Raw genomic sequence first — 57,671 nt, forward strand, 5'->3', positions numbered from 1 at the left:
ACAGCAGTATTATATACGGCAATGGCAATCCCTTATAATTCGCTTATGACCGTTCGTACGAACAGCCAGGAAGAACGAGGCATCATGGGAACATGGAGAGCAGCGACCGGTTATGTGGCAGGTATGATATTTGCAATCTGTATGATTCCGATTACGAATGCACTGGGCGGAAATCAGAACGCATGGATTAAATTTGGCTTTATCATGGGAATTATTGTAATACTGGCAGCCTTGATTTGTTATGCAACAAGCCGTGAGACAGCAACAGAGGCAGGAGCGGCAGTAGAAGCGAAAGAAGAGGATGAAGAAGTGATTCCGTTTAAGGAAGCGCTTGGAAAGCTGTTCCACAACAAATACTGGGTGATTGTTCTTGTGGTGAATCTGCTCTCATGCATTATATATGGTCTTGCATCGGGTGCGGGAGTATATTACTGTAAATGGATTTTCGGCAATGACAACCTGGTCGGCGTTCTCGGAGGAATCGGAATGATTCCGACCCTGTTAGGATTTATACTTGTAGGACCGATGATTAAGAAACTTGGTGTTGTGAAAACGCTGCTGGTGAGCTTTGCAATGGGTGCAGGAGCAAATATACTGCTTCTCTTCACAAAAGACATCTTTTTCTGCTACGCATTGTTCGGAAGTATTACAACATTTGCAACCATTCCGATGATGTGTCTGGTTGGAGTTATGACGGCAATGTCAATTGATTATAATGAATATAAATATGGTGTAAGAATGGTAGCAACCTCCAACAGTGCATCCAGCTTTGGCGGTAAAGTGGGAAGCGGACTCGGAACATCTATCATCGGCTGGTTCCTTGCAGCAGTCGGCTATGATGCTACACAGACTGTAGCGCCGGCAGCTACAAAAATGGCAATTTACGGATTCGCTATTGTAACACCGTTAGTGATATTTGTTATTATGTTTATTCTTGTAAGCAAGTTTGATCTGGAAAAAACACTTCCTGCAATGAAAGAAGAAATTGCAAAAAGAAAAGCACAGAATGCCTAAAAAAACGCCAAAAAGGAGGAAGGAAGATGTTTGAAAAACTATTTACCCCAATCAAAATTCGAGGCATGGAATTGAAGCACCGTATCGTTATGCCTGCAATGGGAACAAAGTTCTCAGGACAGGCAAGTTATGTGACACCGACGCATATCAACTACCATGTGGAGAGAGTCAAGGGCGGAAGTGCGCTGAATATTGTAGAAGTCTGCAGCGTACATACGCCAAGTGCTCCGAGAGGGTTTCTGTCAATCAGTGAAGACGAATACATTCCGGGGCTGAAGGAACTGACGGATGCGATTCATGCGGAAGGCGGAAAAGCAGGTCTTCAGTTATGGCAGGGCTCTCTTGCAGTCGGTTCAGACCAGACAGCACAGATACTGATGGCATGCGATACACCGTTTAGCGAGGAGATTACACTTCCGGGAGCTACCATTGAAGAAATCAAGGAAGTAGTGACATGTTTCGGAAAAGCGGCGGCAAGAGCGGTAGAAGCAGGATTTGACTGTGTGGAATTTCACTGTGCACATAATTATCTGCCGCATTCATTCCTGTCGGGTGGTATCAACTTCCGAACGGATGAGTACGGAGGAAGCTTCGAGAACCGTGCAAAGTTCCCATTGGAGTGTATCCGGGCAATCCGGGAAAATATTCCGGAAGATATGCCGTTATTCATGCGAATTGATGCCCATGATGATTATCTGGAAGGCGGCCTGACGATTGAGGAAGTCATTGAATTTTGTAAGCTTGCCGGTGAAGCAGGCGTTGATGTTTTGGATGTATCCAGAGGTAATATTATTTCAGCGGCAACAAAATACGAAGTTCCGCCAATTGATATACCGAGAGGATTCAATATTGACAATGCGGCACGTATCCGCAAAGAAACCGGAATGCTGACGATTGGTGTAGGACGTATCAATACAGCAGAACTTGCCGAGCAGATACTGGAAGAAGATAAGGTGGATATGGTTGTCATGGGCCGTGCGCAGCTTGCAGATTCCCAGTTCTGTAATAAGGCAAAAGCAGGAAATGTGGAAGACATTGATTACTGCGTGGGCTGTGATCAGGGATGCCTGGACGGATTCGCAGATGAGAACTGTCCGCAGATTACCTGTCTCAGAAATCCGGCAGTCGGAAGAGAAGCAGAATGTAAAATCACCAGAACAGAAAAGCCGGAAACCGTATTGATTGCCGGTGGCGGAATCGCAGGACTGGAGGCCGCAATTATCCTCCGGCAGCGAGGACATAAAGCCATCATATGTGAAGCGTCAGATAAAGTTGGCGGACAGTTTTTGACAGCAGGAGAAGCTCCGAGAAAGGCAGAGATGAAAGAAGCCGTAATTGCTATGGGTAAAAAGGCAGAACGTCTGGGAGCAGATATCCGTCTGAATACACCGGTAACAAAAGAACTGATTGCAGAAATCAAACCGCATACCGTATTCAATGCAATCGGCGCAGAACCTTTGATTCCGGGAATCCCGGGAGCAGACCTTGCGTGTGTGGTAAATTCGCACGATGTCCTGAACGGAAAGGTGAACGTCAGCGGAAATGTGGTTGTCATCGGCGGCGGTATGGTCGGTATGGAAGTAGCCGAATATCTGGCAGAGCGAGGATGTAAGGTTACGGATCTGGAAATGATGAAGGAATACTGTGCGGATATGGGTATGGCAAGGAAAGCCTGTGTGATGGAAAGTATTGCTCTGGCAGGAATTGAAGCCGTTACAGAAGTAACCGTAACTGCTATTAAAGAAGGAAAGGTTGTCGGACAGAAGGATGGAGCAGAAGTAGAGTACCCTTGTGATTACGCAGTGATGGCAATCGGTTCCAGAGCCAGATGTGGAAAAGAGATTGAAGAGGGCGCACGGGCAATCGGTGCAGGTTATATGGTGATCGGAGATGCCGCCATGGCAAGAAGAGCATTGAATGCAGTCAGGGAAGCGTTTGATGCAGCATTGACATTTGACGATCCGCAGGTACATGCAGATGTGACAAAACCACAGAAAATCGTGGCGGTTACAGGAGTGACAGGTACGATGGGACAGGAGACTCTGAAACAGCTCTTACCTAGGGGGAATCGCTTCAAAATCCGTGCATTTGCAAGACCTTCTGAAGTAAATAGAGAAAAAATGAAAAAATTTGCAGCTCCGAATCTGGAAGTGGTATGGGGAGACCTCGGAAACTATGAGGACATCAAGAAGCTGGTAGACGGAGCGGATTATGTTCTCCATATCGGTGCAATGGTGTCACCGGCAGCGGACAAGTATCCTGAAAAGACATTGTATACCAATATTGGTTCCACCCTCAGTATCATCAAGGCAATCAAGGAACAGCCGGACCCGGATAAGGTACATTTTGTATATGTCGGAACAGTAGCTGAAACCGGCACACGTACATATCCGATTCACTGGGGAAGAGTCGGTGACCCGATCAATCCTTCTATTTTTGATTATTATGCACTGTCCAAAGTGTTCTCTGAACTGGCAGTTTATGAATCCGGACTGAAACACTGGGTATCCATCCGTCAGACAGGGCAGTATCCAAGCAATGAGAGCGCAGGCGAGGAACCAATCATCTTTCATCAGCCGCCAAACTGTGTACTGGAGTGGAGTACATCCATTGAGTCCGGTATTTGTATGGCAAATGTCTGCGAAGACTGGGTTCCGGAATCATTCTGGAGAAAGGCATACAACTTAAGCAGTGGAGAAGGATATCGTCTGACTGCCTGGGAACAAACTGACATGCTGATGGAACCATTTGGAATTACTCTCAAGGATTTGTTTGATGCAAACATGATCGCACAGTACAATTTCCATGGACATTATTTCTCAGACGGAAAAGATCTGGATGACATTTTGCATTTCCGCTGTATCCCGGCAGATGAGTACTGGGGCGGTGTGGTAGACGAGATGCGCAGAATGGCAGCAAATCCGATGATCAGAGCAATGTTCCCAACTGCCGAACAGATGAAGGAACATAATATTGAAATCGGTCACAAAGAGGGCGGAACATACTGGGCTTTGGAAAACAATAAGGAAGACTGGATTAAGGCATTCTTCGGTTCCAGGGAAAAACGAGACGCAATCAAGAGCTGGGATGAAGGTTATGAACTCTTCCATCCAAGTGAAGAGGTAACCTATCTGGATCACGGCTACGATGAAGAAAAAGGGCTTGAAAATCTGGATATTGAGGATTTGAAGAAAGCGGCTGCTTTCCGTGGCGGTGAATGTCTGGAAGAGAAAGCACCGGCAGATATCTACACCCCGATTAAGTGGAAATGCGCAGACGGACATGAGTTTATGATGTCTGTGAATGCAGTTCTTCAGGGTGGACACTGGTGCCCGGAATGTCTGGCACATGAGTGGCAGTATGGAAATATCGCAAAAGTAAATCCGTTCTATGCACAGGTATGGACTCCGCTTCACGGCGATGATGAAGACTATGTGATTCCGATGGAATTCAGTGGATATGATATTGCAAATGAATTAAAGAAAAAATTGAATTTACAGTAAAATAAGTGGAAGGAAAATAGAAGAAAGCAGCGAAGATAGGAGAAATATTATGCTGAAAGGAAAAATAGCAGTAGTAACTGGAGGTACACGCGGAATCGGGTATGCCATTGTGAAAAAATATCTGGAGAATGGTGCAAAGGTCATATTATTCGGTTCCCGGCAGGAGACAGTAGATAAGGCACTGGCATCCTTAAAGGAAGAAAATCCGGAATGGGAAGTATCCGGTGCCTGCCCGAGTCTGACAGACGCAAAAGAAGTGGCAGACGAAATCCAGGCAATTCACAGGAAATACGGAAAGATTGATATTCTTGTAAATAATGCGGGTGTATCTGACAGTATGATGACGATAGATTGCAATCCAGAGCATTTTCAGGAAATAATCAATCTGAATGTAAACGCAGTATTTAACGCAATTCAGCCATCGGTAGAACTGATGAAGGAGCAGGGCGGAGGCTGCATTATCAACACAAGTTCTATGGTAAGTAAGTACGGGCAGCCAGGCGGAGTGGCTTATCCTACTAGCAAATTCGGGGTAAACGGTCTGACAATCTCTCTTGCAAGAGAACTGGGACAATATGGAATCCGTGTCAATGCAGTTGCACCTGGAATTACCAGAACAGATATGGTGGCAGCACTCCCGGAGGAAGAAATTCAGCCGCTTATTGCAACGATTCCTCTCGGAAGAATCGGAGAACCGGAAGATGTGGCAAATGCATGCCTCTTTCTCGCAAGTGAACTTGCAAGTTATGTGTCAGGAGAAATTTTAGCTGTGGATGGTGCAACAATCTGCTAAGTTTTCAAAGTAGAATAGATAGAAAAAGTAAAATGCGGGTGGCGGCGACTTATTTTCTTACACAGATAATCCTTGTGAATCTGTTGGATTCTTCAACAGATGGAACAGGCTGAGTCATCACCAGTGCAAAAAGGGACACTTTTTTTACAAAGGAGTGTCTTTTTTTGCTGTGTAAAAATTCGTATCATATAGCTATAACAAGGAGAAGAGAAGGAACGAATGAAAGGAGACAGCAATGAAATACTTTCTCGCAGTAGATATTGGGGCTTCCAGCGGCAGGCATATGCTTACGCACATGGAAGAGGACAGAATGGTATTGGAAGAGGTTCACCGTTTCTACAATGGGATGACGGAGAAGAACGGACACAAAATTTGGGATGTGGATACACTTTTTGAAGAAATCAAAATCGGAATGAAAAAGTGTGCCAGCCTTGGTAAAATTCCGGAGAGCATGGGAATTGATACCTGGGCGGTGGATTTTGTGCTGCTTGACAAGAATGGTGGAAGAATCGGGGATGCAGTGGCGTACCGAGATGCAAGAACCACAGGAATGGATGAAGGAATGCCTGATTGTAGGAGGGAAGCTTATTGCAAAGAATCACTTCCGAAAGGTCGGGAGAATAGAGCGCACCTGTGCTATGGTCATTTAAAACGGATTGATAATTGTAAGGTTTTATGGTAGAATAAAGACGATATTTGGAATCCTTCCTATTCTACACTTAGGAAGGAGGCACAAATGGGTAAATCCCTTAATGGTAAAGAATTAGGTAAAGGCGTGAAAGCCTTATAAACAGGAGGTTTTAAGATAAAATGGAAGCATATAAGAAGGAATTCATAGAATTTATGGTAGACTGTGATGTATTGAAGTTTGGAGATTTCACACTGAAAAGCGGAAGAAAATCCCCATTTTTCATGAATGCAGGAGCATATGTAACAGGATCCCAGTTAAAGAAACTTGGAGAGTATTACGCAAGAGCAATTCACGAGACATATGGAGATGACTTTGATGTACTGTTTGGACCGGCTTACAAAGGAATCCCGCTCGGAGTTGTAACAGCAATCGCATACAGTGAATTATATGGAAAAGAAGTACGTTACTGCTCAGACCGTAAGGAAGAGAAAGATCATGGCGCAGATAAAGGAAGCTTCCTTGGAAGTAAGCTGAAAGATGGAGACCGCGTGATCATGATCGAGGATGTTACAACATCCGGTAAATCTATGGAAGAGACAGTTCCGAAAGTAAAAGATGCTGCTGATGTTACAATCGTTGGACTTATGGTATCCTTAAACCGTATGGAAGTAGGAAAAGGCGGAGAGAAGTGCGCACTTGACGAAGTGAAAGATCTCTATGGATTTGAGACAGCAGCGATCGTTACAATGGAAGATGTTGTAGAGTGCCTTTACAACAAGGAATGTGACGGAAAAGTAGTGATCGATGATGAATTAAAAGCAGCGATCGATGCATATTATGAGAAATATGGAGCAAAATAAGGAGGCCTGGTGTTTTGGAAAAAGCGTATCGTGTAATGAGAAACAGTGGAGCAGGTAACATTGCAATCGGAATAATCCTGCTTGTTACAGGAGTTACGGTAGGAATTATTTCTATTATCAATGGAGCCAGTCTGTTAAAACATAAAAATAATATAACATTTTAAAAAGAAAGTCCCCTCGTAGCTTGTTCAGTGTGAGTAGTTACGTCCGAAGTGAACCGGCAGAGGGGGCTTTCTTTTTCTATGAAGGTGTAAAGAATTGACAAAAAAAGAAGCGAAGAGAGTCAGGATGCTTGGAAAGATCCTGTTTATATTATATATTATCTTCCTTGTATACTTTCTGTTCTTATCAGACTGGTACGGCAGGGAAGGCGTAATGGATGAATACCATTACAATTTGGTGCTATTCAAAGAGATTAAGAGATTTATTCAATACAGACATCAGCTGGGAACATTTGCGGTGTTCTCAAATTTATTTGGAAATATTCTGATTTTCATGCCAGTTGGTTACTTTTCTGCAATGGCAGGAAAAAGAAGAAGCTTTTTCAAAACGTTATTTTGGAGTTTTTGTCTGACTTTTTGTGTAGAGTTAATGCAGCTGATCACGAAAGTGGGATGCTTTGATGTGGATGATATTCTGCTGAATACAATCGGCGGTGTACTTGGATATATAGTTTTTGTAGTTTGTAATCTACTAAGGAGAAGAAATGATCGGAAAAAAAGAAAAGAAAAACGATGAAAGAGAAAAAAATCAGAAGAAAGAAAAGGAACGAAAGAGTAATAAATCAAAGAAATATGGGAAAGCAGCGTATCTGCAGTCAAGAAGAGGTGTGATCTCCTGCTGGTTGACCGGATGGTCACTTGCTCTCTTGCTGGGATGTGTCGGATATGCATTCCTGACGAGAGGAAAGGCAGCTGGAATTGTCGGAGGGATCGCAATCCTTTCTTTAATGATTGATATCTATGGAATCTGGAATGCAATAGAAGGATTTGAGGAGCAGGATAGAAAATATCTTTCCTGCAAATGTGGAATCGGGATCGGTATTGTGCAGATCTTGTGCTTCCTTGGAATTTTTGTTGGAGGTCTGAACTTATGATCGGAAAGTTAAGTGAGTTACAGAAGGAGAAAAATGAACAGTGCACACAGCGTCACGAACTGGCAGTTGAGCGTCTGCGCACGATCGTGACAGAAGAAACAGTGAATGCAGCATATATTTCTTACTTTCAGGATTGTACCTTGTTTCTGCTTGAGTTAGAGAATACACGAAAAAAGCTAGAAGATGGAAGCTGGGACAGCTTAAGTCTTGAAGAAAAGCGTAGCCTGAACAGGATTCTTTATAGTGATATTATAGGAGAGAAATATCAGACAAGCTATGCCAATCAAGACTATGCCTGTGAAAAATTGGGGCAGGAGATGGGACAGCTTTTAAGTTTGTTGTATACGGAAATCAGAGCAGGAATTTCGTATGTGTTTGAACAGCGCAAGGATTATCTGACAATCCTCTATGAGTTGTTTCTCGAAGTCTATACCTGTTTCGAGGGAATGAGTGAGGAAGAGAATCCAGTTCCAAAGCCGGAGCAGATCAAGGAGATTCTGTATTGGTATGCAAGCGATTACTGCGATGTGTTTTATGCAGACCGAATTCTGGAGCAGATGGACCCGTCAGCGGATTTTGCAGTACAGATCATTGAGAAGGCAGATCTTGATGAAGATGATTATCTGTATGAATTCGGTGAGTACATTTCCAAGAATGAACTTGGAACAGCTCATCATCTGAGAAATCTGCCACAGGAGACACTGCAGAAGATGGCAGATGTATATACGGAAGGATATCGGGTTGGTTTTATTAATACTGGAAAAGATCTGTCAAAGAAATCGATTGTAAATATCCGTTACAGCCTTGGATTTGAAAAGGTGATCTGCCTTGCAATCGAGAACTTCCGTAAGATGGGATTAAAGCCGGTTATTTATCGCGCTGCCTCCAGCGTGATCACGAAGAGAGAGCACCACAAGATTGGATATTACGGTGCGATTGCGAATCAGCAGTATGAGTATGATCACAGACAGGACCAGGCACTCTTTATGGATAAGCGTTATGTAGAACGTAAGCTTGAGGTGATGAAGACCGTTTTTGAGCAAAATAAAGAGATGGCAGCAGGCGTTGCAGGACCGGCAGTTATGGAGATCTTTGGCGAGACTCCATTTTCACCGGAAGCGAAAGAAACAGCACCGGCATATGATGAGGCGCAGAGAGAACTGGATCTTCTCTTTAGCAGCAGATCAGGACAGATCACGAATGAGTATATCAAGGGTGAGGAAAGAAGTTTCACGATTGTTGCTTATCCGGTGCCGGAGATTGGGGCAGATTATGCAAAGATCTTTGATGAAGTGATCAAGATCAATACATTAGACGCGAAACTTTATGAAAAAGTGCAGCAGACAATGATCGATGCATTAGATCAGGGAACTTGTGTACATGTAAGAGGAAAAGGAGAAAACCAGACAGATATTACAGTACAGTTATATCATCTGAAAGACGCACAGAAGGAGACGATCTTCGAAAATTGTGTGGCAGACGTGAATATTCCTGTCGGAGAAGTATTCACTTCACCGGTTCTGGAAGGGACGAACGGCATACTTCATGTAAGCAAGGTATATTTAGATGGACTTCAGTATCAGAATCTGAAACTTACATTTCAGGATGGAAAGATCACCGACTATACATGTACGAACTTTGAGGATGAAGCACAGAATAAGAAATACATTTACGATAATGTGTTGAAGAATCATGAGACTCTTCCGCTTGGTGAGTTCGCAATTGGAACAAATACGACTGCATATGTGGCAGCAAAGAAATTTAATATAGAAGATAAGATGCCGATTCTGATCGCGGAGAAGACAGGACCGCATTTTGCAGTAGGAGATACATGTTATTCCTGGAGTGAGGAAATCAGAGTCTACAATCCGAATGGAAAGGAAATTGTGGCGAAAGATAATTCCTGTTCTCTTCTTCGTAAGGAAGATGTATCAAAAGCATACTTTAACTGTCATACAGATATAACCGTGCCTTATAAAGAGTTAGAAGAAATAAGTGTAGTGACAAACGAGGGAAAAGACATTATACTATTAGAGGACGGAAGATTCGTATTGCCGGGAACAGAGGTACTTAATGAGCCTTTGGATGAAGCGGGATTTTAAGGAAATCCTATAGGTAATTGGATAGTTAATAGATGATTAAATGGAATCTTTCATAAGTATGGATAATAAATAAACAAAGTTTTCCAAGGGAAGGAAAACAGTATACCACTGAGGAGGAAATGATATGCCAAAAGTAGGAATTGTCATGGGCAGCGACTCAGATCTGAAGGTGATGAGTAAGGCAGCAGCCACACTGGAGAAGTTTGGAATCGATTATGAGATGACGATTATTTCAGCACACCGTATGCCGGATGTCTTTTTTGACTGGGCAAAGGCAGCTGAAGGAAAGGGAATCAAAGTAATTATTGCAGGAGCAGGTATGGCAGCACATCTGCCGGGAATGTGCGCAGCACTTTTCCCAATGCCGGTAATTGGTATCCCAATGTCAGGAAAGAATCTGGAGGGTATGGATGCACTTTATTCAATCGTTCAGATGCCACCTGGAATCCCGGTTGCTACAGTTGCAATCGACGGCGGTATGAATGCGGCAATTCTTGCAGCAAAGATGCTTGCAATGTCAGATCTGGAGCTTTTAGAGAAACTGAAAGCTTATTCTGCAGAGATGAAAGATACGGTACAGGCAAAAGCAGACAGACTTGCAGAAGTTGGTTATGAGGAATATCTCAACAATAAATAAATATTACGATTCGAAAGAAAAGGAGATTTACGATGGATTACAAGACATCAGGTGTAGATATTGAAGCCGGTTACAAATCAGTGGAATTAATGAAAGAATATGTAAAAGAGACAATGCGCGCAGAAGTTCTCGGAGGACTTGGCGGATTCTCAGGAGCTTTCTCTCTTGCGAAGATCAAAGAGATGGAAGAGCCTGTTCTTCTTTCCGGTACAGACGGATGCGGAACAAAGGTAAAACTTGCTATGGTAATGGATAAGCATGACACAATCGGAATCGATGCTGTTGCTATGTGCGTGAACGATATCGCATGTGCAGGTGGAGAGCCACTCTTCTTCCTGGATTACATTGCATGTGGAAAGAACTATCCGGAGAAGATCGCTGAGATCGTAAAAGGTGTTGCAGAAGGATGTAAGCAGTCGGATGCAGCTCTGATCGGTGGAGAGACAGCAGAGCATCCGGGGCTTATGCCGGAAGATGATTATGATCTTGCAGGATTCGCAGTTGGTGTTTGCGACAAGAAAGATATGATCACAGGAGAGAATCTTGCAGCCGGAGATGTTCTGATCGGAATGGCTTCTACAGGTGTTCATAGCAACGGATTTTCACTTGTAAGAAAAGTATTTGATATTACAAAAGAATCTTTAGATACTTATTATGATGATCTTGGAACTACTCTTGGAGAGGCACTTCTTGCTCCGACAAGAATCTATGTAAAAGCACTTAAAAGCATCAAAAATGCAGGTGTTACAGTAAAAGCATGCAGCCATATCACAGGTGGCGGATTCTATGAGAACATTCCGCGTATGCTCAAAGAAGGAACTCATGCAGTTGTAGAAAAAGACAGCTACCCGATTCCACCAATCTTTGCAAAACTTGCAAAAGAGGGCGAAATCGAAGAGCAGATGATGTACAACACATTCAACATGGGACTTGGAATGGTTCTCGCTGTTGATCCGGCAGACGTTGATAAGACAATGGATGCAATTCGTGAAGCAGGAGATCAGCCATATGTAGTCGGCAAGATCGAGGCTGGCGAAAAGGGAGTGACTTTATGTTAAGAGTCTTAAGTATGGTGTCAGGAGGCGGAACAAACCTTCAGGCAATCATCGACAGCGTAAAGAATGGAATGATCACGAACACAGAACTTGTGGGCGTGATCAGCAATAATAAGAATGCCTATGCACTGACACGTGCCAAAGAAAATGGAATCGATGCGAAATGCATTTCTCCGAAGGACTACGAGTCAAGAGAAGTGTTCAATCAGGAACTTTTAAAGGCTGTAGATGCATATGAGCCGGATCTGATTGTACTGGCAGGTTATCTTGTGGTAATCCCACCGGAGATGATCAAGAAGTATAAGAACCGGATCATCAACATTCATCCATCTCTGATTCCATCTTTCTGTGGAACAGGTTATTATGGATTGAAAGTACACGAGGCAGCTTTGGAGCGTGGTGTGAAAGTAGTTGGTGCAACAGTACATTTCGTAGATGAAGGAACTGATACAGGCCCGATCATCTTGCAGAAGGCTGTAGAAGTACACAATGGAGATACCCCGGAAGTGCTTCAGCGCAGAGTGATGGAACAGGCTGAATGGAAGATCCTTCCACATGCAATCGATCTGATCGCGAACGGAAAGGTTGAAGTAGAAGGACATCGTACAATCGTTACCGAGTAAGGAGGCAGAGATTATGAACGTATTGATCGTAGGAAGCGGCGGAAGAGAGCATGCAATCGCAGCAAGCGTGGCAAAGAGCCCAAGAGCAGACAAAATCTTTTGTGCTCCGGGAAACGCCGGAATCGCTGAGTATGCGCAGTGTGTACCGATCGGCGCTATGGAATTTGATAAATTAAGAGATTTCGCAAAAGAGAATGCAATTGATCTTTGTATCGTAGGAATGGATGATCCGCTGGTAGGCGGTCTTGTAGATGTTCTTGAAGAAGCAGGAATCCGCACATTTGGACCGAAGAAGAATGCAGCGATTCTTGAGGGATCTAAAGCATTTTCCAAAGACCTGATGAAGAAATATAACATTCCGACAGCAGCTTATGAGAATTTTACAGATCCAAAAGCAGCAGTTGCTTATCTTGAGACAGCGAAGTTCCCGATTGTTTTGAAAGCAGACGGACTTGCACTCGGAAAAGGTGTTCTGATCTGTAAGGATTTGGAAGAAGCAAAAGCAGGCGTGAAGGAGATCATGCTGGACAAGAAGTTTGGTACAGCCGGAAATGAGATGGTCATTGAGGAATTTATGACAGGTCGCGAGGTTTCCGTACTTTCTTTTGTTGATGGAAAGACAATCAAGACAATGACAAGTGCGCAGGATCATAAGCGTGCCGGAGACGGAGATACAGGACTTAATACAGGCGGTATGGGAACATTTTCTCCAAGCCCGTTCTATACAAAAGAAGTAGAAGAATTCTGTGAGAAACATGTTTACCAGGCAACGGTAGACGCAATGGCAGCAGAAGGACGTCCGTTCAAGGGAGTTATTTTCTTTGGATTGATGCTGACAGAAGACGGACCGAAGGTTCTTGAATACAACGCTCGTTTCGGAGATCCGGAAGCTCAGGTTGTACTTCCTCGTATGAAGAATGATATCCTTGAAGTTATGGAAGCATGTATCGACGGAACACTGGATCAGGTTGATCTTCAGTTTGAAGACAATGCAGCAGTCTGTGTCGTACTCGCATCCGAAGGATATCCGGTAAGCTACGAGAAAGGCTTCCCAATCACAGGACTGGAAGAGTTCAAGAAGCACGAAGGATATTACTGCTTCCATGCAGGAACAAAATTCGACGGAGATCAGATCGTGACAAACGGCGGACGTGTTCTTGGCGTGACAGCGAAGGGAAAAGATCTGAAAGAAGCCCGTGCGAATGCATATGCAGCAACAGAGTGGGTAAACTTCAAGAATAAATATATGAGACGTGATATCGGTAAGGCAATCGATGAAGCGTAAATAAAGGGTCACAGACCTGGGTGGAATAAGATAAAACGATATAAGAAGTAATGAATGAAACCGGCAGGGAGGAGAAATCAAAACTGTCGGTTTCTTTGTGATTTTATCACAGAAAAATAAAAAATATGTGCTATACTAAGATTGTAACAAAGAAAAATAAAAAATACAAAAGATATAACATTTATAAGGAGGATATAAAGATGGCAGTAGTAAAACTTACAACAGAAAACTTTGACCAGGAAGTGATTCAGGCGCAGCAGCCGGTACTCGTTGATTTCTATGCAGACTGGTGCGGGCCGTGTAAAATGATGGCGCCGATCGTAGAAGCTCTTTCAGAAGAACTCAGTGATGTAAAGGTATGCCACATCAACATCGATGAGAATATCGACATTGCACAGAAATACAGGGTGATGAGCATTCCGACTTTCATCGCATTTAAAGGTGGTGAAGAGAGCGGAAGACAGATCGGTGCGATTCCTAAGACAGCACTGGTTGACCTTGTGAAATAAATTTGCGATAATAGAAGAAAGGAAAAACCCAGACGGGCTGCCGGGCACAGAGAAGGCTGAGAGATATGGCTCATTCCTGTGAACGACAGCCTGTCTTTTGCTTAGATATTAAGAAGAAAGGCGGGAGTCAGAGCATGTCATTGCAGTTTATTTTCGGGAATTCCGGAAGCGGAAAGTCCCATTATTTATATCAGCAGATTGTTGAGGAGTCAATCCGTCATCCGGAGAAGAATTATCTTGTTCTGGTTCCGGAGCAGTTTACAATGCAGACGCAGAAGGACCTGTGTATGGCACATCCGCGTGGCGGTATTATGAATATTGATGTCTTAAGTTTTGGACGTCTGGCTCACCGTGTTTTTGAAGAGACAGGAAAGGAAAGACAGCCGATCCTTGATGATGAGGGTAAGAATCTGGTGCTCCGTAAGATTGCAGGAAATTACGAAGATGAACTGACCGTTCTTAAGGGAAATCTTAAGAAGCAGGGATATATCAGCGAAGTGAAGTCCGTGATATCAGAATTCACACAGTATGGAATTGATTTTGAACAGCTTGATTCTTTCATGGAAGGACTGAATCCGGAAAGTTATCTGTATTATAAGTTAAAGGATATCCGTAAAGTATATGAAGGATTTGAGGATTATCTGCGTGATAAATATATCACAAAAGAAGAATTACTTGATGTGTTGAGTCAGACTGTATCGGAAGCGAAAATGCTTAAAGACAGTGTGATCGCAATGGATGGATTTACCGGATTTACACCGGTGCAGAACCGGCTGATCGGGGAACTTCTGAAAGTGTGCGATAAGATTATGTTGACAGTTGAGATCGATCGGAGGGAAGATCCGTTTGTCTATAAGCATCCGTATCAGCTCTTTGCGTTGAGTAAGCAGATGGTTGCTTCACTGACGGAAGTGGCGCAGGAAGTGAGAGTGGAGATTGATGAGCCGGTCTGGTTATGCAAGAATCCGTCGCATCGGTTCAAAGAGAATCCGGAGATGGCGTTTTTGGAAGAGGAACTATTTCGTTATTCCAGAAGAAAATACAGTGGAGAGAAGATGCGGTCAATTTCTCTTCATGAAGTTCATACACCACAGGAAGAGGCACAGTATGTGGCAGAGGAGATCCGGCGTCTGGTGAGAGAAGAAGGGTACAGATATCGGGAAATCGCAGTGATTGCTTCGGATCTGAGTACTTATGCAGATGCTTTGGAAAAAGCATGTGATCGATATGAAATCCCGGTCTTTATGGATCATAAGAAAAGTATTTTATTAAATTCTTTTGTAGAGTATTTAAGAAGCTTGCTGGTGATGGTAGAACAGAACTATACTTACGAAAGCGTTTTTCGTTATCTGCGGACCAGACTGTGTGGGTTCACAAGAGATGAAGTAGACCGTCTGGAAAATTACTGTCTTGCGCTGGATCTGAAAGGATTCAAGAAATGGGATCAGGTCTGGGCGAGAAAGACACCGATGACGACAAAGGAAGAACTGGAAGAACTGAACCATCTGCGCATGCGCTTTTTGGAAAAACTGACACCGTTGCATACAGTTCTGAAGAAGAGAAAAAAGACGGTAAAAGAGATCACACTTGCAGTTTATGAATATCTGGTTCAGGAGAAGATCCAGGAGCAGCTTGCAGAATTGGAGCAGAAATTCCAGGAAGATGGAGAACTGGCACTGGCGAAGGAATATGCACAGATTTATCGTATTGTTCTGGAATTATTCGATAAATTCGTTGAACTTCTGGGGGAGGAAGAGATTCCTTTGACGGAATACTGTGAACTTTTAGATGCAGGACTTGAAGAGGCGAAAGTAGGTGTGATCCCTCCAAGTCTGGATCAGGTTGTGATCGGAGATATGGAGAGAACACGTATCAAAAATATCCGCGCATTATTTTTTGTCGGAGCAAATGATACGCTTCTTCCAGGAAATGCAGGGGCAAGAGGTCTGCTTTCCGAGCGAGACAGAAAACAGTTCCAGGAGAAGAAAATGAATCTTTCTCCCGGACCAAAAGAGAAATTATATATTCAGAAATTTTATCTCTATATGAATCTGACGAAACCGTCAGAACTTCTGTATCTGTCCTGGGCAAAAGTATCCGGGGAAGGAAAAGCACTTCGTCCAGCGTATCTGATCCAGGATCTGATGCGTCTGTTCCCGGTACTTGTTCCGGTAGAGGAAGACAGAAAGGGACTGCTTGATCATGAGATGATGAGAAAGAGCGGACTCTTGCAGATTGCAGAAGGTTTAAGAGAGAGGGAGCATGGACTGGATGATTCCTGGAAAGAACTGTACAGATGGTTTGTAAAGGATGAACAGAGTCAGGAAACTCTGAAGCAGATGATAGAAGCCGGTTTCTACCGGAAGGATGAGCCGAGCCTTGGAAGTAGAGTAGCAAAAGAACTCTTCCTGGATCCAAAGCGTGTCAGCGTAACAAGACTGGAACGTTTTGCTTCCTGTGCATATGCACATTTCCTGAATTACGGACTCCGTCTGTCAGAACGGGAGAAATATGGGTTCGAAGCAATGGATCTGGGAAACATTGCACATCAGGCACTGGAGCGATTTGCACACAAGGTAGAAGAGGAAGGTCTGGACTGGGTTACAATGCCGGAAGAGAAGCGGGAGCAGCTGATTGATGAAAGTGTGGAAGAAAGTATTCTGGATTATGGAAATACAGTTCTATTTTCATCTGCACGTAATGAGTATATGATCCACAGAATCAAGCAATTGATCAACCGGTCCGTCTGGGCACTGACACAGCAGATGGCGGCAGGCGATTTTGTGCCGAGCGGGTGTGAATTTAAGTTCGGAAGCGGAAAGATTGACAGAATTGATACATGTGAAGATGAAAATGCGGTCTATGTGAAGGTAACAGATTATAAAACTGGAAGGAAAGCATTTGATATCACAGCATTCTATCACGGTTTGCAGATGCAGCTTCCGGTTTATCTGAATGCGGCACTGGAGATCGAACGGCAGAAACATCCGGAGAAAGAAGTACTTCCGGCCGGTATTTTTTATTACAGGATCCAGGATCCGATTGTGAAGAAAGAAGAGACAAAAGCGGAAGTTGAGCAAAGTATTCTAAAAGAGCTGAAGCTGGATGGACTGATCAATGCAGATGAAAATGTAGTTGAGCATCTGGAGCGGAATCTGAGTGGAACTTCAACATTCTATCCGCTGCGGATGAATAAGAACAGAACGCTCGGTTCGGCATCAAAAGCTTTATCAAAGGAGAACTTTGATACGGTTCTTGCGTACACGAAAGAGAAAGAAAAAGAGCTGAAGGACGTGATGTATCAGGGAGAGGTTGCGGCACTTCCGTATGTACTTGATGAGATGACAGGCTGCGATTACTGTGGGTGCAGGGATATCTGCGGATTTGACCAGAGAATTGAAGGCTGTGAGTACAGAAGATTAAGAAAATATACCTTGGAAGAAGCGTTGATTTCTATGAAAGAGCGTCTTGGTATTTTGGAAGAGAAAGGGGAGGCAGGAGAATGAGCGTAAAATGGACAGAAGAACAACAGAAAGTAATCGACTTGCGTGACCGCAACATTCTCGTATCTGCAGCAGCAGGTTCCGGAAAGACAGCGGTACTTGTTGAACGGATTATTTCCAGGATAACAGATGAAAATGATCCCGCGGATGTAGACCGTCTCCTGGTTGTGACTTATACGGAAGCAGCGGCGGCAGAGATGAAAGAACGAATCGGTGCAGCAATTGAAAAGAAGCTGGAAGAACAGCCGGGAAATGTGAATCTGGAGCAGCAGTCCACATTGATCCACAATGCGTCAATCATGACAATCCACAGTTTCTGCCTGTCGGTGATCCGGGATCATTTTCATGTGATTGGAATTGATCCGGCCTTTCGCATTGCAGAAGAAGGAGAATTGCGTCTTCTGATGCAGGATGTCTTAGAAGAGCTGATCGAGAATTTCTATGCAGAGGGATCCGAGGCATTTTTAAACTTTGTTGACCAGTATGGAACAGGAAGAAATGATCAGAAGATCGAGGAACTTATCCTCCAGCTTTATGAATATTCCAGAAGTTATCCACAGCCGGAAAAGTGGTTGAAGGAATGTGTGGATAATTATGAGATCAATCCGGAGAAGATGGAAGAAGCAGATGTTGTGCAGGAGGCAAAGGCAAGAGTAAGGCAGAATCTCACAGATGTGAAAGGGTTTGTTCAACAGGCAATAGAAGTATGCGAACTTCCGGTCGGTCCGTATATGTATGGTGAAATGTTAGATTCTGATCTGGTACAGATTGAGCAATTGGAAAAAGCAGAGACATTTTGTCAGCAAGAGCAGATCGTCAGTGATTTTACATGGAAACGTTTGTCAGGAAAGAAAGATCCGACAGTCGATCCGGAGCTGAAAGAGAAAGCGCAGGGGCTTAGAAAACAAGCCAAGAAACTGATAGAAGATCTGAAAGCAAACTATTTCTACGCGCCTGTTGATGAGTGGATCAGGGATATGCAAGAGGCACAGACAGCAATGAAGATGTTAGTTCTGCTGGTACAGGCTTTTGCAGAGGCATTTTCGGAGAAAAAGAGACAGAGAAATCTGTTGGACTTCAGTGATATGGAACAGTTTGCACTTCGGATTCTGACAGAAGAAAAGGAAGGAAAACTGGTTCCGTCAGCAGTGGCACAGGAGTATCAGGAACGCTTTGAAGAAGTTATGATCGATGAGTATCAGGATAGTAATCTTGTGCAGGAGACGATTCTTACAAGTGTATCAAGAGAGTCTGTCGGACAGAATAATCTCTTCATGGTCGGGGATGTAAAGCAGAGTATTTACCGATTTCGTCTGTCGCGCCCGGAGCTTTTTATGGGAAAGTATAACAGCTACAGTACGCAGGAGAGTAGCAGGCAGAGAATTGATCTTGACAGGAACTTCCGAAGCAGAGGAGAAGTACTTGACAGTACAAATTATATTTTCAGGAAACTGATGCGGAAGGAATTCGGGGAAATCATTTATGATGATAAGGCGGCACTGCATTTGGGAGCCTCTTTTCCTGAATTACCGGATGAAAATGTGTTTACGGATCAGACGGAACTGCTTCTTTACGATCAGACGGGGCTTCGGAGTAGTGAAGCGAGAGAAGAAGAGGCACGGATGATCGCACAGAGAATGAAAGAACTTCTAAACACGGGTGTTGTGCTTGATAAGAAGACTGGAGAATACCGCCCGGTTCATTATCGGGATATGGTGATTCTGACGAGAAGTTTACAGGGGTGGGCAGAAGTTTTTGCGTCCATACTGGCCGAGGAGGGAATTCCGGCATACTCTGTGAGCAGAGAAGGATATTTCGAGACGTATGAGGTCAGTGTTCTTCTGGATTATCTGAAAGTTCTTGATAATGCAAGACAGGATCTGCCATTGACAGCAGTTTTGACTTCACCGTTTGCCGGTCTGACGGCAGCAGAGTTGTCAGTGATCCGTCTTGCATATCCGAATCAATTGTTTTACGAGGCAGTGGAAGGATTTTGCAGTCTGAGTCCGGAAGAAATTCCGGAAACTGTGGACAAAAAGCAGGCAATACAGGTACAGGGGAAATTGAGGAAGTTTTTCGAGGTATTGGATCATTTCAGGGAAATTCTTCCGTATACGGCAATCCATGACCTTCTTGCGGAAATAATTGATAAAACCGGCTATGGGTTATTTATCAGTGCGATGCCGGGGGGCGCACAGAGACAGGCTAATGTAGAAATGCTTGTTGAGAAAGCAAGAGCATTTGAAGGGACGAGTTATAAAGGTCTGTTTAATTTCGTACGCTATATCGAGCAACTGAAAAAATATGATGTTGATTATGGCGAAGCAAGTATCATAGACGAACAGGATGACACAGTCCGTATTATGAGTATTCATAAAAGTAAAGGTCTGGAGTTTCCAATCGTTTTTGTAGCCGGAACAGGAAAGCAATTCAATACACAGGATCTGAAAGGAAGTATTGTGATCCATCCGAGAAACGGAGTTGGAATTGACGTTGTAGATCTTGAGATGAGGACAAAGGTACCGACCTTTTTGAAGAAAATGATCCAGGAGAAGACAAAGCTTGAGAATCTTGCAGAAGAACTCCGTGTGCTTTATGTAGCGATGACAAGAGCGAAAGAAAAGCTGATTCTGACAGGCAGTCTGAAAATAGGAGAAGACGGCCTGGAACCATATGTGAATCATATGACAGACAGGGAATCCCCATTGAGCCTTTATCAGTTAGAAGGCGCAAACCGTTATCTGGACTGGATTCTTCCGGCACTTCTTCAGGAAGAAGATCTCAAAAGAGAAGCTGATTTATGTGGAATTCTCAAAACAGAAAGTGAAGAGGTGCAGCAATTGCCGATTAAAGTCCGGATTTTTGATGCAGGAGAGATGGATTTTACAGAAGATGCACAGCGACAGGCAGAAGTGATCGCAAGAGAAGTGCTTGAACACTGGGATACAACGAAGGTTTATCTTCCGGGAGCGGAAGAAAAGTTGGAACAGCAGATGAATTTCCTGTATCCATATAAAGAAGAAGGAAAAATGAAGCTGAAATTTACAGTTTCAGAGTTGAAGAAGCGTGAGTCTTTGCAGGAAGAAGCAGGAGAAGAATTGATTCAGGAGCCGGAGATTGTGCCACTGCTTCCGCATTTCATGGAAGAACAGAAAGAAGGACTGACAGGAGCTTCAAGGGGAAGTGCTTATCATAAATTTCTTGAGCTTCATGATTTTTCAAAAGAGTATACAGAGGAACTTCTGAAAGAAGAAATCGAACGGTTCTATCAGGCAGGGAGATTGTCAAAAGAGATGGCAGACTGTATCCGCACGAAAGATATTCTTGCGTTTTTAAATAGTGAGAGTGGAAGACGAATGATACAAACAGCAGGAAATGGAAAGCTTCGGAAGGAACAGCCATTTGTTCTCGGAGTAGCTGCATCAGAAATCTATCCGGAGATCTATCAGGACATTCAGAAGAGAAGTCAGGAAGCGGATGAAAATCGAAAGGAAGAGACCGTTCTCATCCAGGGAATTATTGATGTCTGGTTCGAGGAGGAAGACGGGATTGTACTACTGGACTATAAGACGGATAGAGTCAGAAATGCATCTCAATTGAAAGAAATGTACCATGCACAGCTTGATTACTATGCCCAGGCGTTGGAGCAACTGTTAGAGAAGCCGGTGAAGGAGAAGATCATCTATTCCTTTGCCTTGAAGGAGGAGATCATCTTATGAAATATTTCTGGTATTATCTGATATTTATCAATTTATTTGCATTTTGTACCTATGGGATTGATAAATGGAAAGCGAAGAAAGGCGCATGGAGGGTTCCGGAGAAAACGCTGTTAATCCTTGCACTGATCGGTGGAAGTGCAGGAGCAATCGCAGGTATGATGTGCTTCCGGCATAAGACACGGAAAGCAAAATTTATGATTACAGTGCCTGTGATCTTTGTTGTGGAGGTAATCTTGCTGATCATCTGGCTTTTGTAAGAAAGAAAAAAGAAAAATGTTCTTTATCGCATCATCAATTTGCACAGTTAAAGTGCTGAAATTATCATCAAAGAAACAAGATTTTACAAAATCTTGTTTCTTTTTTTCAACTTCTTTTCGAATGAAAAAAAATCTGTTAATATAACACATAGGAATACTAGAGTTATTGGTTGCAGAATACTGTGAATAGCATGAAAGCAGCTGGGAAAGGAGTTTGACAAAGATGCCAAAGTTAAATGAAAATTATCAGAATGTAAAAGACAGTTATCTTTTTGCAGAGATCGCAAGAAGAGTAAAAGTATATGAGGAAACACATCCGGAGAAAGCGGCGGATATTATCCGTCTCGGAATCGGTGATGTAACATTGCCATTGACAAAGAGTGTGATCGAGGCACTTCATGAAGCAGTAGATTCTCAGGCAGTATCTGAGACATTCAAAGGATACGGACCGGAGCAGGGATATGCATTTGCACAGGAAGCAATCGCAGATTATTACGCACGCAATGGCGTAGAGGTAAAAGCTACAGATATCTTTATTTCAGATGGCGCAAAGAGTGATACAGGAAATATTACAGAGCTTTTTGCAAAGGATAACGTGGTTCTCGTTCCGGATCCGGTTTACCCTGTTTATGTAGATACAAATACAATGGATGGAAAGAATATTATCTATATGAACGGAACAAAAGAAAACGATTTCCTTCCAATGCCGGATGAAAATGTAAAGGCAGATATCATTTACCTGTGTTCTCCGAACAACCCGACAGGAGCATGCTATAATAAAGAGCAGTTAGAGGCATGGGTTGCCTATGCATTGAAAAATGATGCGGTGATCCTGTATGATTCCGCATACGAAGCATTTATCACAGATCCTACACTTCCGAGAAGTATCTATGCGATCGAGGGGGCAAAGAAATGTGCGATCGAGTTCTGTTCCCTTTCTAAGACAGCAGGATTCACAGGTACACGTTTCTCTTACACAGTTGTTCCGGAAGAGCTTGTGTTCGAGACATCAAATGGCGGAACATTGAGCCTGCACAACATGTGGAACAGAAGACAGTGTACAAAGTTCAACGGAACACCGTATATCATCCAGTATGCGGGAGCTAAGGTATTCACAGAAGAGGGCATGAAAGAGTGTCAGGAGAATATTGGATATTACCGTGAAAATGCACATATGATCGCTGAAACACTTGAGAAGAAAGGAATCTCATTTACAGGCGGCGTGAACTCACCATACATTTGGTTCGAGTGCCCGAAGGGAATGGAGTCTTGGGAGTTCTTTGATTATCTTCTTGAAAATGCACAGATTGTCGGAACACCGGGAGCAGGATTCGGAGAAAATGGAAAGAATTATTTCCGTCTGACATCCTTTGGAAAACATGAGAAGACAAAAGAAGCAATGGAGCGTTTCAATTCATTATTCTAAGATATAAAGTGAACGGATTACGTGCATAACAGAAGAAAGTTATCATAGTGGCGGTTTACAGAAGGAAAAAGGGAAGCTGTTCGAGCTTCTCTTTTTATCGTCAGGCAAAGCGGGAATTATGAACGGCAACATTTTGTATTACATTAGAAACAAATCCGGTGTGAGTTTACAAGACCGTACAAGTTTGGTATGATAAAGACGGTATATCAGATGTGAGATAAACTCCCATCTGACATAGCCTCTGGCAGGATTGCGGAGGTGCGCAGGAGAAATATGTCCTGCATTCGCATGATGCACACCTCGCAGCAAGAATGCTGAGGCATTCTTGATATTTGAAATTTAGAAAGGATGGAACGTTAAAATGAAAATTGGTATTGGTAACGATCACTCTGCACTGGAGCTGAAAGCAGAAATCGTAGAATTTCTGAAAGAGAAAGGTCATGAGGTTGTAGATTATGGAACCTATACATCCGAAAGTTGTGACTATCCGGTATATGGAGAGAGAGTGGCCCGTGCAGTTGTAGCAGGAGAAGTAGAGAAGGGAATCCTGATCTGCGGAACAGGACTTGGAATCTCTCTCGCAGCGAATAAAGTAAAAGGAATTCGCGCATGTGTCTGCAGCGAGCCATTTACAGCGAAGATGTCAAGAGCACATAATGACTGTAATATACTTGCATTTGGAGCTCGTGTAGTAGGTGGAGAACTTGCAAAGATGATCGTTGATACATGGATCAATACAAAATTCGAAGGCGGCCGTCATCAGCGCAGGGTAGATCTGCTGATGGAGATCGAGGAGAGAAACTAAAAGATTTCAAGAAAGAGACTTCTGCGTTACATTTTATCAGAGCGCGGAAGTCTTTTAAAAAAGGGGAAGAAAAATGCAGGAATACGATTTATCACAATGGGTTTTATTCTTTTTTCTCTACAGTTTTCTGGGATGGATCTGGGAAAGTTGTTATGTTTCTGTCAGAAAGCACCGTTGGGTGAACCGTGGATTTATGCATGGTCCGATGCTTCCGCTCTATGGTTCCGGAGCAATGGTTGTTCTGATCGTGACGATTCCGGTCAGAGATAACATCCTGCTTGTCTTTCTTATGGGAATGATCGGTGCGACAATCCTGGAGTATTTTACAGGAATTACGATGGAGCGTCTGTTCCACGTAAGGTACTGGGATTATAGAAACCTGAAATTTAATGTCAGAGGATACATTTGTCCACTGGCAAGCTTGTGCTGGGGAGTATTCTCCATTCTTATGGTAAAGGTCGTACATATTCCATTTGAACATATGGTATTGTTGATTCCGGTTACAATAGCCGATATCCTTGCATTTGTTCTGACAATCGCAGCAGCAGTTGACTTCACACAGTCCTTCAACGAGGCTATGGATATGAAACGTATCCTTGTACAGCTTGAAGCCAGCAAAGAACAGATCCAGAAGATGCAGGAGCGCCTGAAAGATGCTTCTGAGGAAATGCAGGACAGACTGAAAGATGCATCAGAAGGTGTTCAGGAACGGCTGAAACGTGCATCTGAAGGGGTACAGGAGAGGCTTGAGGACAGCTATCTGTTGTATGAAGAGCGTAAAGAGATGAAAGCAGCGGAGAAGCAGACAAGAAAAGAATTGTATCTTGCGAAGATAGAAGAACAGCGTAGAGAACGAAAAGAACAGCTTACACAGCTTTCAGAGAAGGTTGAGGCACTGCTTCGTACTGTCCGACTGGAGAATGAAGCACAAGAGTCTGAATCGAAAGGAAACTGGAGAAAAGAACTTGCCCAGATGCGTTCCAATATATTAAGGGAGAGACAGAAATTAGGCTCACGTACAGACAGAAATTATGTAAATGCTATGAGACAGCTGAGAAGAAACCCTACAGCAGTATCAGACAAGTTCAAGAATGCGATGGAAGAATTAAAGAAAAATGCCGAGGTGAAATAAATGACAAAGAAACAGCGTGCGCTTGAAGTGATTGAAAGACTGAAGAAAGAGTATCCGGATGCAGGATGCACGCTTGATTATGATCAGGCATGGAAGCTGCTGGTCAGTGTAAGGCTGGCAGCACAGTGTACAGATGCAAGAGTAAATGTAGTCGTGGAAGGTCTTTATGAGAAATATCCAACAGTGGAAGCACTGGCAGAAGCTCCGGTGGAAGATATTGAAGCGATTGTACGTCCTTGTGGTCTTGGAAAGAGTAAGGCGAGAGATATCAGTGCCTGTATGAAGATGCTTCGGGATGAATATGGTGGAAAGGTTCCTGATGATTTTGATGCTTTGTTAAAACTTCCGGGAGTCGGAAGAAAGAGCGCGAATCTGATCATGGGAGATGTGTTTGGAAAGCCGGCAATTGTGACAGATACACATTGTATCCGCCTGACAAACCGAATCGGTCTGGTAGATGGAATCAAAGAGCCGAAGAAGGTGGAGATGGCATTGTGGAAGATTATCCCGCCAGAAGAAGGAAGTGACCTTTGCCACCGTCTTGTTTATCATGGAAGAGAGATATGTACTGCGAGAACGAAACCGTATTGCGACAGATGCTGTTTGGCAGATGTTTGTAAAAAGGTCGGAGTATAGTAAAAAGATCAGGGGATAACAGTCAAAATAAAAAGTCTGTGAAAAGAATCTTAAGAGTAGATAGATTCTTTCACAGACTTTCTTTCTATCAGTCTAAGCTAACTCAATAGCACCTGTTCCACCGGCACAAGCATAGTAAGCTTTTTTATCCTCAGGTTTTACATAGATCTTAAGGTCGGAGCTGTCCATACCTTCAGCTTTGCATTTATCAAGAATCTTCTCTGCAAGTACAGCAGCGTCATATTCGCCGTTCTGATACTGGATGAAAAGATCATATGCCGGAGCAGCATTTACTGGTGCAGTTGTTTCTGTTACAGTCACTTCCGGAACAGGTTCAGCTGCTGGTGCAGCTGTCTCTACTACAGGCTGAGCAGCTGGTGCTGTGGTAGTCGGATGTACCTCATTAAATCTTTTCTGTTTTTTCTTATCTGTTCTCTTGCTCATGGATGTTACCTCTTTTCTCTAATCTGAAAACCGAAGTCCGGGATGTCTGTCCTTGCTGGTTGAAATAATTTAGTAAAAAGGGGGACATCGGTCACTTTTCCTATTATATAACGAAGTGGAAAATAAGTCAAAAAAGTTGTATTTTTTATCAGATTCGTATATTATGATGTAAGTGTCAAAAGTATAAATTGCGTTTGTGCTTGCACAAATAAGCAATTTATACTTATTGACACGCCGAACACCGAAAACGGAATAAAATGGTGTGAATACGCCATTTTATGGGAGTTTGAGGTGTTCGAGGATTGCGGGAATTGCATAGCAATGGAGCAATCCGTAGGTATCATAATAAAAATAAGGTAAAAGTCGTCAGGGCAGAAAGGAAAGTTAATATGAATTTTTCACAGCTTGGAAAGATACAGGAATTAAAAGGACATATGGATACATTTCGCAGAAATCATCCGAAGTTTCCAATGTTCTTAGGAGCAGTAGCTCAGAATGCAGTTGAGGAAGGCACAATCATCGAGATCAATGTGACAGCACCGAACGGAGCTCATTACGAGACAAATCTGAAGCTTCGTGCAGAAGATCTGGAATTTATCCGTGCACTGCAGGAGATGGGAAAATAAAAAATATAAGAAAATTTAAAAAAGTACTTGCATATTTAAAAAGAGTATGATAAGATACTACTCGTGTCAGAGATAAGACACGAAATGCGGGTGTAGTTCAATGGTAGAACACCAGCCTTCCAAGCTGGATACGTGGGTTCGATTCCCATCACCCGCTTTTTTGTTGCCCTGATTTTGGAGGGCAGAATCAAAGTTGTACAGAAATAGCGCGAAGCATTTTCCATAGATTCGGTTTTGATAAACCGGATAAGGAAAGTGCTTTTTTTCAATTATTTTTGTACTATTTTTTCGTCCTGTTAACGTTGTTTCTTATATGGAGTTGTGCTATACTTTAAGAAATATTTTTGGGGTTACACTGAGCAGTAACACATTTTGGGGAAATTACAGAGGAAGAGGTAGAAAGATGAATTTTTTGGAAGAAAGAATTGTAAAAGACGGTATTGTAAAAGAGGGCAATGTTCTCAAGGTTGACAGTTTCCTGAATCATCAGATGGACATTAAACTTTTGAATCAGATGGGTGCAGAATTCAAGAAGAGATTTGCTGACAAGAACATCAATAAGATTCTTACTATAGAAGCTTCCGGTATAGGAATTGCCTGTATCGTAGCAGAACACTTTGATGTACCGGTCGTATTTGCAAAGAAGTCTCAGAGTATCAATTTAGACGGCGAGATGTATGTAGCAGAAGTTGAATCTTTCACACATAAGTGTAAGAATAATGTGATCGTTTCACAGAAGTTCCTTTCAGAGGATGATCATGTACTTATTATTGATGATTTTCTTGCGAACGGATGTGCACTGCAGGGACTGATTCAGATCGTTCAGTCTTCAGGAGCTACAGTAGAAGGTATCGGAATTGCAATTGAGAAAGGATTCCAGTCAGGCGGAAGAATCATCCGTAATCTTGGATTCCAGCTGGAGTCACTGGCGATTGTGGACGGAATGGACGCTTCTACGGGTCAGATTTTCTTCAGAGAGCAGAATGCAGAGAACTAAAAGACCAATATTTTAAAAAAAGCTATAGTAAGCTTAAGAAAATCTTTTGAAACATATAAAAGCCTCCTTTAGATTTACAGAGTATTCTGTAGATATATAAAGGAGGTCATTTTTTTAGGAGGAAACAAAATGGAGATCAATCACGTATTAATTGTAGAGGATGATAAAGAGATCAGAGAAGGTGTACAGATTTATCTGCAGAGTCAGGGATATAAGGTGTTTCAGGCAGCAGACGGCATCGAAGGATTAGAAGTCCTTGAGAAGGAAGAAATCCATCTGGCAATCATTGACATCATGATGCCACGTATGGATGGGATTCGTATGACGATGAAGTTGCGCGAGAAATACGATTTTCCTGTAATCATGTTGTCTGCAAAATCAGAGGAAGTTGATAAGATCACAGGGCTCAACATCGGAGCGGATGATTATGTGACAAAGCCGTTTACACCGATGGAACTGATGGCCCGTGTAAATTCTCAGCTGAGACGTTACCGCAGATTTCTGGAGAAGCTCGTACCACAGGAGAATGTACATGTGATCGGAGGACTTGAGATCAATGAGGATACGGTAGAAGTCACAATGGATGGCAATCCGGTGAAATTAACTCCGATCGAGTACAAGATTCTGCTTCTTTTGGCAAAGAATCCGGGAAGAGTCTTTTCATCCGAAGAGATTTACGAAAGAGTATGGCAGGAAAAGGCAATTAATACAGATACGATCATGGTACACGTAAGAAATATTCGGGAGAAGATTGAAATCGATCCGAAGAAACCAAAATATTTAAAGGTGGTGTGGGGTGTTGGATACAAACTTGAAAAGCAACCGTAAGATAAGAACAATTATAACGATAGTAATTCTTAGCTTATTCGCAGCAGGTGTTGTGGAAAGTTATTATGTGGTAAGAAAAAATATCGCATCAACATTTACAGTAGAAGATGATGTTGAAGAGTGTATTGAGCGAATGGACTATTCCCTTGCGACAGGAAATCGCCTTCTCTATAGCGAGGTCACAGATGCGATGGATGCATCGGAACAGATGGAATTAATGTCAGACAGTGCATTCTCTCTTTTTAAAAAATATATGGATTATCAGATCTTTGATAAAGAAGGGAATCCCTTGCTTGAAGGAAATGACGACCAGACAAACGAGGCTTTGAAGTCAGATAATTCTTATGTTCTCAAAATCGAATATAAGTATGGCACATCCGGAACAATGTCAAATGTAACAGTTAGCGGTACGAAACTGTCACCGGAAGAAGCGTACGATGTGGAGAAAGATTTGTCTTATTATTGTATGGATGCAGATCTTGAGGATCAGATTGACGATGAAGAGCAGACAGATGGAATCAGTATCGTTTATGGGATGACAGATGCAAATTATGATGAATTCATTTCTGCAAATCAGGAGGAAGACGAGTATGTGGATTATAATTATTCCATGTTCTGGAGTTCCGCTGCACTCTTCTTTTTAGGAGCTCTGCTTGCAGCATTACTTCTTCCATGTATTCCAAAAGTTGGAAGATACGAAGGAAAAATATTCCGCATGCCATTTGAACTTGCAGTGATTCTGGGGATTTCTGCATTGGGTATAGGCTATGATGCATTTGCAGGTTTAGTATACTGGTCTTTTGAGAACTATCACCCGTCAGGAAATATTATGTGGAATACAATCAGTATGCTGGGAATCAACTGGGGTATCTGGTTCTGCCTACTGGGAGTTTTCTTCTGTGTGGCAGAGAGTCTTCGACTTATATTTACAGAGGGAAGAAATTACTGGGAAGAACACACAATAGTAGGAATGCTGATCCGTTGGGGAAAGGAAAATCGTGGAGAAGTACATGAAAAGAGACATTTATTGAAGAAAGCATGGAAAGATATGAAAGCATTTTTGCATCATCAATATGAAGCAATTCTTCAGATGGATCTGCGGGATAAAGGAAATAAAGGAATCCTCAGAATCGTGATCTTGAACTTTCTTCTGCTCTTAGTAGTGAAATTATTTTCTTACAGCATAGGACTGATACCATTAATTGTTTATTCTATCATTTTATTCTTTGTAATGAAGAAAGTGCTAAATGGAATCAAGAAGAAATATCAGCTTCTGCTTAAATCAACAAATCAGCTTGCAGAAGGACAGCTAGATCTTCCAATCGAAGGTGATGTCGGAATCTTCCGTCCGATTCAGGATGAATTAAAGAAGATTCAGAGCGGATTCAAGAAAGCGGTGGATGAAGAGGTAAAAAATGAGCGTATGAAGACAGAGCTTGTTACAAATGTTTCTCACGATCTCCGTACTCCGCTGACCGCGATCATCACTTACATTGACCTTTTAAAGAATGAGAAAGACGAAGAAAAGAGAAAAGAATATACAGAAGTACTTGAGAGAAAATCTCTTCGTCTGAAAGCCCTGATTGAGGATCTCTTTGAGATGAGTAAGGCAGCAAGTAAGACTATCCAGATGAATTACATGAAAGTGGATCTCGTAGGACTGATCCGTCAGGCGGAGCTTGAGAACGAGGAAAAGATTAGAGAAGCACATCTGGAATTCCGTTGGAAACTTCCGGAGGACAAAGTAGTTCTCTGGCTGGATAGTGAAAAAACATATCGAATTTTTGAGAACTTGATTGTTAATATTACAAAATACGCAATGCCGCATACGAGAGTTTATATAGAAATGAATGAGCGGCCGGATGACGTGCAGATTTTTATGAAAAATGTTTCCGCAGGGGAATTGAATTTCAATACAGAGGAGATCACGGACCGTTTTGTAAGAGGAGATTCTTCAAGAAATACCGAAGGATCTGGACTTGGCCTGGCAATTGCCAAGAGCTTTGCACAGCTACAGCATGGTAATTTAAATATTACAACAGAAGCAGACCTGTTCAAGGCGGAGATCATACTTCCTAAATTGGAGATGAGCGAGAAAAAAGAAGATTAGGGACTGGAAAATGTTGTAAAAGAATAGTATTCTTAGAATAGATGGAACTTTACAGAATATGTTAGGAAGAATGATTCAGGAGGAATAAACCATGAGATATGAAATCAAAGGTGATACCCTTCCGGTAGTGATCTGCTATCTGGAGAATGGAGAAAGAATGATTACAGAACGCGGTTCTATGAGTTGGATGTCTCCGAATATGAAAATGGAGACAACTTCCAACGGAGGAATCGGAAAAGCATTTGGAAGAATGTTTTCAGGCGAGGCACTGTTCCAGAACCGTTATACAGCAACGGGAGGTAATGGGATGATCGCATTCGCATCCAGTTTTCCGGGACAGATTGTAGCACGCCAGATTGCACCGGGACAGGAGTTGATCGTACAGAAGTCAGGATTTCTCGCTTCAGAAGAAGGTGTTGATCTTTCTATTTTCTTCCAAAAGAAATTCGGAGCAGGATTCTTCGGCGGAGAAGGGTTTATCATGCAGAGACTTTCGGGAAATGGAATAGCATTTCTTGAATTTGATGGACATGTGGTAGAGTATGAACTGAGACCGGGACAACAGATTGTAGTGGATACCGGATATCTTGCAGCAATGGATGCAACTTGCAGCATGGAGATTCAGACAGTACCGGGATTTAAGAATATGGTATTCGGCGGTGAAGGTGTGTTCAATACAGTTGTCACCGGACCTGGACATGTATGGCTTCAGACAATGCCAATCTCCAGCGTGGCAGGAGAACTTCTGAGATATATGCCGGCTGGAAAATAAAGGATGAAAAAAGGACAGGATACTTTCAAATGAAATGTTAGATAAAATGAAAGTGTCTTGTCCTTTTCACTGCGTAAACAGTAATGTTTTGCATATCAGATAGTGCTAATTATTTACTTTCTCAAGATTGCGCAGATGCAGATATACGGTATTCTTACTGATTCCCAGCGCTTCGGCAATCGTGATGACGGCATCCTTTAGATTAAAGATTCCCTGCTGGTAAAGTCGGAAAATGATTTCTTTATTCTTATTTGTGCTCGATATTGCTGAATCCATCAACACTTCTTGACGAACGGTTTGAATGGTCTGCTCAAGAAGATCAGAACTGCTCTGGGAAAATGTCTCATGAATCTGACCGGAGACTGTGAGACCGTCAGAATCAGATGGAATCGGAACAGCAAAGTTGCAGAAGAAATCTGCCATTGTTGTATTCATATAAAAGTTGATACAGAGCAGTCCGATAATTCTGTCCTTCTCTCCTTTGACAGGAATTGTAGTTGACTTCAGCGGTTCTCCTTTTACATTTGTGGAAAAATAAATAACACCATGGTCATTTTCTTCATTTCGACGGATCTGCTCGAGCATCTTCAACGCAAGGTCGGTAATCGGTGCACCTTCGGTACGTCCTGTGTGATATCCGTTGATGACCTTGATTGCAGAGTGTTCATAATCTTCCAGACTGTGAAGGACAATCTCGTATCCATTTCCAAGATAATTGGAAAGTCCATCGAGTGTCTGACAGTATGAGTGCAGAATCTTTTTGTCAAGTGAAGTTAATTTTAAATTTCCGGTTGGCATAATCATGCGTCCTTTCTGTCTGTGTGAAAGATATCCAGTTTTGTTCGGTCAAAACAGACAAATAGTATATTGATGGTTTTATTTTATCATGGATATGCTGGTTTGTGTGAAAAAAGAAGTCAATGAAAAATAGTTAAGTGAATGAAATTTTATTGACTAAACGATTTTAACGTTATATAATTTCATTAAGAACTTATAATTTCAATAAATCAGGAGGTAGAATTCAATGAAAACAATTTCAACACCAAAGGCACCAGCTGCAATCGGACCATATTCTCAGGCAAAGGTAGTTAACGGAATGTTATACGCTTCAGGCCAGATCCCGATCAACCCGGCTACAGGTGATGTAGATGCCACAACAATCGAAGGACAGACAGAGCAGGTTATCGCTAACATCGCTGCTGTTCTTGAAGAAGCTGGATCAAGCTTTGACAATGTCGTAAAGACAACATGCTTCCTTGCAGATATCGCTGATTTCGGAGCATTCAACGGAGTATACGAGAAATACTTTACAAGCAAACCAGCTCGTTCATGCGTAGCAGTTAAGGATCTTCCGAAGGCTGTTCTCGTTGAGATCGAGATCTTAGCTGTTGTAGAGTAATTCTTACAGTTAGTAGAGAAAATGAAAAAATGACACTGCGCTGTGAGGCGAGGTGTGAATAGAAAAGGAGTCCATGGAAATGCGATATGTCGCATACCATGGACTCCTTTTGTTACTGTTCACACAATGTGCGACCAGCAACCTCCTTTTTACTTATTCAAGGAATCTCCCCGGTCTACAACAACGCGATATCCGACAGACTCCATTCTTTGAGCCAGGCAGTTCTTGCACTGTGCCGATTCATCACCGGTGCAGATCTTGTTATCATAAAGCAGATAATCTTTGCGAACATCTGTTGGAGAAAGGTTTGGCATAACGACATTAGCTCCTGCGAGAATTCCCTGTTCCCTTCCGGTCGGAGAAATCGTACCGAGGGCGGTTGTTGCCGGGAGAAGTACTTTCGGTAGCATAAGACGGATCAGCCCAAGCAGATAAAGTGTCAATTCCAACGTTCCGGCAGGTTCCTCAGCAAACTGTGTGTCGTGGTGAGGGATAAAAGGACCAATCCCAACCATATGCGGATTCAATTCTTTTAAGAAAAGCATATCATCTGCAAGATTCTCAGTTGTCTGGAAAGGTGCACCGACCATGAATCCGGTTCCAATCTGATAGCCAATCGATTTTAAATCCCACAGACAGTTTTGACGGTGACGCGCACTTAAGGAAGCAGGATGAAGCTTACGGTAATGTGCATCATTATAAGTTTCATGGCGAAGTAAATAGCGGTCAGCGCCGGCATCGAATAAAGTCTGGTATGCATCATGTTCCATTTCTCCAACAGAGAGTGTGATTGCACAGTCCGGCCAGTTTTTGTGGATGTCAGAGACAATATCAGCCAGACGCGGAACCGTGAACCAGCCATCTTCACCACCTTGAAGAACGAAGGTGCGAAAACCAAGTTCATATCCGGTTTTGCAACAGTTAAGAATCTCTTCTTTGGTAAGACGGTAGCGATGTGCATTCAGATTACTTTTGCGGATACCGCAGTAATAACAATCGTTACGACAATAGTTAGTGAATTCAATTAGTCCGCGGACATAAACATTATGTCCATAGTGAGTGATTCGTACTTCGCGTGCATTTTCAAATAAATAGTTGGCAAGTTCAGGGGTTCTTCCGTCAATTAGCCGAATCCATTCATTTTTAGAGAGAGTCTGTGTATCTCGTAATTTATTTATCAATTCTTTCAGATCAGAAGTCTGTGATGTTTCATAATTACTCATTCGTTCTCGAAGCCCTCCTTCAGAAAAGTTATTCCCATTATAACACAGGAAGCAGGGACTGTTTACCGAAAAGAACTGTACAAGGTAAAAAAATATGTTAGAATAACGATAGTGTACAACATAAATTGCTTCAAGGGAGTGATCAGATATGGCAGAAGTTAGAAAGCACATTGTTTTTCACGGTCGTGTACAGGGTGTTGGATTCCGCTATACAGCGAAATATCTGGCGAATTCACTAAATCTGGTTGGCTGGGTTCAGAACGAATGGGATGGAACCGTTACAATGGAAGTTCAGGGACGCGAATGGCTGATCAATGAACTGCTAAAAGGGCTGAACAGAAATCAGTTTATTACAATCGACTGGATGGACACAGAAGAAATTCCGTTAGAGGATGAGAAAAAATTCTGGGTGAGAGACGGATACATGTAGATAAAAGGTTACTGGACACGGTTCTTAGAACAGTAATGGTAAAAGAAAAGGAGACTTAAGATCATGAAATTAGGATTTATTGGAACAGGAAATATGGCAGGAGCAATCATGGGCGGAATCATCAAAAAGGGAATTATTGCCCCGGAAGAGATCATCGGTTCAGATATTATGGAAGCAGGACGTGAACGTGCGAAAAAAGAGCATGGAATTCATGTGACAGCAGATAATATAGAAGTAACACAGAAAGCAGAAGTATTAGTTCTCTCTGTAAAACCACAATTCTATGCACAGACAATTGCTGAGATCAAAGATGCAGTAAGAGAAGACCAGCTGATTATTACAATCGCACCGGGCAAGACTCTCGCATGGCTCGAAGAGCAGTTTGGAAAGAAAGTTAAGATTGTAAGAACAATGCCGAATACACCAGCATTAGTTGGAGAGGGAATGACAGCGGCATGCCCGAATGATGCAGTGACAGAAGAAGAAAAGAACTATGCACTGGAGCTTCTTAGTTCTTTTGGTAAAGTAGAAATCGTGCCGGAGCATTTGATCGATGCAGTTGTTGCAGTCAGCGGAAGTTCACCGGCATATATCTTTATGATGATCGAGGCAATGGCAGACGGAGCGGTAGCTGAGGGAATGCCTAGATCACAGGCGTATCAGTTCGCAGCACAGGCAGTACTTGGAAGTGCAAAGATGGTACTCGAGACAGGAAAGCATCCGGGAGAACTGAAAGATATGGTATGTTCACCGGCAGGAACAACGATTGAGGCAGTACGTGTACTTGAGAAATTTGGACTTAGAAGCGCAGTGATCGAGGCAGAGAAAGTCTGCGCAGATATGTCCAGAAATATGTAAGAAGTGATTGAAACATATTACAGTTTAGCGTAAATGAAAAAATGAATTACAGCAATCAGAAAATGTAGAAACAGTTTGTTGGGAAAGGAAAAATATGGGAATTTATGATATTGGAATCATCGGTGGAGGAACTGCAGGGATGACTGCGGCTATCTATGGCCAGCGTGCAGGAAAGCAGACCGTACTCTTCGAGGGAACAACCTTCGGTGGTCAGATCACATCTTCTCCGAATGTAGAAAATTATCCGGGAATTGCAAGTGTGAGCGGCAGTGAATTCTCTATGAATCTGATGGATCAGGCAGTAAAGCTGGGAACACAGACCATAATGGAGCAGGTGACAGGTATCCGTGAAGAAGCGGATTATAAAGTGATTGTAACAACGGAAAAAGAATATGAATGCAAAAGCATTATTCTTGCCACTGGTGTGACACACCGCCATCTTGGAGTTCCGGGAGAGGAACGTCTGACAGGTGCAGGAGTTTCATACTGTGCGACTTGTGATGGAATGTTTTTCCGGGGAAGAGAAGTTGCAGTTGTCGGAGGTGGAAGTACAGCACTCCAGGATGCAGAATTTCTGTCAAATTACTGTAGCAAAGTTTATCTGATTCACAGAAGAGACGAATTCCGGGGAGAAGATCAGATTGTAAAACGTCTGCAAGAGAAAGAAAATGTAGAGTTTATCTTAAATACAACTGTTCAGGAAATCCGTGGAGAGCAGATGGTGGAAAGTCTGCGGGTTTTGAATAAAGTAACAGGAGAAGAATCAGAACTTGCTGTCTCCGGAATTTTCGTAGCTGTCGGACAGATTGCACAGAATGAAAAATTTGCTGATGTTGTTCAGTTAGATGAGGGTGGATTTATTGTTGCCGGAGAAGATTGCAAGACGTCAGAAGCGGGAATCTATGCAGCAGGAGACTGCCGGACAAAAGAAGTGCGTCAGCTTACAACAGCGGCAGCGGACGGTGCAGTAGCTGCACTTGCCGCATGTAAATATATAGCAGATGTTGCTGAAAAATAAGATTATGATGTTTTAAGTATGTAATTGCAATTCGTAATCTACAACCAGACAGAAAAGAAAAAACAAGTACCACAATTAGTAGTTACTGATTGTGGTACTTGTCTGAGTTAGAAACAAACATTCAATATTAATCTACGAACATCTTCATTCCCATCCATTGTTTCATATGTTCAATCATCTTTTCATCAGGTTCAATATAAACACAAGTCATTTTCTGATTGATCGGGATCATGATTGCGAAAACCTTTGCATTTGCATTTCCAGATGAAAAGTCGCAAGTTGTTTCCGGATGATAAGAATCCAGTCGATGAGATCCTTTTGGTGCAATAATCTCAGCATGCTGAATATCCAGGTTTATTTTGGATTTTCTTTTCTCTTTGCTGTAAATTGCATCAATATCCAGATCGTGATTCAGAAGGGAATATTCATACTCCACATTTAAGAGTGGAAATGCAAAATAATAAGCAAGTAAAGCCAGGATTGCTGCAAGAGCAAAAGCAAAGAATCCAAGAAATGGCATTCCTACGATTGCGACCGCAACGATCACTACAATAATAAGAATGCGGATGATAAAATCCATTGGTTTTGATTTTCTGGCTACAATATGTTCACATAATGCGTCATTCATAAGTTATAAGTCCTTTCTTATATAGTATTTAATATATATCAATTACACCGCAGTGCAATTTTTTTCTTTTTCAGCATGAAGATAGTTCATGACCATTGTTGCAATCTTAAATGTCATTGCATCTTCGAATTGCCTTAAGTCAAGTCCGGTACGCTTTTCAATCTGCTCCAGACGATAGATCAGCGTGTTGCGGTGCATATGGAGCTGGCGTGAAGTCTCAGCAATGTTCAGATTATTCTGAAGGAAACGGTTGATCGTCAGGAGTGTCTCATCGTCCAGCTTGTCCGGAATCTTGTCTAAGAAAACTTCCTGGAGAAAGCTTTCGCACAGAGAAACAGGAAGCTGATAAATCAGGCGGCCAATCCCCAGTTCATTGTATGGAAAGACAGTCTGCTCCGGATAGAAAAGTTTTCCAACTTTCAGTGCAAGACTTGCCTCACGAAAAGCCCCGGATAATTCCAAAAGAGAAGGAATCATCTGACTAAAAGAAACCTGAACATGTGCAAGAGCTTCCGCATTCAGCGTGTCAACAATCGCATGAGCCAGATGTCTTGCATGTTCATCAGCAGAATCTTTGGAATCCTTTGTCTCATGAAATGGATATAATACAGCCAGTCGCTCTTTTGAAACAGGAACAATATAAGCTTTTGTTTGAGAAGGAAACAGATTTTTAAGGATCTCTCCAATAATCTCATCAGGTTCCTTTATTTCAATCAAAAAGAGAATTCGATTTTCTTCCGGTGCAATGTGGAGCCGTGCGGCACGCTGCTGTACATCATAGGAAGGAACACCGCCGGTCATCAGTCCCATAAGAAAATCATTTTTATTATATTTTTCCCGGTAGGCAAGGCAGAGACAGCGAATCTGTTCCAGGGCCATCTGCTCCTGTTCAGAATCTTCGGCAGTCACTGCGAGTGTGATTCCGGTCAAACGTTTTAATTCATTGAGTCCTTTTTCAAGTTCGGATGTATTAGCCATAGTAATCTCCGTAAATAAAATAGTAATAGATGGAAGAAAGGCTGCACCTTCCGAGAAAAGTACAGCCCCCTCCGTGTTTAGTTTAATTGTAAAGGATTAGTTTGTAATAGTCAACTCTGTGTCTTTGTCAAAGAGATGAATTTTTTCCATATCAAGTGCAAATACTGCATGATCTCCAGTTCTGAGTGTTGTACGTGGGTTAACACGTGCTGTCATCTGAGTTCCCTCAACATCGAAGTACAGGAATACTTCTGCTCCAAGCAGCTCGTAAACTTTGATTGTAGACTCAATTACGCTGTCAGGAGAGTTGCTGATGAACGCCTGTGAATCATGTACATCTTCCGGACGAATACCAAGAACAACTGTCTTTCCATCATATCCGCCATCGATCAGTGCCTGCTTCTTAGAAGCCGGTACCTTAAGAACATGTTTTCCAACTGTAAGAGTAACATCATTTCCTTTAATTGTACATTTTGCATCCATGAAGTTCATCTGAGGTGATCCGATGAATCCTGCTACGAACAGGTTGCATGGTGTATTGTAAAGTGCCTGTGGTGTATCTACCTGCTGAACAACTCCGTCTTTCATAACAACGATTCTTGTTCCAAGTGTCATAGCCTCTGTCTGGTCATGTGTTACGTAGATAATTGTAGCACCCAGATTCTCATGAAGCTTGGAAATCTCGATACGCATCTGAACTCTCAGTTTAGCATCCAGGTTGGAAAGTGGCTCATCCATAAGGAATACCTTAGGATTACGAACGATAGCACGTCCCATAGCAACACGCTGTCTCTGTCCACCGGAAAGGGCCTTCGGTTTACGGTCGAGCAGTTTCTCAAGATCAAGGATCTTAGCAGCCTCACGAACCTTCTTATCAATCTCATCTTTCGGAACTTTACGAAGTTTCAGTCCGAAAGCCATGTTATCATATACTGTCATATGTGGATACAGAGCGTAGTTCTGGAATACCATTGCGATATCACGATCCTTTGGCTCTACATCGTTCATTACTTTTCCGTCGATCTTAAATGTACCGCCGGAGATATCCTCCAGACCAGCGATCATACGAAGTGTTGTAGATTTACCACATCCTGATGGTCCTACGAAGATGATGAACTCCTTGTCAGCGATTTCAAGATTGAAATCTTTTACTGCGTGAAATCCGTTAGGATAAATTTTCTGAATTCCCTGAAGAGATAAACTTGCCATTATAAGTGCCTCCTTAAATGATTACTTTTTACTTGTTTGACTAAATTTGGTTTTGTTTTTTAATTGGTAGTTGATTTTGGTTTGTTTAACTTATGTACTTAGTATAGCGTTAGGCACGAAAATCAACAATGTCACGAGTGACTAAAAAAAGGAGGGGAAAGTGTACATTTCAACCATATGAGGTTATAATTACAGTTAATATGTACAAATCAGTAGGAAATGACAGTAGAAATGCAGCTTATAAAATAATAATGGACCGAATGATAAGAGATAAAACAAGATTTTTACAGAGAGGAAGAACAACAGAAATGAAACAGATTCTGGATTATTTTATGATAGACGGAGAAGTAGGCGGCAATCAGGACTGGTTCCGCAATGTGGTGATGCACATTGGCGGATGCGCTGCGGCAACAGCGTGTGACTTCTGTATCTATTTTGCAAAATATAAAGGAAAGAAGAACCTGTATCCTTTTGATGCAGAGAATCTGAGTAAAGAAGATTATATTCAGTTTTCCATGAAAATGAAACCATATCTTCGCCCAAGAATGAGTGGAGTGAACAAGTTGTGGATGTACACAGAAGGCTTTGGAAAGTATCTGGAAGATATAGGAGAAAAGGTGGAATTCAAAGAATTTTCCGGTGAACATACAGCAAGAGAAGCAGCAGTATTCATTAAGAAGAAAATCAATGAAGGAACGCCGGTTCCATATCTGATGTTGCGTCATAAAGACAAGAAATTTGCTGATTTTGTATGGCACTGGTTTTTATGTATCGGATATGAAGAGACAGCAGATGATCTTCTGATTAAAGTGGCGACTTATGGGGAAGCAACAACATTTTCACTGAAGGAACTGTGGAATACCGGGTATAAGGAAAAAGGCGGATTGATAGGGATTACTGTTTACAGAAATCTTTGAACAGTAACGTATTTTTACCGAGAACGTTTGAAATAATAGATGTATCTTGATGTTCTTAGATAAATCCGCTACAATAGAGTCATTAAATCTATGGAAAAGAGGAATTAAACATGGCAAATCCAGTAGTTACATTTGAGATGGAAAATGGTGATATTATGAAAGCAGAGCTGTATCCGGAAGTAGCACCGAATACAGTGAATAACTTTGTGTCCCTTGTAAAGAAAGGATTCTATGACGGATTGATCTTCCACCGCGTAATCAGTGGATTCATGATCCAGGGAGGAGATCCGGAAGGAACAGGAATCGGTGGTCCTGGATATTCAATTAAAGGAGAGTTTGCACAGAATGGTGTGGCGAACAGCCTTGTACATGATGCAGGAGTTCTTTCTATGGCACGTGCAATGCATCCGGATTCAGCAGGAAGCCAGTTCTTCATTATGCATAAGAAAGCACCACACCTTGACGGAGCTTATGCTGCATTTGGTAAGATTACAGAAGGAATGGATGTAGTGAATAAGATTGCTGAGACAGCAACAGACTACAGCGACCGCCCGCTTGAGAAACAGGTAATGAAGAAAGTTACTGTTGAGACATTTGGAGAGGATTATCCGGAGCCGGAAACAGTATAGTTCATAAAAACTTTATACTTTTAACGAAATTATTAGCACTCTTTTGAAAGGAGTGCTAATTTTCTATTGACTTTTAAATTTTGCTGTACTAGAATGTCCATTAGGCAGGCAAATATACTATCGATATCAGCGAAAAAGCTGATTGACAGCCGATATTAAAAGAAACGTAACTGAGCAGTTACGGATAGATTATAAATAAAAAGGAGTGCAGTAAAATGGCAGTTAAAAAAGGTACTTTATCAATTGACAGCGAAAACATTTTTCCTATTATCAAGAAATGGGTTTATTCCGATCATGATATCTTTGTACGTGAACTCGTATCCAACGGATGTGATGCGATCACTAAGCTGAAAAAGCTGGATATGATGGGAGAATATGAACTTCCGGAAGGATACAAACCGAAGATCGAAGTAATTGTCAACCCGGAAGAGAAGACAATGAAGTTTATCGATAACGGACTTGGTATGACAGCAGAAGAAGTAGAGGAGTATATCACTCAGATCGCATTTTCAGGTGCGACACAGTTCCTTGAGAAATATAAAGACAAGACAACAGAAGATGATATGATTGGACACTTCGGTCTTGGATTCTACTCAGCATTCATGGTAGCTGACGAAGTTCAGATTGATACTCTTTCCTATAAAGAAGGTGCGAAACCGGTACACTGGGCAAGTGAAGGCGGTACAGAGTATGAGATGCAGGAAGGAAATAAGACAACAGTCGGAACAGAGATCACACTGTATCTGAATGAGGACAGCCTTGAGTTTGCAAATGAATACCGTGCAAGAGAAGTACTTGAGAGATATTGCTCTTTCATGCCGGTAGAGATCTTCCTCTCCAAGGCAAATGCAGAGCCGGAGTACGATACAATCGATGAGGCAGATGTTCTTGATACAGATACTGTAGTAGAGCATATTACAGAGGAACCAAAGGAAGGCGAAGAGGGCGAGCCGAAGCAGAAAGCGAAGATTGTAAGACGTCCGGTATCTATCAGTGATACACATCCGCTGTGGACAAAGAACCCAAGCGAGTGTACAAAGGATGACTATATTGATTTTTACCGCAAGGTGTTCATGGATTACAAAGAGCCACTGTTCTGGATTCACCTGAACATGGATTATCCATTTAACTTAAAGGGAATTCTGTACTTCCCGAAGATCAATACAGAGTATGATTCCATTGAAGGAAAGATTAAACTTTACAATAACCAGGTATTTATCGCAGATAATATTAAAGAAGTAATCCCAGAGTTCCTTATGGTACTTAAGGGAGTGATCGACTGTCCAGATCTGCCGTTGAACGTATCACGTAGTGCACTGCAGAACGACGGATTTGTAAACAAAGTTGCTGATTACATTTCCAAGAAGGTTGCTGACAAGCTGAATGGAATGTTCAAGACAGACCGTGAGAACTATGAGAAATATTGGGATGACATCAGTCCATTCATCAAGTTCGGCTGCCTGAAGGATGAGAAATTCGGTGAGAAGATGAAGAATTCTATGCTTTACAAGAATCTTGATCATAAATACATGACTCTCGAAGATATCATCAAAGAAGCCAAAGGCGAAGAAGCTGATGCAGCCAAGACAGAGGAAGCTAAGGCAGAAGAAACAAAAACAGACGCAGAAGAGTTTAAGGACGCAGATGCGAAGGAAGAAGAGAAGACAAGAATCTTCTATGTAACAGATGAAGTACAGCAGAGCCAGTACATCAACATGTTCAAGGCCCAGGGACAGGATGCGATCATTCTGACACATAACATTGATTCTGCATTTATCACATACCTTGAGCAGAAACATCAAGAAGTTCAGTTCTTGAGAATTGATGCAGATGTACATGATTCTCTGAAGGATGAAGTGGCAGAAGATGAGAAGGAAGAATTCCAGAAGACAACAGACAGCCTTGTTGAAATCTTCCGCAAAGAGCTTGGCAATGAGAAGCTTGATGTTAAAGTTGAAAAGCTCAAAGATGAGAATGTAGCATCTATGGCAGTTCTTTCTGAGGAAAACAGAAGAATGCAGGAGATGATGAAGATGTATGGTATGGGCGGCATGGATGCATCCATGTTCGGAAGCCAGGCAACACTGGTTCTTAACGCCAACCATCCGCTGGTTCAGTTCCTTGTAGCGAATAAGGACAGCAAGAACGCATCAATCATCTGCAAACAGCTGTATGATCTTGCAATGCTTGCTCATAAGCCGTTAAGTCCGGAAGAGATGACAGCATTTGTTAAGAGAAGCAATGATATCATGATGCTTCTGACAAAATAATAAAGTAAAATGATGAGAAACATGTTCCATGAGTTTCTCATCATTGGCAGTAATAAGTTCAGCCGCTTCACGATGATTTGACCGTGAGGCGGCTGTTATTATGTGCGCCTTGCGGCACACATTGCTAATGGATTTTTAAATTTACATCAACTCAAATGCAATCTCTTTTTTTAAAAAGAACTTCTTTACCATCTCATCCCATTCGCGTTCCAGGGTCTTATCCATCATAAAACTCTTGAAGGAAGTTCCTGTCACGCAGGTGAGATGAGTTCCATCGTAACGTATATTCAAATATAGTCCCTGCACGTCAGCAGGATTAAGTCCCAGTTCTTTCTGTTCAATCAGACGGGAAATATTCTTTGAATTTAGGCTGAAGACAAAATGAAAACCGAGCGGTGTTTTCTTTCCCTTAATTAAGGAAAAACAAAATTCACGCAGATTTTTCCAAAGAGAATATTCCGGAATCTCTTCTTCGGAATCAAAGAAATCTTTCTGTATATACCCGTCAATCCGAAAGGTATTAAACGTAATAATCTCTCCTTCAATAAAAGAGAAATTGTCAAAGGTCTCTTTTAACAGAAGGTGAGACATGAAGCTTTTTACATTTGTTAAAGTCAGTGAAATCATATAAATCAGATACCTCCGCAGCTGTTTAAGTTCTTAATCGTCTACCTATCATTGTACTAAAAGGAATGGCGAGATACAAGCGCAGATTTGTTGACTTTTATTGCTAAAAAATGTACTATTAAAACAGTATGGGATTCTATACACTATATAAAAAACAGAAAGAATATAGATATATGAAGAAAACAATAAAAAGAAAGCAAAAACTGGGAATCCGGATCGGGGTCGGATGTGCGCTGGTCATTACAGTGATACTCCTGGCAGTGCAGGGTGTTAGCAATCTGACAAAGAAGCCAGTCGACACCAGTGAAGGAATTGCATATATAAAAGGCAAAGAATCTGCAGATGCGAAGACGATTGAGCAGAAGATTAATCAGTTGGAAAAGAAAGATGGAACAGGAGATTCATCCGATACAAGAAGCATGAAGGAACGCTTTTCCGGTGCTGTTGTGATGGGCGATTCCATTGCGGCGAGCTTTACAGAGTATGACGTACTGAATACATCAAGTGTTGTTGCGAAAATTGGAATTCATTTCAGCGAACTGGATGATCAGATCGAGCAGGCAAAACAACTGGATCCGCAGATTGTTTTTCTGGCATATGGGATGAATGATGTAACTAAGACAAACGGAGATGTAGACAAGTTTATCAAGGATTATTCAGATGTGATTAAGAAGATTCAGAAGGCTATGCCGGATGCGCACATTTTTGTGAATGCTGTTTTTCCGGTGCAGGAAAGTGCGGTAGAGAAGGAGCCGGCACTTGCAAATATCGCAGATTACAATGAAAAACTAGAAGCGATGTGTGAAAAGAAGCAGATCGGATACATTGATAATTCAGATATTATAGAAGATGAGTATTATGAAGAGGATGGAATTCATTTTAAAGCGAATTTCTATCCAATCTGGGCAGAAAAGATGGCGGAGGTGGCAACGCTATGACAGAGAAAAGACAGCGAATGATCTCTGCGATGAAATATATACTTTTAGTAATTATCGTGGGATATCTTGTGATATTGATGCTATATGCAAGTGGAAGTAAGCGGACTTTTTCAGAAGTATCAAAGGCTGTGAGCAGTGTATTGGACAGTAAAGAACTTGTGCAGATGGATGACCAGATGCTTAAGAGAAATTATGGACTGAACAGTGCGGATTACAAGGGTGTTTTGTATTATTCTTCTCCGTCCAGTATTTCAGCAGCGGAAGTTCTGGTGATACAGGTGAAAAATGATGCACAGATAGAAAATGTGACAAATGCGATCGCACAGAGAAAAGCACAGAGAATAGAAGATTTTGATTCTTACCTGCCGGAACAGGTGAAGCTTTTAGAGGACTCACAGGAAAGCATTCGTGGAAGATATATCTTTTTTGCAGTATCTTCGAAAGCTTCTGAATATCGCAGCGCATTTGACAAGAGTCTGTAGAAGGGGGAGCAGATGTTATTTAGTAGTATTACATTTTTGTTTTTATTTCTGCCGATCATGCTGGCAGTTTATTATATTGCACCGCCGCAATGGAAGAATCTCCTGCTGCTTGCAGGCAGTCTGATCTTCTATGCCTGGGGTGAACCGGTTTATATCATTCTGATGATACTCAGTATTTTGTTAAACTATTTTTGCGGAATGGATATTGAGAATAAGAGTGAGAATGAGGCGAAAGCAAAGCGGTCACTGGTCTTTGCAATAACAGTAAATATTGTGCTGCTTGTGTTCTTTAAATATTTTGGATTTTTGGTAGAAAGTACGAATACGTTGTTCGGAATCAGTATTCCATACAGGGAACTGGCATTACCGATTGGAATTTCTTTTTACACATTTCAGGAAATTTCCTATATTGTAGATGTATATCGAGGCAAGGTAAAAGCACAGCAGAGTCTGGTGAAGTATGCGCTGTATGTATCCATGTTTCCGCAGCTGGTTGCCGGACCAATCGTCTGTTATGGAGATATTGAGAAGCAGCTTACCGCAAGGAAAATCTCCGGAAGAAAGTTGGGACAGGGCGCGATGCTCTTTATTATTGGACTTTCGAAGAAAGCAGTGCTTGCAAATACACTGGGAAAGATTTTTGAAGAAATCTCATCGACATCAGCAAGTAACCTGACAGTTCTGATGGCATGGCTTGGATGTATTACTTATGCATTCCAGATTTATTTTGATTTCAGCGGCTATTCAGATATGGCAATCGGACTTGGAAGAATGTTCGGTTTTGAGTTTAAGAAGAACTTTGATGTGCCGTATATTTCTAAAAGTATTACAGAATTCTGGCGCAGATGGCACATTTCTTTGAGCTCCTGGTTCCGTGAATACGTATATATTCCGCTTGGTGGAAATCATGTGACGATTTCAAGAAATATTGTAAACCTTTTGATTGTCTGGATGCTGACCGGAATGTGGCACGGAGCTGCATGGAATTTTATTGTATGGGGAATCTATTATGGAGTAGTTCTCGTACTGGAGAAATATGTCTGGGGGGCAATTGTGGATCGGTGGCCAAGTGTATTGCAGCATATTTATGCATTAGTACTGGTGCTGGTTGGCTGGGTGTTTTTCTTTAGTCCAAGCCTTGGAGCAGCACTTCGTTACCTCTTTGCAATGGTTGGCGGCGGAGCAGGAGTTGCCAGTAAAGAAGTATTCTTTGTGATCCTGACACACTGGTTGTTCTACTTGTTGGCAGTAATTGGATCAACAACACTTGGATCAAGAATGCTCCGTGCAATCCTGAATGTGTCTGAGAATCATACAGTACGGACTGTAATCACACTGGTTGTTTTCTTTGGAATGCTGGCAATATCAGTTGCTTATCTGATCGCAGATACGTACAATCCGTTTTTGTACTTTAGATTTTAGAGAGTTATAGAAAACAGTGAATGACAACAATTAAGGTGAAAAGATGAAGAAAGATAGACAGAGAAAAGTACAGGAGAAATTGGTTGGTATTATATTTATTCTGACCTTGTTTCTATTCCTTATTATAAATGTTATTGTGCCTGACAGAGAAAAATCAGTGCAGGAGAACCGTATGCTTGCAACGAAGCCAAAGTTTCGCCTGAGCAGTCTGATAAGCGGAGATTATGATGAAAAATTTGAAGCTTATATGGATGATCAGTTTGTTGGAAGAGACATGTGGAGAAAGCTGAAAGTTACGGTGGACCGGATTGGTGGAAGTCGTCTGGAAAACGGTGTCTATATCGGAACGAATGGGCAGCTTTTAGAACAGATTGAAGTTGCAGATGAGAATCATCTTGCCGCAAATATTAAGGCAATCAAATCATTTTCAGAGAGTCAGTCCAAGATTCCGGTTCGTATGATGCTTGTCCCGGATGCAGCAAATGTATTGAATCATTCCCTTCCGTCACTCGCGAAGCCGGAGGATCAGACACAAATGTTCAGTATGGTTCGTAAGGATCTTGGAGATAGCGTTGAGTGGATTGACGTGTCAACGGAATTGAATAAACATAAGACAGAGAAGATTTATTACAAAACAGATCATCACTGGACGACACTTGGTGCATTTTATGCATTTCAGGCGGCGGCACCATCCCTTGGGATTGAAGGAGATCTTTCTGGGAAATATGTTTCCTATGCAGTTTCAGACAGCTTTAACGGAATGTTGGCGTCAAAAAGCGGAGTGAACCTTGGAGAGAAGGAACAGATTGATATTTATGTGCCGACAGAAGAAGATACAGACTTGATCGTGGATTACGTGGATGAAGGAAAGCGTTCCACATCCTTATATGATTCTTCTAAATTAAAGGAGAAAGATCAGTATACGGTATTTCTTGGAGGAAATTCATCCTTGCTTGATATCCGTACAGTTTCTACAAGTACAAAGCGTCTTCTTCTTGTGAAAGATTCCTTTGCAAATTCATTTATCCCGTTCCTGACACCGTATTACAGAGAAATCGTAGTTGTGGATCCGAGATATTACAGCGGAACGATCAATGATCTTATGGATTCTTACAGAATCTCAGAGGTTCTGTTTTTATACAGTGGAAATACATTTTTCAAAGACAATAATATAAGTGGAGTGTTTGCAGTTGAGTAATCGAATCAAAGAAGAATTTTTACAGAAGAGTGAGCCGGTAAGGCTGAATAAATATTTGAGCGAGGCGGGCGTGTGTTCCAGAAGGGAGGCAGACCGCCTCATTGAGACTGGACGCGTGACAGTTGATGGACAGCGTGCACAGACCGGTATGCGTATCGTGCCGGGACAGGTCGTGAAAGTTGGAAATAAAGTTGTCTCAAAACAGGACGAGATGATCGTGCTGGCAGTAAATAAACCGCGTGGGATCGTCTGTACAGAAGAACGCAGAGAGAGGGACAGCATTGTCCGTTTCCTGAATTATCCGGTGCGTGTGACTTATATCGGACGACTCGATAAGGATTCTCATGGACTGTTGTTGATGACAAATAATGGTGATATCATCAACAAAATGATGCGTGCAGCCAACAAACATGAGAAAGAGTATAAAGTAACTGTTGATAAAGAAATTACGGAAGACTTCTTAAAAAAGATGGCAGCAGGAGTTCCGATCCTTGATACTGTGACCCGTCCTTGTACTGTGAAAAAGATTGGAAAGTATACATTTTCCATAATCCTGACACAGGGGTTGAACCGTCAGATCCGCAGAATGTGTGAGACTCTTGGATATGAAGTGAAGGATCTTTTACGCGTCCGCGTGATGAACATTACACTGGATGGATTGAAGGATGGACAGTACAGAAAACTAACAGATCAGGAATTGAACGAATTATATGATCAGCTGAAAGATTCTTCTGCATTGCCTGGTGGAAAATATCAGGAACAGTGGGCAGCAACACAAGATAATAGAACGAGACATGGGAAAGGGAAGAAGCGATGATGGATGAGCAGAAAGAAATGAATCACATGCGAGAACTGGTGGAACTTCTGAACAGAGCGAGACGTTCTTATGAGCAGGAAAATACAGAGATCATGAGCAACTACGAGTATGACAAGCTCTATGATGAACTGCAGGAGTTGGAAGAGAAGATTGGTACGAGAATGGCAAACAGTCCGACGGTAAATGTTGGATATGAAGTACTCAGTGAGCTCCCGAAAGAACGTCATGAGCGTCCGATGCTTTCTCTGGACAAAACGAAAGATGTAGAAAGACTGAAGGAATTCCTAGGCGGACAAAAAGCATTAATCTCCTGGAAACTGGATGGACTTACTGTTGTTCTGACCTATCAGAACGGAGAACTTGTGAAGGCAGTTACCAGAGGAAACGGAGTGATCGGTGAGGTCATTACAAACAATGCGAAAGTATTTAAAAATGTACCGCTTAAGATCCCATATCAGGGAGAACTTGTACTGCGAGGAGAGGCAGTTATTTCCTATAAAGATTTCGAGAAGATCAATGAAGAGATTGAGGATGTGGATGCGAAATATAAGAATCCACGAAATCTTTGCAGCGGTTCTGTCCGTCAGCTGAACAATGAGATCACTGCGAAGAGAAATGTAAGATTCTATGCATTTACACTCGTTCGTGCAGAAGGCGTGGACTTCCAGAATTCTAGAAAATATCAGATGCAGTGGCTTGAAAACCAGGGATTTGATGTTGTGGAGAACCATGAAGTGACAAGAGATACGATTGAAGAGGAAGTGGCATGGTTTGCCCGTGAGATTGAGCACAACGAAGTTCCGTCGGACGGTCTTGTGCTTGTGTATGATGATATTGCTTACGGACAGTCACTTGGAACAACAGCGAAGTTCCCAAGAGATTCTTTTGCCTTCAAATGGGCAGATGAGATCCGCAACACAAAGCTGCTTGAGATTGAGTGGAGTCCGTCACGAACAGGTCTGATCAATCCGGTGGCGGTTTTTGAGCCGGTAGAGCTTGAAGGAACGACAGTCAGCCGTGCAAGCGTCCATAATATCAGCATCATGGAAGAACTTGAACTTGGTGTTGGAGATGAGATCCAGGTATACAAGGCGAACATGATTATTCCGCAGATTGCGGAGAATCTGACAAGAAGTGGAGTGAAAGATATTCCCAAAGTCTGTCCGGTCTGTGGAGGTGAGACGAAAATCTCTATGGAAAATGGGACAAAGACGCTGTATTGTACCAATCCGAAGTGTCAGGCAAAGCATGTGAAGTCCTTTGCACTTTTTGTGAGCAGAGATGCGATGAATATTGAAGGCCTTTCAGAGGCGACACTGGAGAAATTCATTTTCCACGGTTATGTGAAAGACTTTACAGATCTCTTCCATCTTGATAACTACAGAGATGAGATCATGACAATGGATGGCTTTGGCGAAAAATCTTTCCTGAAACTGCAGAGCAGTATTGAAAAGGCAAGAAAGACAACACTCGCAAGACTGGTTTATGGTCTCGGAATCCCGGGAATCGGAAGTGCGAATGCTAAGGTAATCTGCCGGGCACTTGGAAATGATTCGCAACGCGTGCTTCAGGCAGAAGAGGCAGAACTGGTTGAGATCCAGGGTGTCGGAGCAGTCATGGCGAAAAGCTATGTAGATTATTTTAAAGAGGAAGAGCATCAGGAAATCTTTAAGCGACTTCTTAGCGAAGTGGAATTAGAAGAAGAGGAAGTAACAGAAGACAGCCAGAAATTCGCCGGAGTGAACTTTGTTATTACCGGAAGTGTTGAACATTTTGCAAATCGTGCAGAGGTAAAGGCTGAGATTGAAAAACGTGGCGGTAAGGTGACGGGAAGTGTCACATCAAAGACAAATTATTTGATCAACAATGACGTAAATTCCACATCTTCAAAAAATAAAAAGGCAAGAGATCTCGGAGTTCCGATCATTTCAGAAAATGATTTTCTGGAAATGCTGTAAAGAAACAGTGGAAATACACAGGTTATAGGAAAGGTGACTTAAAATAACTGGGAGATGATAGTGTGAAGAAAAATAAATTCTACCCGTTGGCCGGAACAGCGGTATTCCTTTTGGATCAATGGATAAAAGATTATGTAGAAAAGAACTTGAAGATGGGAGAGAAGAGGAAGCTGGCAGAGAAGTTGGAACTCCGGCGTGTCCATAATCCGGGAATCTGCCTGGGAGTTTTTGCAAATAAACCGGAAAAGGTGAAAAAGCTTACAGAAGCAGGAACAGGTATTGTGACAGTGACACAGATGCTGACACTTCTTGGAAACAATCATGTTTTGAAAAAAGCAGGAATCACACTTGCGGCAGCGGGTGCGTGGAGTAATCTGGCAGACCGTTATCATAAAGAGAAGGTGGTTGATTACATCGGGATTAAGACAGAAAAGAAAAAGCTGGAACAAGTAACTTATAATTTGGGAGACTTTGCAATCGGAGCAGGCGGAGTACTCTGGGTTCTTGGTTCTATGTTTAAGAAAGAAGGAACAGAATTATGATTCAGGATATACAGCCACATCAGTTTGATAACCAGTACAGACCATGCCCTCCGGATGCGCAGAGCTATGCATTGTATTACGAAGGACAAAGTGCACTGCTGAAGAAAAGGAAAGATGGAATTGAATTTCCAAGATTTCGTGATTTGGAACGGCTTAATGAAGAAATTTATGAAGAAGCAGTTTATCTGTTTACGATTGACGAGGAACGCTTTTATCTGGTACAGAATATTAGTCGTGAACGGTTGTCAGAGTTTACAATGGAGAATAAAGAATCTTTCCGTTATGCAGAACCGCAGTATCTTGCATTTGCCGGAATTACCGGTTATCAGTTGAACAACTGGTATCGTAATCGCAAGTTCTGTGGACGCTGTGGACATAAGATGAGACATGATGAAAAAGAACGTATGATGCGTTGCGATCATTGTGGCAATATGGAATTTCCGAAAATCTGCCCGGCAGTTATCATAGGAGTAACTGATGGTGACAAGATTCTCATGTCAAAATACGCCGGAAGAGCATATAAAAAATATGCACTTCTTGCAGGATTTACCGAGATTGGAGAAACAATCGAGGAGACTGTTCAGCGTGAAGTAAAGGAAGAAGTCGGGCTGAAAGTTAAAAATATTCGTTACTATAAAAGTCAGCCATGGTCTTTCAGTGATACGCTCCTGATGGGATTCTATTGTGATTTGGATGGTGAGGAAGAAATCACACTCGACCGCGAGGAACTGGCCTTGGCAGAATGGTTCCGAAGGGATGAGATTCCGGTGGAGCCGAGCAGAGACAGTTTGACGAATGAAATGATCATTAAGTTTAAAAATGGTGAAGTGTAAAACTTTCTTATGAACAGTTACAAAATGTGAATAAATTCAGTAAGAAAACGGAAAGATGTGAATATCTCTGAGAAATTCATATCTTTCCGTTTTGATATACTTGTTTAATTGCGTGATATTGCAGTAATAACAGTTAAGCTTCGGGACATGTGATTTTAATCACCTGCTCGATCATATGATGCAACAGCTGTGCCTGGTTTGTGTCTGCTGCTTTGTAGTAAACTTCTTTCCCCTCTCTGCGGCTTGTGATCAGTCCGTAAGATTTCAGCTGGCGGAGATGGTGAGAGACAGCCGGGCTACTCATGTCCATCATGGAAGAAATGTTGATCACACATTCTTCGCAGTGGCAGAGAAGCCAGAAAATGCGTACCCTGCTGTTATCTCCGAGGACCTTGAACAGGTCAGCAACAATCTGGAAGTCCTCCGTCTTTGCAATATTATCTATAAGAAGTTCTGTATTCAGATGTTCACCATGATTATGTGGTAAAATATGGTCAGTCATAAACAATCTCCTTTTATTCGGTATTGAAATTCAATAGCGCCTTTGGCAACTCTATAATCATAAAGGTATTGTAACATAAAAATACCAAAATGTATTGACTTTTTCATTTGGTTGGCTATAATGTAAATATAAAGATTAAACGAATGCTTAATCGTTTAATGAAAATGAATAGGAAATATGTTTGATGAAAGTCAAAAAACAAGATCAAAGGAGAAGAGAAAGATGAAGAAGACTTATAAGATTGAAGTGGATTGTGCAAACTGTGCAAATAAGATGGAAGATGCAGCAAAGAACACAGCAGGTGTTCAGAATGCAACAGTGAATTTCATGACACAGAAGATGATCGTTGAGTTTGAAGAGGGACAGGATGCAAAGAGCGTTATGAAAGACGTTCTGAAGAATTGTAAGAAGGTAGAGGACGATTGCGAGATCTACCTGTAAGAGGGTGAGAAGAATGACGAAGAAGCAGAAGAAGATGCTGACCAGGATCATCGCTGCGGCGGTGCTCCTGATTCTATTGAATTTCCTTCCGGTAACAGGAATTATCAGATTTGTATTATTTTTGATTCCATATCTGATCGTTGGTTACGATATTTTGAAGAAAGCATGGAAGGGAATCTTAAACCGTCAGGTATTTGATGAGAATTTCCTGATGGCAGTCGCCACGGTCGGTGCGATTGCGATTGCATTTTATGAGAAGTCCGGAGACTTTAATGAAGCGGTTGCTGTTATGCTGTTTTATCAGATCGGTGAACTTTTCCAGAGCTATGCAGTTGGAAAGAGCCGCAGAAATATCAGTGAATTGATGGATATCCGTCCGGATTATGCAAACATAGAGCAGGATGGAAGTCTTGAACAGGTGGATCCGGATGAAGTTGAAATCGGAACAGTGATCATTGTTCAGCCGGGAGAAAAAGTGCCAATCGACGGTGTGGTTGTAGAGGGAACCTCTACACTGAATACAAGTGCGTTGACCGGTGAAAGCGTTCCGAGAGAAGCGAAAGCCGGAGATGAGATCATCAGTGGCTGTATCAATCTGACAGGTGTGTTGAAGATCCGTACAACAAAAGAGTTCGGAGAATCAACGGTATCCAAGGTACTGGAACTGGTAGAAGAATCCACATCCAGAAAATCAAGATCAGAGAACTTTATTTCTAAATTTGCAAAATATTATACACCGGCGGTATGCTATGGCGCACTTGCACTTGCAGTGCTTCCACCACTTGTGAGAATGTTTGCAATGGGAGCTGCACCGCAGTGGAATGACTGGATCTACAGAGCACTGACATTTCTTGTAATCAGCTGTCCGTGCGCGCTGGTTATCAGCATCCCACTTAGCTTTTTCGCAGGAATCGGCGGGGCAAGCCATGAGGGAATTTTGGTGAAAGGATCCAATTATCTCGAGGCACTGTCCAAGACAAAATATGTTGTTTTTGATAAGACAGGAACTTTGACTCAGGGAATTTTTGAAGTGGTCGGAGTACATCATAATCAGATGGAAGAAAAGCAGCTCTTAGAGTATGCGGCACTTGCAGAGAGTGCGTCATCTCATCCAATCAGCAAGAGTATTCAGAGGGCTTACGGAAAAGAACTGGATCGTTCCCGTGTCAGTGAGATAGAAGAAATCAGTGGAAACGGAATTACAGCGAAAGTAGACGGAAGAAGCGTTGCAGCAGGAAATGTTAAGCTGATGGATCGTCTTGGTATTCCATATAAATCATGTCATAAAGTAGGAACAATCATACATATGGCAATTGATGGCGAATATGCAGGACACATTGTGATTTCAGATGTTGAGAAACCGACTTCTAAAGAAGCAATCGCGAAACTGAAACAGGCAGGAATTCAGAAGACAATCATGTTGACGGGAGATGCGAAACAGGTGGCAGACCAGGTGGCAGCAGATCTTGGTATTGATGAGGTTCATAGCGAACTGCTTCCTGGAGATAAGGTGGAGCAGGTAGAAAGACTTCTGGCTGAGAAGCCGGCGAAGGCAAACCTGGCATTTGTCGGAGACGGCATTAACGATGCACCGGTTCTTGGAAGAGCGGATATCGGTATTGCGATGGGGGCAATGGGATCCGATGCGGCAATTGAGGCAGCAGATGTTGTCCTGATGGATGATGATCCGTTGAAGATTGTTAAGGCAATCCGAATTTCTAAGAAATGTCTCGGAATCGTATATCAGAATATTGTATTTGCTCTCGCAGTAAAGGGCGCGTGCCTGATTCTCGGAGCACTTGGAATTGCAAATATGTGGCTCGCAATCTTTGCAGATGTGGGAGTTATGGTACTTGCAATACTCAATGCGATGCGTACACTTTTTGTGAAGAAGTTATAAAAAGAAAAGGATGAATGGTAAATGTGAGATACATTACCACTCATCCTTTTTCTAATGACTTAATCAGTAAAATCTTATACAGCTTTCAGGAACTGTACGCTGTAAGCTGGCATTGTCAGCTGTCCGTTTAAAGTTACAGTTTCTGCTTCGTCTGTATTTACAAGCAGTTCTGTGAAAGTGCCCTGCAGTTCACCATTTCCGGCAGTAAATTCTGAATCACCGGCATTGATCGCAACGAGAACACGTTCATTATCAGTGCGGCGTTCAAAGATCAGCTGATGATTTGTAATGACAACATTTCGGTAAGAACCATTGCAAAGAGCATCACTGTTTCTGCGAACTTCAATCAATTCTTTGATGAAATCAGTCAGTTCATTCGGCTTCGGCTCTTCGAAGCATGGACGAAGTGCATAGTCATTATCCGGTGCTTTCACACCTTCCTCGCCCCATTCACTTCCATAATAGATACACGGAATACCCGGCATACCAAAGAGAAGACCGTAAGCAAGCGGAAGATGATTCTTGTTCGTCAGGATACTTGCGATACGTGTGACATCATGATTATCTACAAATGTCATCAAATGCTTTCCACGATAAATGCACCACTGCTCCGGTCCGAACTGGCGATTCAGAGAATGTGCGATCTCAAACAGATTCATGCAATTGAAGCTTGAAAAAATTCCTTTGTAGCATTCATAGTTTGTACAGCTGTGAAGCATCTCGTCGTTTACGATTAAGTTGTAGTCGCCGAAGAGAACCTCACCGATCAGTGCAAATCCCGGTTTCAGTTCCTCGCAGAAGCTGCGCAGACGGCGCATGAAATTATGATCCAGGCAATAAGCTACATCCAGACGCAGTCCGTCTATGCCGAACTCTTCAATCCACATCTTGACACAGTCAAGCAGATAGTCGACAACTGCAGGATTCTGCAGATTTAATTTAACAAGTTCAAAATGACCTTCCCATCCTTCATACCAGAAACCATCGTTATACGCACTGTTTCCGTCGAAGCTGATATGGAACCAGTCTTTATACGGAGAGTCCCATTTCTTCTCCTGCACATCCTTGAATGCCCAGAAGCCACGTCCAACATGATTGAATACTCCGTCCAGCATGATCTTTACATTGTTATCATGCAGCTTTTCACAGACTTCTTTAAAGTCTTCGTTCGTTCCAAGACGACAGTCGATCTTGCGGAAATCTCTTGTGTCATACCCATGGTTGTCTGATTCGAAAATCGGATTCAAGATGATTGAACCGATTCCAAGATCACCAAGATATTCTGCCCATTCACCAATTTTAAGAATCCGGTGTTCTGTTACTCCGTCATTATGTACCGGAGCACCGCAGAATCCGATCGGGTAGATTTGATAAAAAGTTTCATTGTAAGCCCACATAGTTGTTACCCACTTTCTTGATTCGGATTTTTATCGGATTTCGATAAAGAGTCAGAGATATAAAAATCTCTTAAAACCTATTTCTAATTATAACATAAGTTGAGCGTTTTGGTGAAAAAGTTTAAAGAGATAGAATTGCATTTACGAGAAATACAACGTATACTAAAATTATCGAAATAACAGGAAGATACTGGACGGATGATACAGAAATATGGAAGATTCAAAGGAGGATATCATGGGAGAAGAGATATACCAGAAAGCACTGGAGTATGCGAAGAAGAAGCATGAAGGACAGTTTCGGATAGGTGGAGCTCCTTTTATTGTACATCCGATTGCAGTTGCAGAGATTCTTCGACAGGATGGTAAGCAGGTTGAATATCGGGTTGCGGCAGTATTTCATGATCTTTTAGAGGATACAGATGCTTCAGAACAGGAGATTGTAGAAATCGGGGGAGAAGATGTCTTAAAAGCAGTGAAGCTGGTGACGAAGGAAAAAGAATATTGTATGGAGACCTATATTGCAGGGATTAAGACAAATTCTATGGCATATGCAGTGAAAGGGGCAGATCGTCTTCATAATCTGCAGAGTGCATTCTGTGCAAATGAGAAGTTTCGCAAGAAATACATCCGCGAGACGCTTGACTGGTATATGAAATTCAGACCGGAGATCCCGGAAGTTGTAGCAGAACTGATTGAAAGTTTGAATGATTGTGAAGAAAAGCAACAATTTCGTGAGGAAGTAAAAGTATTTTAAATAGATCAAAAAGATTAAGATTTTTTTAGAATACAAGGCTTATGTTGCGAAATGAAGGTTGAAATGGTATATTAAATTAGTATTCATGGGCTGTTAAGCGTAGAAATTGCGTTTGGCAGTGCCATTAGAAAGCGACAGATAGAAACATAGAGAATGATTTACAGGGAAGGAAACTAAAGAATATGAGTCAGCAGGACAAAAGATCTCGGCGCAGGAGACCTTCTGATGAAAGAAATGATGTGCGAAGAAAGAAAAGACATTCCAATAGAAAAAATACATCTGACAGACATCGCCGAAGGAGAAAGGTGAAAAAGAGAGAGAATAAACTCAGCAGAACAATTGGATTAGTTCTGGCAATTGTTCAGCTTATTGCGACAGGGATTTTTATGGCAGGCATATTTAAATTGAATATGCTTCCGACAAAGTATGTTGTTGCAGCAACTGTAGCATTGGTGCTGTTTTGGGGAGTTATTCTGGCAAGCCAGTTCTTTTCCAAGAAAAATGCGATTACAGGAAAAATTATCAGCGTATTGATTACCGTATTGTTGATTTTTAGTTCGTATTATCTGTTCAAGGTAAGTGGAACGGTTTCCAAAATCTCTGGTGGAGAGTATAAACTAGATAAAGTAGTTGTATCTGTTATGGCAGATGATTCAGCAGAGGCAATCAAAGATGCAAAAAATTACACATTTGGTGTACAATATAAGATGAATGGAGATCAGATTAAACAGACTGTTCAGGCAATTAATGAAGAACTCGGAACGGAAATTAAGACAGAAGAGTATGATACATTGGCAGAACAGGCCGAGGCTCTTCATGATGGAAAAGTAGATGCGATTATTTATAATCAGGGATTTACAGGAGTTCTTGAAGAAGCATTTGAAGGGTATGAAGATAATACAAAAGTGATTTATTCCCATGACATTAAGACTGAGATA

53 protein-coding genes, 1 tRNA gene and 1 pseudogene (2 of these 55 running past the window's edge) are annotated in these 57,671 nt (G+C 42.0%); 46 read left to right on the top strand and 9 right to left on the bottom strand.

The window, feature by feature from the left end; all coding sequences use genetic code 11:
- The 21 genes and pseudogenes from ACZ47Z_RS03395 to ACZ47Z_RS03495 form a co-directional block, all read left to right on the top strand.
- Positions 1-1,014, top strand: partial view of an MFS transporter gene (locus ACZ47Z_RS03395; RefSeq protein WP_055148881.1) — the 3' portion only. Its footprint begins 387 nt before the window's first position; the window shows 1,014 of its 1,401 coding nt (coding positions 388-1,401); its start codon lies off the left edge, out of view; its stop codon occupies positions 1,012-1,014.
- A 26-nt stretch (positions 1,015-1,040) separates the two neighbouring features.
- Positions 1,041-4,517 (top strand): bile acid Fe-S flavoenzyme BaiCD, encoded by a 3,477-nt coding sequence (gene baiCD / locus ACZ47Z_RS03400; protein ID WP_226865705.1) that lies wholly within the window; start codon positions 1,041-1,043, stop codon positions 4,515-4,517.
- 49 nt (positions 4,518-4,566) lie between these two features.
- Positions 4,567-5,310 (top strand): SDR family NAD(P)-dependent oxidoreductase, encoded by a 744-nt coding sequence (locus ACZ47Z_RS03405; RefSeq protein ID WP_020436139.1) that lies wholly within the window; start codon positions 4,567-4,569, stop codon positions 5,308-5,310.
- Between the two features lie 235 nt (positions 5,311-5,545).
- Positions 5,546-5,869 (top strand): annotated as a pseudogene (locus ACZ47Z_RS03410) (FGGY family carbohydrate kinase); the annotation flags it as partial.
- 251 nt (positions 5,870-6,120) lie between these two features.
- Positions 6,121-6,801, top strand: a complete 681-nt coding sequence (gene pyrE, locus ACZ47Z_RS03415) for an orotate phosphoribosyltransferase (RefSeq protein WP_020435872.1) — start codon at positions 6,121-6,123, stop codon at positions 6,799-6,801.
- 14 nt (positions 6,802-6,815) lie between these two features.
- Positions 6,816-6,965, top strand: a complete 150-nt coding sequence (locus tag ACZ47Z_RS03420) for a hypothetical protein (RefSeq protein ID WP_020435871.1) — start codon at positions 6,816-6,818, stop codon at positions 6,963-6,965.
- A gap of 124 nt (positions 6,966-7,089) precedes the next feature.
- Positions 7,090-7,539, top strand: coding sequence for a VanZ family protein (locus ACZ47Z_RS03425; RefSeq protein WP_054753430.1), 450 nt, complete (start codon positions 7,090-7,092; stop codon positions 7,537-7,539).
- A complete protein-coding gene (locus tag ACZ47Z_RS03430; RefSeq protein WP_054753311.1) occupies positions 7,508-7,897 on the top strand; it encodes a DUF6142 family protein in 390 nt (129 codons plus the stop codon). The genes ACZ47Z_RS03425 and ACZ47Z_RS03430 overlap by 32 nt, the downstream gene beginning before the upstream one ends.
- Positions 7,894-9,999, top strand: coding sequence for an aminopeptidase (locus tag ACZ47Z_RS03435; protein WP_464525883.1), 2,106 nt, complete (start codon positions 7,894-7,896; stop codon positions 9,997-9,999). The genes ACZ47Z_RS03430 and ACZ47Z_RS03435 overlap by 4 nt, the downstream gene beginning before the upstream one ends.
- 124 nt (positions 10,000-10,123) lie before the next feature.
- Positions 10,124-10,636: a 5-(carboxyamino)imidazole ribonucleotide mutase gene (purE, locus tag ACZ47Z_RS03440; RefSeq protein WP_054753315.1), complete on the top strand. Its 513-nt coding sequence runs from the start codon at positions 10,124-10,126 to the stop codon at positions 10,634-10,636.
- A gap of 32 nt (positions 10,637-10,668) precedes the next feature.
- Positions 10,669-11,694, top strand: coding sequence for a phosphoribosylformylglycinamidine cyclo-ligase (purM, locus tag ACZ47Z_RS03445; protein WP_226861831.1), 1,026 nt, complete (start codon positions 10,669-10,671; stop codon positions 11,692-11,694).
- Complete coding sequence (gene purN, locus ACZ47Z_RS03450; protein ID WP_015527956.1) at positions 11,688-12,314, top strand: phosphoribosylglycinamide formyltransferase; 627 nt, start codon at positions 11,688-11,690, stop codon at positions 12,312-12,314. The genes purM and purN overlap by 7 nt, the downstream gene beginning before the upstream one ends.
- A gap of 13 nt (positions 12,315-12,327) precedes the next feature.
- Complete coding sequence (gene purD / locus ACZ47Z_RS03455) at positions 12,328-13,599, top strand: phosphoribosylamine--glycine ligase (RefSeq protein ID WP_054753318.1); 1,272 nt, start codon at positions 12,328-12,330, stop codon at positions 13,597-13,599.
- A gap of 125 nt (positions 13,600-13,724) precedes the next feature.
- A complete protein-coding gene (gene trxA / locus ACZ47Z_RS03460) occupies positions 13,725-14,108 on the top strand; it encodes a thioredoxin (protein ID WP_083475116.1) in 384 nt (127 codons plus the stop codon).
- Between the two features lie 134 nt (positions 14,109-14,242).
- On the top strand, positions 14,243-17,614 hold the full coding sequence (locus tag ACZ47Z_RS03465) for a PD-(D/E)XK nuclease family protein (RefSeq protein ID WP_464525884.1): 3,372 nt from the start codon (positions 14,243-14,245) through the stop codon (positions 17,612-17,614).
- A complete protein-coding gene (gene addA, locus ACZ47Z_RS03470) occupies positions 17,611-21,330 on the top strand; it encodes a helicase-exonuclease AddAB subunit AddA (protein WP_464525885.1) in 3,720 nt (1,239 codons plus the stop codon). The genes ACZ47Z_RS03465 and addA overlap by 4 nt, the downstream gene beginning before the upstream one ends.
- Entirely contained in the window at positions 21,327-21,587 is a 261-nt protein-coding gene (locus ACZ47Z_RS03475) for a DUF1294 domain-containing protein (protein ID WP_117890743.1), read from the top strand. The genes addA and ACZ47Z_RS03475 overlap by 4 nt, the downstream gene beginning before the upstream one ends.
- 223 nt (positions 21,588-21,810) lie before the next feature.
- Positions 21,811-23,013 carry an LL-diaminopimelate aminotransferase gene (locus ACZ47Z_RS03480; protein WP_464525886.1) on the top strand — a complete coding sequence of 401 codons (1,203 nt, stop codon included), beginning with the start codon at positions 21,811-21,813 and terminating at the stop codon, positions 23,011-23,013.
- 361 nt (positions 23,014-23,374) lie between these two features.
- Positions 23,375-23,818, top strand: a complete 444-nt coding sequence (gene rpiB / locus ACZ47Z_RS03485; protein WP_054753322.1) for a ribose 5-phosphate isomerase B — start codon at positions 23,375-23,377, stop codon at positions 23,816-23,818.
- A 73-nt stretch (positions 23,819-23,891) separates the two neighbouring features.
- Entirely contained in the window at positions 23,892-24,950 is a 1,059-nt protein-coding gene (locus ACZ47Z_RS03490; RefSeq protein ID WP_464525887.1) for a putative ABC transporter permease, read from the top strand.
- Entirely contained in the window at positions 24,951-25,586 is a 636-nt protein-coding gene (locus tag ACZ47Z_RS03495) for an endonuclease III domain-containing protein (RefSeq protein WP_020435858.1), read from the top strand.
- A gap of 93 nt (positions 25,587-25,679) precedes the next feature.
- Here the strand turns inward: ACZ47Z_RS03495 and ACZ47Z_RS03500 are convergent, their stop codons facing one another.
- Complete coding sequence (locus tag ACZ47Z_RS03500; protein WP_054753326.1) at positions 25,680-26,030, bottom strand: DUF6465 family protein; 351 nt, start codon at positions 26,028-26,030, stop codon at positions 25,680-25,682.
- Between the two features lie 389 nt (positions 26,031-26,419).
- On the opposite strand from ACZ47Z_RS03500, the gene ACZ47Z_RS03505 reads away from it, so the two are divergent.
- The 6 genes from ACZ47Z_RS03505 to ACZ47Z_RS03530 all read left to right on the top strand — a co-directional run bounded on the left by ACZ47Z_RS03505 (position 26,420) and on the right by ACZ47Z_RS03530 (position 31,363).
- Positions 26,420-26,656: a hypothetical protein gene (locus ACZ47Z_RS03505; protein ID WP_020435856.1), complete on the top strand. Its 237-nt coding sequence runs from the start codon at positions 26,420-26,422 to the stop codon at positions 26,654-26,656.
- A gap of 86 nt (positions 26,657-26,742) precedes the next feature.
- Positions 26,743-26,813: transfer RNA gene (locus ACZ47Z_RS03510), tRNA-Gly, on the top strand.
- 246 nt (positions 26,814-27,059) lie between these two features.
- Positions 27,060-27,653, top strand: a complete 594-nt coding sequence (locus tag ACZ47Z_RS03515) for a xanthine phosphoribosyltransferase (RefSeq protein ID WP_015527944.1) — start codon at positions 27,060-27,062, stop codon at positions 27,651-27,653.
- A 129-nt stretch (positions 27,654-27,782) separates the two neighbouring features.
- Entirely contained in the window at positions 27,783-28,481 is a 699-nt protein-coding gene (locus ACZ47Z_RS03520; RefSeq protein WP_055147652.1) for a response regulator transcription factor, read from the top strand.
- Complete coding sequence (locus ACZ47Z_RS03525) at positions 28,450-30,591, top strand: sensor histidine kinase (protein ID WP_464525888.1); 2,142 nt, start codon at positions 28,450-28,452, stop codon at positions 30,589-30,591. The genes ACZ47Z_RS03520 and ACZ47Z_RS03525 overlap by 32 nt, the downstream gene beginning before the upstream one ends.
- A gap of 91 nt (positions 30,592-30,682) precedes the next feature.
- Entirely contained in the window at positions 30,683-31,363 is a 681-nt protein-coding gene (locus ACZ47Z_RS03530) for a TIGR00266 family protein (RefSeq protein WP_444316991.1), read from the top strand.
- 105 nt (positions 31,364-31,468) lie between these two features.
- Here ACZ47Z_RS03530 and ACZ47Z_RS03535 read toward each other — a convergent pair whose 3' ends face one another.
- A complete protein-coding gene (locus ACZ47Z_RS03535) occupies positions 31,469-32,161 on the bottom strand; it encodes a helix-turn-helix transcriptional regulator (protein ID WP_054753330.1) in 693 nt (230 codons plus the stop codon).
- A gap of 226 nt (positions 32,162-32,387) precedes the next feature.
- Here ACZ47Z_RS03535 and ACZ47Z_RS03540 point away from each other — a divergent pair, with 226 nt between their 5' ends.
- Positions 32,388-32,762 (top strand): RidA family protein, encoded by a 375-nt coding sequence (locus ACZ47Z_RS03540; RefSeq protein WP_015527940.1) that lies wholly within the window; start codon positions 32,388-32,390, stop codon positions 32,760-32,762.
- Positions 32,763-32,911: 149 nt separating this feature from the next.
- Here ACZ47Z_RS03540 and hydE read toward each other — a convergent pair whose 3' ends face one another.
- Positions 32,912-33,985: a [FeFe] hydrogenase H-cluster radical SAM maturase HydE gene (gene hydE, locus ACZ47Z_RS03545; RefSeq protein ID WP_464525889.1), complete on the bottom strand. Its 1,074-nt coding sequence runs from the start codon at positions 33,983-33,985 to the stop codon at positions 32,912-32,914.
- 148 nt (positions 33,986-34,133) lie between these two features.
- Between hydE and ACZ47Z_RS03550 the strand changes: the two genes are divergently transcribed.
- The 3 genes from ACZ47Z_RS03550 (at position 34,134) to trxB (ending at position 36,291) form a co-directional block, all read left to right on the top strand.
- Entirely contained in the window at positions 34,134-34,415 is a 282-nt protein-coding gene (locus tag ACZ47Z_RS03550; RefSeq protein ID WP_015527938.1) for an acylphosphatase, read from the top strand.
- Between the two features lie 63 nt (positions 34,416-34,478).
- A complete protein-coding gene (proC, locus tag ACZ47Z_RS03555) occupies positions 34,479-35,273 on the top strand; it encodes a pyrroline-5-carboxylate reductase (protein WP_117825304.1) in 795 nt (264 codons plus the stop codon).
- A gap of 100 nt (positions 35,274-35,373) precedes the next feature.
- Positions 35,374-36,291 (top strand): thioredoxin-disulfide reductase, encoded by a 918-nt coding sequence (gene trxB / locus ACZ47Z_RS03560; RefSeq protein WP_054753437.1) that lies wholly within the window; start codon positions 35,374-35,376, stop codon positions 36,289-36,291.
- Between the two features lie 127 nt (positions 36,292-36,418).
- Here trxB and ACZ47Z_RS03565 read toward each other — a convergent pair whose 3' ends face one another.
- The 3 genes from ACZ47Z_RS03565 to ACZ47Z_RS03575 all read right to left on the bottom strand — a co-directional run bounded on the left by ACZ47Z_RS03565 (position 36,419) and on the right by ACZ47Z_RS03575 (position 39,106).
- Positions 36,419-36,919, bottom strand: coding sequence for a hypothetical protein (locus ACZ47Z_RS03565; RefSeq protein WP_054753333.1), 501 nt, complete (start codon positions 36,917-36,919; stop codon positions 36,419-36,421).
- 42 nt (positions 36,920-36,961) lie between these two features.
- Positions 36,962-37,897 (bottom strand): PucR family transcriptional regulator, encoded by a 936-nt coding sequence (locus ACZ47Z_RS03570; protein ID WP_054753334.1) that lies wholly within the window; start codon positions 37,895-37,897, stop codon positions 36,962-36,964.
- Between the two features lie 96 nt (positions 37,898-37,993).
- A complete protein-coding gene (locus ACZ47Z_RS03575; protein ID WP_054753337.1) occupies positions 37,994-39,106 on the bottom strand; it encodes an ABC transporter ATP-binding protein in 1,113 nt (370 codons plus the stop codon).
- 308 nt (positions 39,107-39,414) lie between these two features.
- On the opposite strand from ACZ47Z_RS03575, the gene ACZ47Z_RS03580 reads away from it, so the two are divergent.
- From ACZ47Z_RS03580 to htpG, 3 genes are all read left to right on the top strand, one after another.
- Entirely contained in the window at positions 39,415-40,023 is a 609-nt protein-coding gene (locus ACZ47Z_RS03580; RefSeq protein ID WP_117916066.1) for a hypothetical protein, read from the top strand.
- 110 nt (positions 40,024-40,133) lie between these two features.
- Complete coding sequence (locus ACZ47Z_RS03585; RefSeq protein WP_054753339.1) at positions 40,134-40,652, top strand: peptidylprolyl isomerase; 519 nt, start codon at positions 40,134-40,136, stop codon at positions 40,650-40,652.
- A 215-nt stretch (positions 40,653-40,867) separates the two neighbouring features.
- Positions 40,868-42,922: a molecular chaperone HtpG gene (htpG, locus tag ACZ47Z_RS03590; RefSeq protein WP_464525890.1), complete on the top strand. Its 2,055-nt coding sequence runs from the start codon at positions 40,868-40,870 to the stop codon at positions 42,920-42,922.
- 141 nt (positions 42,923-43,063) lie between these two features.
- On the opposite strand, the gene ACZ47Z_RS03595 is transcribed toward htpG, so the two are convergent.
- A complete protein-coding gene (locus ACZ47Z_RS03595; protein WP_054753341.1) occupies positions 43,064-43,549 on the bottom strand; it encodes a DUF5721 family protein in 486 nt (161 codons plus the stop codon).
- A gap of 173 nt (positions 43,550-43,722) precedes the next feature.
- Between ACZ47Z_RS03595 and ACZ47Z_RS03600 the strand changes: the two genes are divergently transcribed.
- The 8 genes from ACZ47Z_RS03600 to nudC all read left to right on the top strand — a co-directional run bounded on the left by ACZ47Z_RS03600 (position 43,723) and on the right by nudC (position 51,739).
- Positions 43,723-44,487: a GDSL-type esterase/lipase family protein gene (locus ACZ47Z_RS03600; protein WP_055147826.1), complete on the top strand. Its 765-nt coding sequence runs from the start codon at positions 43,723-43,725 to the stop codon at positions 44,485-44,487.
- Positions 44,484-44,969, top strand: a complete 486-nt coding sequence (locus tag ACZ47Z_RS03605) for a DUF4358 domain-containing protein (protein WP_054753343.1) — start codon at positions 44,484-44,486, stop codon at positions 44,967-44,969. Before ACZ47Z_RS03600 ends, ACZ47Z_RS03605 begins: the two co-directional genes overlap by 4 nt.
- A 12-nt stretch (positions 44,970-44,981) precedes the next feature.
- A complete protein-coding gene (locus ACZ47Z_RS03610; protein ID WP_464525891.1) occupies positions 44,982-46,391 on the top strand; it encodes an MBOAT family O-acyltransferase in 1,410 nt (469 codons plus the stop codon).
- 43 nt (positions 46,392-46,434) lie between these two features.
- Complete coding sequence (locus ACZ47Z_RS03615) at positions 46,435-47,589, top strand: DHHW family protein (RefSeq protein ID WP_015527925.1); 1,155 nt, start codon at positions 46,435-46,437, stop codon at positions 47,587-47,589.
- Positions 47,582-48,406 (top strand): 23S rRNA pseudouridine(2604) synthase RluF, encoded by an 825-nt coding sequence (gene rluF, locus ACZ47Z_RS03620; protein ID WP_118174316.1) that lies wholly within the window; start codon positions 47,582-47,584, stop codon positions 48,404-48,406. Before ACZ47Z_RS03615 ends, rluF begins: the two co-directional genes overlap by 8 nt.
- A complete protein-coding gene (ligA, locus tag ACZ47Z_RS03625; protein ID WP_054753345.1) occupies positions 48,406-50,364 on the top strand; it encodes an NAD-dependent DNA ligase LigA in 1,959 nt (652 codons plus the stop codon). Before rluF ends, ligA begins: the two co-directional genes overlap by 1 nt.
- 62 nt (positions 50,365-50,426) lie before the next feature.
- Positions 50,427-50,906: a signal peptidase II gene (locus tag ACZ47Z_RS03630; protein WP_055147682.1), complete on the top strand. Its 480-nt coding sequence runs from the start codon at positions 50,427-50,429 to the stop codon at positions 50,904-50,906.
- The gene (nudC, locus tag ACZ47Z_RS03635) at positions 50,903-51,739 is read left to right on the top strand and encodes an NAD(+) diphosphatase (RefSeq protein ID WP_054753349.1); all 837 of its coding nucleotides are present in this window, start codon (positions 50,903-50,905) and stop codon (positions 51,737-51,739) included. Before ACZ47Z_RS03630 ends, nudC begins: the two co-directional genes overlap by 4 nt.
- Before the next feature lie 133 nt (positions 51,740-51,872).
- Here the strand turns inward: nudC and ACZ47Z_RS03640 are convergent, their stop codons facing one another.
- Positions 51,873-52,241: an ArsR/SmtB family transcription factor gene (locus tag ACZ47Z_RS03640; protein ID WP_020437283.1), complete on the bottom strand. Its 369-nt coding sequence runs from the start codon at positions 52,239-52,241 to the stop codon at positions 51,873-51,875.
- Positions 52,242-52,463: 222 nt separating this feature from the next.
- On the opposite strand from ACZ47Z_RS03640, the gene ACZ47Z_RS03645 reads away from it, so the two are divergent.
- Both ACZ47Z_RS03645 and ACZ47Z_RS03650 read left to right on the top strand, forming a co-directional pair.
- Positions 52,464-52,682, top strand: coding sequence for a cation transporter (locus ACZ47Z_RS03645; RefSeq protein ID WP_020437282.1), 219 nt, complete (start codon positions 52,464-52,466; stop codon positions 52,680-52,682).
- Between the two features lie 13 nt (positions 52,683-52,695).
- On the top strand, positions 52,696-54,582 hold the full coding sequence (locus tag ACZ47Z_RS03650; RefSeq protein WP_020437281.1) for a heavy metal translocating P-type ATPase: 1,887 nt from the start codon (positions 52,696-52,698) through the stop codon (positions 54,580-54,582).
- A gap of 74 nt (positions 54,583-54,656) precedes the next feature.
- Here ACZ47Z_RS03650 and ACZ47Z_RS03655 read toward each other — a convergent pair whose 3' ends face one another.
- Positions 54,657-55,979, bottom strand: coding sequence for an alpha-amylase family glycosyl hydrolase (locus ACZ47Z_RS03655; RefSeq protein WP_020437280.1), 1,323 nt, complete (start codon positions 55,977-55,979; stop codon positions 54,657-54,659).
- Between the two features lie 235 nt (positions 55,980-56,214).
- On the opposite strand from ACZ47Z_RS03655, the gene ACZ47Z_RS03660 reads away from it, so the two are divergent.
- Positions 56,215-56,733, top strand: a complete 519-nt coding sequence (locus ACZ47Z_RS03660) for an HD domain-containing protein (RefSeq protein ID WP_020437279.1) — start codon at positions 56,215-56,217, stop codon at positions 56,731-56,733.
- Positions 56,734-57,038: 305 nt separating this feature from the next.
- On the top strand, positions 57,039-57,671 hold the start of the coding sequence (locus tag ACZ47Z_RS03665) for an LCP family protein (protein ID WP_464525892.1). It continues 843 nt past the right edge of the window; only the first 633 of its 1,476 coding nucleotides appear in the window; its start codon is at positions 57,039-57,041; its stop codon lies off the right edge, out of view.

This window comes from Mediterraneibacter faecis (assembly GCF_055383675.1).

What these genes read in the sequence shown, in the direction of transcription:
- baiCD (WP_226865705.1), top strand. Translation starts at nt 1,041, where the DNA reads ATGTTTGAAAAACTATTTACCCCAATCAAAATTCGAGGCATGGAATTG.
- ACZ47Z_RS03405 (WP_020436139.1), top strand. Translation starts at nt 4,567, where the DNA reads ATGCTGAAAGGAAAAATAGCAGTAGTAACTGGAGGTACACGCGGAATC.
- pyrE (WP_020435872.1), top strand. Translation starts at nt 6,121, where the DNA reads ATGGAAGCATATAAGAAGGAATTCATAGAATTTATGGTAGACTGTGAT.
- ACZ47Z_RS03425 (WP_054753430.1), top strand. Translation starts at nt 7,090, where the DNA reads ATGCTTGGAAAGATCCTGTTTATATTATATATTATCTTCCTTGTATAC.
- ACZ47Z_RS03430 (WP_054753311.1), top strand. Translation starts at nt 7,508, where the DNA reads ATGATCGGAAAAAAAGAAAAGAAAAACGATGAAAGAGAAAAAAATCAG.
- ACZ47Z_RS03435 (WP_464525883.1), top strand. Translation starts at nt 7,894, where the DNA reads ATGATCGGAAAGTTAAGTGAGTTACAGAAGGAGAAAAATGAACAGTGC.
- purE (WP_054753315.1), top strand. Translation starts at nt 10,124, where the DNA reads ATGCCAAAAGTAGGAATTGTCATGGGCAGCGACTCAGATCTGAAGGTG.
- purM (WP_226861831.1), top strand. Translation starts at nt 10,669, where the DNA reads ATGGATTACAAGACATCAGGTGTAGATATTGAAGCCGGTTACAAATCA.
- purN (WP_015527956.1), top strand. Translation starts at nt 11,688, where the DNA reads ATGTTAAGAGTCTTAAGTATGGTGTCAGGAGGCGGAACAAACCTTCAG.
- purD (WP_054753318.1), top strand. Translation starts at nt 12,328, where the DNA reads ATGAACGTATTGATCGTAGGAAGCGGCGGAAGAGAGCATGCAATCGCA.
- trxA (WP_083475116.1), top strand. Translation starts at nt 13,725, where the DNA reads ATGTGCTATACTAAGATTGTAACAAAGAAAAATAAAAAATACAAAAGA.
- ACZ47Z_RS03465 (WP_464525884.1), top strand. Translation starts at nt 14,243, where the DNA reads ATGTCATTGCAGTTTATTTTCGGGAATTCCGGAAGCGGAAAGTCCCAT.
- addA (WP_464525885.1), top strand. Translation starts at nt 17,611, where the DNA reads ATGAGCGTAAAATGGACAGAAGAACAACAGAAAGTAATCGACTTGCGT.
- ACZ47Z_RS03475 (WP_117890743.1), top strand. Translation starts at nt 21,327, where the DNA reads ATGAAATATTTCTGGTATTATCTGATATTTATCAATTTATTTGCATTT.
- ACZ47Z_RS03480 (WP_464525886.1), top strand. Translation starts at nt 21,811, where the DNA reads ATGCCAAAGTTAAATGAAAATTATCAGAATGTAAAAGACAGTTATCTT.
- rpiB (WP_054753322.1), top strand. Translation starts at nt 23,375, where the DNA reads ATGAAAATTGGTATTGGTAACGATCACTCTGCACTGGAGCTGAAAGCA.
- ACZ47Z_RS03490 (WP_464525887.1), top strand. Translation starts at nt 23,892, where the DNA reads ATGCAGGAATACGATTTATCACAATGGGTTTTATTCTTTTTTCTCTAC.
- ACZ47Z_RS03495 (WP_020435858.1), top strand. Translation starts at nt 24,951, where the DNA reads ATGACAAAGAAACAGCGTGCGCTTGAAGTGATTGAAAGACTGAAGAAA.
- ACZ47Z_RS03500 (WP_054753326.1), bottom strand. Translation starts at nt 26,030, where the DNA reads ATGAGCAAGAGAACAGATAAGAAAAAACAGAAAAGATTTAATGAGGTA.
- ACZ47Z_RS03505 (WP_020435856.1), top strand. Translation starts at nt 26,420, where the DNA reads ATGAATTTTTCACAGCTTGGAAAGATACAGGAATTAAAAGGACATATG.
- ACZ47Z_RS03515 (WP_015527944.1), top strand. Translation starts at nt 27,060, where the DNA reads ATGAATTTTTTGGAAGAAAGAATTGTAAAAGACGGTATTGTAAAAGAG.
- ACZ47Z_RS03520 (WP_055147652.1), top strand. Translation starts at nt 27,783, where the DNA reads ATGGAGATCAATCACGTATTAATTGTAGAGGATGATAAAGAGATCAGA.
- ACZ47Z_RS03530 (WP_444316991.1), top strand. Translation starts at nt 30,683, where the DNA reads ATGAGATATGAAATCAAAGGTGATACCCTTCCGGTAGTGATCTGCTAT.
- ACZ47Z_RS03535 (WP_054753330.1), bottom strand. Translation starts at nt 32,161, where the DNA reads ATGCCAACCGGAAATTTAAAATTAACTTCACTTGACAAAAAGATTCTG.
- ACZ47Z_RS03540 (WP_015527940.1), top strand. Translation starts at nt 32,388, where the DNA reads ATGAAAACAATTTCAACACCAAAGGCACCAGCTGCAATCGGACCATAT.
- hydE (WP_464525889.1), bottom strand. Translation starts at nt 33,985, where the DNA reads ATGAGTAATTATGAAACATCACAGACTTCTGATCTGAAAGAATTGATA.
- ACZ47Z_RS03550 (WP_015527938.1), top strand. Translation starts at nt 34,134, where the DNA reads ATGGCAGAAGTTAGAAAGCACATTGTTTTTCACGGTCGTGTACAGGGT.
- proC (WP_117825304.1), top strand. Translation starts at nt 34,479, where the DNA reads ATGAAATTAGGATTTATTGGAACAGGAAATATGGCAGGAGCAATCATG.
- ACZ47Z_RS03565 (WP_054753333.1), bottom strand. Translation starts at nt 36,919, where the DNA reads ATGAATGACGCATTATGTGAACATATTGTAGCCAGAAAATCAAAACCA.
- ACZ47Z_RS03570 (WP_054753334.1), bottom strand. Translation starts at nt 37,897, where the DNA reads ATGGCTAATACATCCGAACTTGAAAAAGGACTCAATGAATTAAAACGT.
- ACZ47Z_RS03575 (WP_054753337.1), bottom strand. Translation starts at nt 39,106, where the DNA reads ATGGCAAGTTTATCTCTTCAGGGAATTCAGAAAATTTATCCTAACGGA.
- ACZ47Z_RS03580 (WP_117916066.1), top strand. Translation starts at nt 39,415, where the DNA reads ATGAAACAGATTCTGGATTATTTTATGATAGACGGAGAAGTAGGCGGC.
- ACZ47Z_RS03585 (WP_054753339.1), top strand. Translation starts at nt 40,134, where the DNA reads ATGGCAAATCCAGTAGTTACATTTGAGATGGAAAATGGTGATATTATG.
- htpG (WP_464525890.1), top strand. Translation starts at nt 40,868, where the DNA reads ATGGCAGTTAAAAAAGGTACTTTATCAATTGACAGCGAAAACATTTTT.
- ACZ47Z_RS03595 (WP_054753341.1), bottom strand. Translation starts at nt 43,549, where the DNA reads ATGATTTCACTGACTTTAACAAATGTAAAAAGCTTCATGTCTCACCTT.
- ACZ47Z_RS03600 (WP_055147826.1), top strand. Translation starts at nt 43,723, where the DNA reads ATGAAGAAAACAATAAAAAGAAAGCAAAAACTGGGAATCCGGATCGGG.
- ACZ47Z_RS03605 (WP_054753343.1), top strand. Translation starts at nt 44,484, where the DNA reads ATGACAGAGAAAAGACAGCGAATGATCTCTGCGATGAAATATATACTT.
- ACZ47Z_RS03610 (WP_464525891.1), top strand. Translation starts at nt 44,982, where the DNA reads ATGTTATTTAGTAGTATTACATTTTTGTTTTTATTTCTGCCGATCATG.
- ACZ47Z_RS03615 (WP_015527925.1), top strand. Translation starts at nt 46,435, where the DNA reads ATGAAGAAAGATAGACAGAGAAAAGTACAGGAGAAATTGGTTGGTATT.
- ligA (WP_054753345.1), top strand. Translation starts at nt 48,406, where the DNA reads ATGGATGAGCAGAAAGAAATGAATCACATGCGAGAACTGGTGGAACTT.
- nudC (WP_054753349.1), top strand. Translation starts at nt 50,903, where the DNA reads ATGATTCAGGATATACAGCCACATCAGTTTGATAACCAGTACAGACCA.
- ACZ47Z_RS03640 (WP_020437283.1), bottom strand. Translation starts at nt 52,241, where the DNA reads ATGACTGACCATATTTTACCACATAATCATGGTGAACATCTGAATACA.
- ACZ47Z_RS03645 (WP_020437282.1), top strand. Translation starts at nt 52,464, where the DNA reads ATGAAGAAGACTTATAAGATTGAAGTGGATTGTGCAAACTGTGCAAAT.
- ACZ47Z_RS03650 (WP_020437281.1), top strand. Translation starts at nt 52,696, where the DNA reads ATGACGAAGAAGCAGAAGAAGATGCTGACCAGGATCATCGCTGCGGCG.
- ACZ47Z_RS03655 (WP_020437280.1), bottom strand. Translation starts at nt 55,979, where the DNA reads ATGTGGGCTTACAATGAAACTTTTTATCAAATCTACCCGATCGGATTC.
- ACZ47Z_RS03660 (WP_020437279.1), top strand. Translation starts at nt 56,215, where the DNA reads ATGGGAGAAGAGATATACCAGAAAGCACTGGAGTATGCGAAGAAGAAG.